30 protein-coding genes, 1 other RNA gene, 1 pseudogene and 1 other annotated feature are annotated in these 40,978 nt (G+C 52.6%); of the genes and pseudogenes, 13 read left to right on the top strand and 19 right to left on the bottom strand.

Annotated elements, in window-relative coordinates; translation table 11 throughout:
* Window positions 1-23: 23 nt before the first annotated feature.
* From ssrA to smpB, 6 genes and pseudogenes are all read right to left on the bottom strand, one after another.
* Window positions 24-387, bottom strand: a transfer-messenger RNA (tmRNA) gene (gene ssrA, locus FDX19_RS16165).
* 72 nt (window positions 388-459) lie between these two features.
* Entirely contained in the window at window positions 460-1,623 is a 1,164-nt protein-coding gene (locus FDX19_RS16160) for an HlyD family efflux transporter periplasmic adaptor subunit (protein ID WP_137383499.1), read from the bottom strand.
* A gap of 7 nt (window positions 1,624-1,630) precedes the next feature.
* Window positions 1,631-3,817 (bottom strand): type I secretion system permease/ATPase, encoded by a 2,187-nt coding sequence (locus FDX19_RS16155; protein ID WP_137383496.1) that lies wholly within the window; start codon window positions 3,815-3,817, stop codon window positions 1,631-1,633.
* A complete protein-coding gene (locus FDX19_RS16150) occupies window positions 3,814-5,223 on the bottom strand; it encodes a TolC family outer membrane protein (protein ID WP_137383495.1) in 1,410 nt (469 codons plus the stop codon). The genes FDX19_RS16155 and FDX19_RS16150 overlap by 4 nt, the downstream gene beginning before the upstream one ends.
* Window positions 5,224-5,324: 101 nt before the next feature.
* Window positions 5,325-16,233 (bottom strand): annotated as a pseudogene (locus FDX19_RS16145) (BapA/Bap/LapF family large adhesin).
* Between the two features lie 581 nt (window positions 16,234-16,814).
* The gene (gene smpB, locus FDX19_RS16140) at window positions 16,815-17,297 is read right to left on the bottom strand and encodes an SsrA-binding protein SmpB (protein ID WP_003031211.1); all 483 of its coding nucleotides are present in this window, start codon (window positions 17,295-17,297) and stop codon (window positions 16,815-16,817) included.
* Between the two features lie 154 nt (window positions 17,298-17,451).
* Here smpB and ratA point away from each other — a divergent pair, with 154 nt between their 5' ends.
* Together ratA and FDX19_RS16130 are read left to right on the top strand one after the other, a co-directional pair.
* Entirely contained in the window at window positions 17,452-17,895 is a 444-nt protein-coding gene (gene ratA / locus FDX19_RS16135) for a type II toxin-antitoxin system toxin RatA (RefSeq protein WP_040234063.1), read from the top strand.
* Entirely contained in the window at window positions 17,885-18,175 is a 291-nt protein-coding gene (locus FDX19_RS16130) for an RnfH family protein (RefSeq protein ID WP_137383498.1), read from the top strand. The genes ratA and FDX19_RS16130 overlap by 11 nt, the downstream gene beginning before the upstream one ends.
* A gap of 51 nt (window positions 18,176-18,226) precedes the next feature.
* Here the strand turns inward: FDX19_RS16130 and bamE are convergent, their stop codons facing one another.
* From bamE to nadK, 3 genes are all read right to left on the bottom strand, one after another.
* Window positions 18,227-18,571 (bottom strand): outer membrane protein assembly factor BamE, encoded by a 345-nt coding sequence (gene bamE, locus FDX19_RS16125; protein ID WP_137383494.1) that lies wholly within the window; start codon window positions 18,569-18,571, stop codon window positions 18,227-18,229.
* A 149-nt stretch (window positions 18,572-18,720) separates the two neighbouring features.
* Complete coding sequence (gene recN, locus FDX19_RS16120; protein ID WP_137383493.1) at window positions 18,721-20,382, bottom strand: DNA repair protein RecN; 1,662 nt, start codon at window positions 20,380-20,382, stop codon at window positions 18,721-18,723.
* Between the two features lie 85 nt (window positions 20,383-20,467).
* Window positions 20,468-21,346, bottom strand: a complete 879-nt coding sequence (nadK, locus tag FDX19_RS16115; RefSeq protein ID WP_137383492.1) for an NAD(+) kinase — start codon at window positions 21,344-21,346, stop codon at window positions 20,468-20,470.
* Between the two features lie 121 nt (window positions 21,347-21,467).
* On the opposite strand from nadK, the gene grpE reads away from it, so the two are divergent.
* On the top strand, window positions 21,468-22,061 hold the full coding sequence (gene grpE / locus FDX19_RS16110) for a nucleotide exchange factor GrpE (RefSeq protein WP_048212941.1): 594 nt from the start codon (window positions 21,468-21,470) through the stop codon (window positions 22,059-22,061).
* Window positions 22,062-22,110: 49 nt separating this feature from the next.
* On the opposite strand, the gene FDX19_RS16105 is transcribed toward grpE, so the two are convergent.
* On the bottom strand, window positions 22,111-23,400 hold the full coding sequence (locus tag FDX19_RS16105; protein ID WP_005130434.1) for an HlyC/CorC family transporter: 1,290 nt from the start codon (window positions 23,398-23,400) through the stop codon (window positions 22,111-22,113).
* Between the two features lie 18 nt (window positions 23,401-23,418).
* A complete protein-coding gene (locus FDX19_RS16100; RefSeq protein ID WP_137383491.1) occupies window positions 23,419-24,210 on the bottom strand; it encodes an inner membrane protein YpjD in 792 nt (263 codons plus the stop codon).
* A gap of 165 nt (window positions 24,211-24,375) precedes the next feature.
* On the opposite strand from FDX19_RS16100, the gene ffh reads away from it, so the two are divergent.
* From ffh to rplS, 5 genes are all read left to right on the top strand, one after another.
* Complete coding sequence (gene ffh, locus FDX19_RS16090; RefSeq protein ID WP_048212938.1) at window positions 24,376-25,737, top strand: signal recognition particle protein; 1,362 nt, start codon at window positions 24,376-24,378, stop codon at window positions 25,735-25,737.
* A gap of 252 nt (window positions 25,738-25,989) precedes the next feature.
* Complete coding sequence (gene rpsP / locus FDX19_RS16085; protein ID WP_003031228.1) at window positions 25,990-26,238, top strand: 30S ribosomal protein S16; 249 nt, start codon at window positions 25,990-25,992, stop codon at window positions 26,236-26,238.
* An 18-nt stretch (window positions 26,239-26,256) separates the two neighbouring features.
* Window positions 26,257-26,805: a ribosome maturation factor RimM gene (gene rimM / locus FDX19_RS16080; protein WP_003031230.1), complete on the top strand. Its 549-nt coding sequence runs from the start codon at window positions 26,257-26,259 to the stop codon at window positions 26,803-26,805.
* A gap of 44 nt (window positions 26,806-26,849) precedes the next feature.
* Window positions 26,850-27,617: a tRNA (guanosine(37)-N1)-methyltransferase TrmD gene (gene trmD, locus FDX19_RS16075; RefSeq protein WP_003031232.1), complete on the top strand. Its 768-nt coding sequence runs from the start codon at window positions 26,850-26,852 to the stop codon at window positions 27,615-27,617.
* Between the two features lie 39 nt (window positions 27,618-27,656).
* Complete coding sequence (gene rplS / locus FDX19_RS16070) at window positions 27,657-28,004, top strand: 50S ribosomal protein L19 (protein WP_002914145.1); 348 nt, start codon at window positions 27,657-27,659, stop codon at window positions 28,002-28,004.
* Between the two features lie 257 nt (window positions 28,005-28,261).
* Here the strand turns inward: rplS and FDX19_RS16065 are convergent, their stop codons facing one another.
* The 4 genes from FDX19_RS16065 to FDX19_RS16050 form a co-directional block, all read right to left on the bottom strand.
* Complete coding sequence (locus FDX19_RS16065; RefSeq protein WP_005130427.1) at window positions 28,262-28,744, bottom strand: OmpA family protein; 483 nt, start codon at window positions 28,742-28,744, stop codon at window positions 28,262-28,264.
* A gap of 12 nt (window positions 28,745-28,756) precedes the next feature.
* The gene (dgcN, locus tag FDX19_RS16060; RefSeq protein WP_137383490.1) at window positions 28,757-29,983 is read right to left on the bottom strand and encodes a diguanylate cyclase DgcN; all 1,227 of its coding nucleotides are present in this window, start codon (window positions 29,981-29,983) and stop codon (window positions 28,757-28,759) included.
* Window positions 29,976-30,494 carry a YfiR family protein gene (locus FDX19_RS16055; RefSeq protein WP_137383497.1) on the bottom strand — a complete coding sequence of 173 codons (519 nt, stop codon included), beginning with the start codon at window positions 30,492-30,494 and terminating at the stop codon, window positions 29,976-29,978. The genes dgcN and FDX19_RS16055 overlap by 8 nt, the downstream gene beginning before the upstream one ends.
* 158 nt (window positions 30,495-30,652) lie before the next feature.
* Window positions 30,653-31,027 (bottom strand): DUF2799 domain-containing protein, encoded by a 375-nt coding sequence (locus tag FDX19_RS16050; protein ID WP_137383489.1) that lies wholly within the window; start codon window positions 31,025-31,027, stop codon window positions 30,653-30,655.
* A gap of 214 nt (window positions 31,028-31,241) precedes the next feature.
* Here FDX19_RS16050 and aroF point away from each other — a divergent pair, with 214 nt between their 5' ends.
* Window positions 31,242-32,312, top strand: a complete 1,071-nt coding sequence (gene aroF / locus FDX19_RS16045) for a 3-deoxy-7-phosphoheptulonate synthase AroF (protein WP_137383488.1) — start codon at window positions 31,242-31,244, stop codon at window positions 32,310-32,312.
* Between the two features lie 9 nt (window positions 32,313-32,321).
* A complete protein-coding gene (tyrA, locus tag FDX19_RS16040) occupies window positions 32,322-33,443 on the top strand; it encodes a bifunctional chorismate mutase/prephenate dehydrogenase (protein WP_137383487.1) in 1,122 nt (373 codons plus the stop codon).
* 93 nt (window positions 33,444-33,536) lie between these two features.
* Here the strand turns inward: tyrA and pheA are convergent, their stop codons facing one another.
* The 4 genes from pheA to bamD all read right to left on the bottom strand — a co-directional run bounded on the left by pheA (window position 33,537) and on the right by bamD (window position 36,293).
* Entirely contained in the window at window positions 33,537-34,697 is a 1,161-nt protein-coding gene (gene pheA, locus FDX19_RS16035) for a bifunctional chorismate mutase/prephenate dehydratase (protein ID WP_137383486.1), read from the bottom strand.
* 22 nt (window positions 34,698-34,719) lie between these two features.
* Window positions 34,720-34,845 (bottom strand) — a sequence feature (Phe leader region).
* Window positions 34,797-34,844, bottom strand: coding sequence for a pheA operon leader peptide PheL (pheL, locus tag FDX19_RS16030; RefSeq protein ID WP_100250063.1), 48 nt, complete (start codon window positions 34,842-34,844; stop codon window positions 34,797-34,799). It overlaps the preceding feature by 48 nt.
* A gap of 102 nt (window positions 34,846-34,947) precedes the next feature.
* Window positions 34,948-35,286, bottom strand: coding sequence for a ribosome-associated translation inhibitor RaiA (gene raiA, locus FDX19_RS16025; protein WP_003031244.1), 339 nt, complete (start codon window positions 35,284-35,286; stop codon window positions 34,948-34,950).
* Window positions 35,287-35,555: 269 nt separating this feature from the next.
* Window positions 35,556-36,293 carry an outer membrane protein assembly factor BamD gene (gene bamD / locus FDX19_RS16020; RefSeq protein ID WP_137383485.1) on the bottom strand — a complete coding sequence of 246 codons (738 nt, stop codon included), beginning with the start codon at window positions 36,291-36,293 and terminating at the stop codon, window positions 35,556-35,558.
* Between the two features lie 131 nt (window positions 36,294-36,424).
* Here bamD and rluD point away from each other — a divergent pair, with 131 nt between their 5' ends.
* The 3 genes from rluD (at window position 36,425) to clpB (ending at window position 40,836) form a co-directional block, all read left to right on the top strand.
* Complete coding sequence (gene rluD, locus FDX19_RS16015; RefSeq protein WP_005130415.1) at window positions 36,425-37,405, top strand: 23S rRNA pseudouridine(1911/1915/1917) synthase RluD; 981 nt, start codon at window positions 36,425-36,427, stop codon at window positions 37,403-37,405.
* Window positions 37,402-38,133, top strand: coding sequence for a purine nucleoside phosphorylase YfiH (yfiH, locus tag FDX19_RS16010; protein WP_137383484.1), 732 nt, complete (start codon window positions 37,402-37,404; stop codon window positions 38,131-38,133). The genes rluD and yfiH overlap by 4 nt, the downstream gene beginning before the upstream one ends.
* A gap of 129 nt (window positions 38,134-38,262) precedes the next feature.
* The gene (gene clpB, locus FDX19_RS16005) at window positions 38,263-40,836 is read left to right on the top strand and encodes an ATP-dependent chaperone ClpB (RefSeq protein ID WP_137383483.1); all 2,574 of its coding nucleotides are present in this window, start codon (window positions 38,263-38,265) and stop codon (window positions 40,834-40,836) included.
* The last annotated feature ends 142 nt before the right edge of the window (window positions 40,837-40,978 follow it).

Here is a 40,978-nt window from a genome sequence, read left to right as displayed (position 1 = left end):
TGGTAATCACCGATGGAGAATTTTGGTGGAGCTGGCGGGAGTTGAACCCGCGTCCGAAATTCCTACATCCTCGGTACTACATGCTTAGTCAGTCTTTACATTCGCCTGGCACCTGCGGACAGACACGCCACTACCAGACTAGCCTGATTAGTTTTAACGCTTCAACCCCAGGCAGGGCATCCACGCGATCTCTTTTGGGTTTGACCTCTCTTTGATCCCCGTCTTAAGAGCGGAAGCTAGGGAGAGAGGGCTCAGAGCAGGTTATTAAGCTGCTAAAGCGTAGTTTTCGTCGTTTGCGACTATTTTTTTGCGGCTTTTTACGAGGCCAACCGCCCCTCGGCATGCACCTTGGGTTTCGCGAATCCCGTCGAATCCAGAATCAGCCCCAATGTGTTGCAGCAAGTATAACAGACTTGTGACACGCGTGACCAGCCCCCGCAACCCCTTAACCGCAAGGATTTACCGCTCGCGCAGTGCTTCTTTTGCACGATTAAATGGTTTGATTAAATAGTCTACGATGGTTTTTTCACCTGTTTTTATATCCACTGTGGCAATCATGCCCGGTACGATAGAAAAATGGCGTCCCAGCTTGTTCTGTAAAAAGTCCTGATGGGTACGTATGAAAACGCGGTAGTAGAAGATTTCCGGCTTCACTTTATCCTGAATGGTATCTGGGGAGATGGTTTCGACCACGCCCTCCAGCCCTCCGTAAATGGCGTAGTCATAGGCAGTAATCTTTACCAGTGCCCTCTGTCCGGGGTGGATAAACGCGATATCGCGTGGTGACAGGCGGGTTTCAATCAGCAAATGATCGTCTACCGGGACAATCTCCATCATTTCGCCGTTAGGAGGGATAACGCCGCCAATCGTGGTGACCTGGATGTTTTTTACGATACCGCGCATCGGGGCGCGAACGGTCAGGCGGGTAACGGAATCTTCGCGACCTTTTAAGATGGCCGCCAGCATATCCACCTCGGCGTTGGCCTTCGACAGCGCTTCACGCGCCTGCACGTAATATTGCGAGCGCAGGTCGGTTATTTTGAGTCCAAGATCGCTTTTTTGTCGTTGCAGGCGCAGCACTTCCACATGGCTGGCGGCACCGCTTTTCTCCAGCCGTTGGGTGATCGCCAGTTCTTTGTTCACGGAGACCAGCGCATCCTGTAGTTCCACCATCGAATCGGCAAGCTGTGCCCGGCGACTTTTATATAACCGGGTTTCAGAGGCGATAAGCTCCGGCCAGGCCTGCAGCGAGCTGGGGAACGTTAGCTGCAAATCGTTGACTTCGGCATTCAGTCTGGCGCTGGATGCTAAAGATGCGCGGTATCGGGCGGCGCTTTCACCCACGTTGGATTCAGAACGCGTTGGGTCGAGGCGGGCGACAATCTGGTTGGCCTGAACTTTATCACCTTCGTGCACGCTGAGTTCGGCGAGGATCCCGCCGTCAAGCGACTGCAATACCTGTTCACGCGAGCTGGGGATGACTTTCCCACTGCCGGTAGAGACTTCATCCAGTTTGCCGAAATACGCCCAGATACCCAGCACGGCAAAAAGCAGTGTGCTGAGCAGAATAATGCGACTGGCGCCGGAAAAACGGTGTTCCCGGCGGATATCGAGGTCGTCCATGGCGGCGTCATGCGGATTGGTTTTCATTTTTCCACTCCCGACCGTGAGTCTGTGCAGGTGCCCGATTTGCATTTAGCGCCTGCGCTTTTGGGGCATCCATGACCAGCTGACCTTCTTTGAGCACCACCACGCGCTCGACCAGCTCCAGAACCGGAACGCGATGTGTGGCGACAATCAATGTGCGGTTGCCCAGCCACTGGTTTAACCGTTGTATAAATTCCCGTTCGGTGTGTTCATCCAGCGAGGCACTGGGTTCGTCGAGCAGTACGATATTGGGCGATCGCAGTAACATTCTGGCGAGCAGAATCGACTGACGCTGCCCGCCGGAAAGCCCATTACCGCCTTCCATAATGGGGTGCGCTAGCCCTTTGGCGAGTTGTTTGACGAATGCAGATGCGCCACTGACCTCCAGCGCTTCGAATATCTGCGTGTCGCTGGCATGCGGTGCGCCGAGTGTCAGATTCTCGCGTAACGTACCGAAAAAAAGCCGTGCGTTCTGGCTGAGAAAGCCGATATTGCGGCGTAAATCAGCCATATCGATTTGCGCCAGACTCAGGTTATCGAGTCGGACATCACCCTGAATAATCTCCACGCCGCCCGCCATGGCCTGTAGCAGGGTTGATTTACCCGCACCGTTACGCCCGAGAATCGCAATCCGCTCTCCGGGCATCACTTCCAGACGCGAGATGCGTAACGGTACGCGCTGGTCGTCACTGTGGTAGCGAAAATGCGCATTTTCAAACAGATAGTGGCCACGGAAGATGTCCTGGTGTACCCGGTCTTCATCGTGCTGCGTCTCGGTGGGAAGTTGCATAATGCTGTCCAGCCCCATTTTGGCCGCTTTGACCTGCTGCCAGCGAGCCAGTACACCACACAGGTTAGCCATCGGGGCGATCATCCGTGATCCGAGCATCGAGGCGGCCACCACGGCCCCGGTGGTCATCGTGCCTTCAATCACCATGGGCGCACCGAACATAATGATGGCGGCGTAAACCAGGCTTTGTACTGACATCCCCCAGCCGATCAGCCCCTGGGTAAGCTTGCGTGTGCGTAGTCCGGACTCGCCAGTAATGCGGATATAGCTGTTCCATTGCTGTAAAAAGCGGTTCTCCGCCTGCATTAGCTTGATGTCTTCCAGCCCCTGAACGCTCTCGACCAGCACCGCGTTGCGCAGAGTGGATTCATGTGCGGCCTGGTTAGCAAGCACCGCCAGCTTTTTCTGTAATAACAGCCCCGGCAGAATCATCAGAATGGCTGCGACGGGGGCTATCCACGCCAGCGGTGGTGCAATGCACGCCAGTACGACAATAAACAGCAGGAAAAACGGCAGGTCGACGATGGTCGACATGGTTGAGGAGGTGATCATCTCCCGGATCTGCTCCAGCTCGCGGAGTTGGGAAATAAAGCTTCCTGTCGAGCGGGGAACCGCGCTATTGCGCAACCGCAGGGCATGGCTGAACACGCGATCGGAAATACGCATGTCTGCGCGTTTACCGAGTAGATCCATAATGTGGGTACGTGCTTCGCGCAGCAAAAAGCCAAACAATACCGCGACCAGGACGCCGGTCGAGAGAACATAGAGAGTCGGATACGACTGGGCGGGGATCACCCGGTCGTAAACCTGCATTGAAAAAATTATCCCGGAGAGTGACAGGACGTTAATCAGAAACGCAGCAACCATGACGGGCAGGTAAGGGCGGATATCTTGTAAAACCAGCTCGCGTATCCAGTCGGGTTTAAAGCGCGAAATATAGCGATCAACCCGACTGTCTTTTAACGCCGATAACGGGCGCAGTGCGGTGATAGTATGGATTTCAGGCAGAAGCTCAGCCACCGCCAGCCGGTTGCGCTGTCCCTCGTCGGCAATAATAAAAACATCCAGTGTATCTTCACCGTTGAAATGTTCTATCACCATGATTTGGCCGTCGTGCAGTTCCGCCACCACCGGCAAACGCCACTGGTTAAGAACCTGCTTTGCGGTATCCAGCGGATGAAAGGAAAGTCCCGCCTGGCGTGCTAATTGCGTCAAGGCAAGGGTTTTGCTTTTCCCCTCGAACCATGGGGCGTTGGCCTGGATAGCGCCTGGCGAGCAAGTGAGGCGATAGTGGCTGGCAATGTAGGTAACTGCCTGCGCCCACTGGCTCAGGGCGGGTTCGCCAATAGCATCTTCAACAACAGGCTCGACGTCGCTCATAGCTGGATCTCCACCGATTGAATGCTGCGGTTATTTAAAGCGAACGCCTGGCGCAACGATCCGGTGTTGTAGAGACAGTTCAGTTGTAGCTGGCGAAGCTGGCTTTGGGTCTGGAGTTCGGCAAAACGGGCCTGGTACACTTCCTGTTCGGCGTTAAGAACATCAAGTAAAGGGCGTGAGCCGAGATCCAGATATTGCTGTTGATACAGTTCACGAGTGCGTTCGCTCAGCCGCTGCTGGCGGCGCAGGATCTGCAATGCAGTCGCGAGACTCATTGCCTGGCTGCGGGATTCCAGTAATTTTTGCCGTACTTCAAGTCGGGTGCGCTGAATAGAGTACTGTGCGGACTCTACCGCGTGGCTGGCGGCGTTGCGCCGGGCGGTGAGACCGCCGCCCTGATACAGCGGCATTTCGACTTTTACCCATGCTGAGTACTGCGTTTTGTCGAGCACCTCATGGCTGGGGTATTTGTCGTTGAGATAGTGCTGAACCGATGGCTCCAGGGAGATGGTTGGCGTCATCTGTGCGTTGGCGTAATCCAGGTTGGCCTGTGCGACGTTCGCCTGCGCCCAGGCCGCCAGCACAGCTGGAACTAACTTATCCTCCGGCTTTACCACATCACAACTGCTGTCCAGTTTTACCGGAAACTCATTGCTGATGCCGTTCAGTGAGCGCCAGCCGAGATAGCTCATCAATGTCGCTTTGCTACTGTCGAGATTGGCCTGATATTGCGCCAGCTGTGAACGAGCCGACTCAATACGCGCATCGGTTTGTACCACGTCAGACAGCGAGGTCGCCCCTTCATCATTACGTTCTCTGGTCAGTCGACCAATACCGTTTAGCGCGACCAGTTGCTCTTCGGCGGCATCCACCATCTGTTGCCATGTCTGAACCTGGACGATGGCATTGGCGGTGGCGTGGGCGACAGTATCGATGCTGAGTAACACGTTTGCCTGTTGTTGCGCCGAACCGGCGGTTTCGGCGCGCACCTGGCTGGCGACTTTGCCGAAGTCATACAGCATTTGTGACACCGAAATGACCAGTGCGGGGCTGAAGCCATGGTCGGTGTAGGTATTGCTGTAGCCGTTGTTCATTCCGGCTGTAACTTGCGGATAATATTTCGCTTTCGCCACGTCTATCTGTTCATTTTGCGAGAGCAGTTTGCCAATGGATTCACGAATAGAAGGATGCCAGCTCACGGCGCGGCTCACCGCGTCGTTAAGCGTCAGGCTTCCGGGTGCGGCAACGCTTAGCGGTAGATCGGCCACAGAGCCATCCAGAGAGGGAAGCATCTGGCTGGTTGCCAGCCCTTCTGGCGTAATAATTTGCGGTTCATCTTCGGCATTCGCACGAACGGAACAGAACGTTAATGCCAGCAGTACAGCGACAGGGGCGACATTTCTCATAGTTTATCCCTTGCAAAATAGGGCAGTGACGACTGTTATTGCCCCGGACGTCATGGCATCCGGGGCTGTTGTTATCTCGTTATAGCGGTATGACGTTCGTTTCAGGTCACAATGTGATTTTGTTGGATCAGCTCATCGAGCGTGGTGTGTACGTTCTCCAGCGTTACGAGGTTAGTGGTGTGGTACGTGCTGCCTGTACCGTCGCGATCAATGGAAACGATGGTGTTGTTACCGCTGGCGGTCACCGTGAGATAATTGCCAAGCGTGGCATTTTGTCCGTTCCAGCCTACCAGCAGGTCGCCGATGTCGATTTTGTCGCCCTGAGCCAGCGAGAAGTTGGTCCAGGTGTCTGCCGTTCCGTTACCGCCCGTTGCATCGCTGGCATTAAGCAGGTGATAAATCAGCGTATCGCCGTAGACCGAGCCGACGATCACGTCATGCTGCGCGGTGCTTGCCATCTGTGGATTCATATTGATGGTCAGCGTCGCGGTGTCCGTATGCCCGTTTTGGTCGTTAAGCGTATAGGTAAAGGTCTCCTTGCTGGTCATCGACGCCACGGTTGTACCCGGCTTCAGCGTATAGATGTATGAGCCATCCAGATTCATGGTCAGTGAGCCATAATGACCCTGAATTGTTGTGCTACTGATGCTGCTGGTCGGATTGAGTGTGGCGGTACTGCCGTTAAAGCCGGTGATAGTGAGCTGGGTATGGACGGTTGAGAGCTGATCGTGCGCGCCAGCGGCATCACTGCCATCAAAAATATTGCCATTCACCGTCGTGGTGTTAACGTCCCAGGTATTGAGGTGCCATGTCGTGCCCGTGACGTTCGGCGTAATGCTGACGTTGCCCACGGCCAGTCCCCCCATCGTTCCTGTGAAGCTGATGCTGTAATGACCCGCGGCCAGCTCGGCATTACCCAGCGAGACGGAAATTGAACTGCCTAACAGGCTGATGGCACTGGCGGGTACAGAGCCTGAAAGCGAGAATCCGTCAGGACCGGTTATGGTCCAGGTGACGCCCAGCGTACCGACGGTGATAAGGGTGCCGATGCTGAAGTTGAGCATGGCGCCTTTCAGTACGTCATTTGTCGCGATATCAAACGAACCTGTACCGGTTGCTTTGCTCCCCAGCGTTGGAATTGTCGCTGTGCCCAGCGCACCGCTTCCGTATGCCTCAGAGTCCTGAACGGTGCTCACCGCCATCGTGCCGCTGACGTCATTTACTGCGTCCAGCGCCTGCGGGGTCGCCGTAATGTTCAGCGAGGCGGTACCTGTATCGCCATTGGGGGCTTTGACCGTATAGACGAAACTGTCCGGTGTGCTGATGCTATCTGCACCCAGTCCGCTTTTCAGGGTATAGGTATAGTTCCCCTTCGCATCGATAGTCAGCGTGCCGTATTGTCCGTTAATACTGGTGGTGCCCGTCCCGTTAATCGCCACGCCATTCACTTCGGTGATGACGCTGTTTATCGGAGCCGAGTCATTGACCAGAATATTACCGTTGGTTACCGCGCTGAGGCTGTCCACCGCGTAGGTATGATCCGCCTGAATATTCAGGGTATAGCTGGTCAGTAACGTCAGGCCGCCAGAGGCGTTAAGCAGGAAAAGATAGTCACCACCCGGCAGCGTGATGGTGTACGCCGAAGAGCTGCCGCCCAGCAGCGCCGTAACCCAGTTTGGCTGCACCCGATATTGTTCATACTGCTGAATAGCCTCATTGAAGCGGTAGACATACAGATCAAAGCCGCCAAGCGTCACACCGAGGACATTCGCCTGCACGGTCAGCGTGCGGGTTGCGCCGTCATCAACGTTGAATTTGATTGGGTTGGTCAACCCGTTGACCAGGCTGACGTCGAGGACATCACCCAGCCCGACATTTGCCAGTGTGAAGCCAGTTTGTTTTGACGTGCCGTGGTCGACCGCGATCACCTGGGTTCCGTAGGTCAGTGACGCCACATCATCTGCTGCCGTTACCGTGCTGGTGGTTGGGGCCTGGCCCAGCGTGACAACCAGTTTGGCTGAGGAATGGTCTGTGCCATGCGTCAACGTATAGGTGAAGCTTTCGGAACGCCCATACACTGAGATTGACGTATTGGTCAGGGTATAGGTATAACTGCCGTCCTGGTTAATATGCAGGATGCCGTATTTACCCTGTACATTCACGCCGCCTGCCGTGACGTTTACCACGTTGCCGCTACCATCGGTAATGGCGGTGACCAGCGTACCGGAAGGGGCGTTATCTTGACCGTTAGTGGGATCGGTATCGGTGATGATGTTACCGGATTCTGTAGTCCCCCCGGTAATGGTTCCGCCGTTGGTTTTCACCACCGCAACGTCCAGACTGGTGTATGCGCCGGTCGCCAGCAGGTTAGTGTTGAAGCTGACCACGCGATAATCCCCGCCTGTCAGCCCATCATAATTGAGCGTCACTCCAGAGGCTCCGATGGTCAGCAAACTGGCGAAATTGGGTTTCGAAGTATCGACCACGGTTATCCAGGTGTTGAGCACGGTGTCATAGCGCTGGATAACAATCTCCATTGAGCTTAATAGTGACAGCACAATGCCGGTCGCCGCAGCGTTAATGGTGATGGAGCCACTACCGCCAGACTGGATGCTGAAATTAACACTTGCCGTGTCGTTACCCAGCACGTTGGCGACGCTACCCAGTGCGTTCACCAGCAGGAAACCGTAATCGCTTTGATGCTCAGTGCTGACTGTCACGTCAGTCTGTAGCGGCAAACGGGTGACATTATCTTCAGCCAGCAGGGGGAGTACCGGCGCGATGACGCTGGCAGGCGATGACGTGTTGCCTGCTGCATCGGTTGCCGTTGCAGATAACGACTGACCTTCAATCTGGCGTACAGGCAAGGTGGCACTGTAGACCCCACTGCTGTTGGCGACCGCTGTCACGCTGGTGCCACCGGGCAGGGATATCGTAACCGTACTGCCGGCTTCGGCAATGCCGCTCACTGTTCCGCCATCGGCGCTGATCAGAATCGTAGGGGGGGGCGGTGGCGTGGTATCCACAATGACGCTGAACGAGCCGGACAAAACGCTCGAGCCGTTGGCATTTGTGGCGTTGGCGGTAAACGCGTGGTTGCCTTCACTCAGGGCGCTGCCTGGCGTAAAACTCCAGATCCCATTCCCGTCTGCGGTTGTACTACCCATCAACGTGCCGTTGTTATACAGGTTGATAACGGCGTTTGCCTGCGCAGTTCCGCTCAGTGTTGGGCGGGTATCATTGGTGGTTTTCCCGGCGGTGACCAGGCCCGTGATAGTGCCGACATCATCGAATACGCTGGAGATCACCGGCGCGGGAGGAACACCGGTAAACGGGGCCAGCACGTTGCCGGCGGTGCCGATATTGCCAGCGGCATCCTGTGCGCTGACCTGCAGCGTTTGCCCACTAATTTGCGGTGGATTCAGGGTAAAGGTGAAGTTACCGGAAGCATTTGCTGTTGTGGTGCCGAGTACCGTTCCGCTACCGGAGGTGATAATGACCGTACTGTTCGCTTCGGCCACGCCGGTTAACGTCGTCCCATTGGCGTTGACCGCCAGCCCGGTTGGAACTCCGGGTGCGATGGTATCGACCACAATGGCTGCCGCAGACGAAAATCCACTGGTATTCCCCGCAGCATCTGTCGCCGTAATGGTAAAAGAATGTGCCCCTTGAGCCAGATCAGTGGACGGCGTGTAATTCCAGTTGCCGGTGTTGTCAGCCGTTACGCTGGTGACAAAACTGCCATTATCATAAATATCGACTCGCGCGTTGGCCTCTGCGGAACCGTTCAGGGTTGGGCGTGCGTCATTGGTGGGCTGGTTGCTGCCAATCACACCGGTATTGGGGCCAACATCATCAATAATGCTACTTATTGAAGGCTGTGCCGGAGCAGCGGTGTCCACCACCACGGTAAAACCGGGTGTTGCGCCGCTGGTATTACCAGCCGCATCGGTAGCGGTCACGGTGAAGGTATGGGACCCGGTCGCGAGCGGCGCGGTCGGGGTAAATGTCCAGCTATTATTGCTTTGCACCAGCGCAGTACCAAGCAGAGTGTTCCCGTCATAGATACTGACAGTGCTACCGGCTTCGGCTGTACCGTTGAGCGTTGGGCGGGCATCGTTGGTGAGCTGCCCATTGTTCAGCGCTGCATTGAAAACACCGCCTGCGATGTCATCTATGACCGAGATCAGTTGTGGGATTGGCGGTGGGTTCGTATCGACATTAATAATAAATCCGCTTGAGGTGGCACCAATATTACCTGCGGCGTCTGTGGCGATAGCAGTGAATGTATGCTGGCCGTTGCTCAGTGTGGGGGGCAGATATTCCCACGTCCCATCTATTGTGGCTGTTACCGTCCCCAGCAGCGTGCCGTTATCGTAAATCGCGACCCGGGCATTCGCTTCCGTTGAGCCACTGAGCAGCGGGCGGGTGTCATTGGTCCAGGCCCCACTGGACAGCGTCCCGGTGCCGGGTTGTACATCATCGACGGCCTGGATAATGGTGGGGGCAAGCGGGGCAACGGTATCCACAATGATGTTAAATGTGGCGGATGACTGACTGACGTTTCCGGCTGCGTCCGTGGCGGTCACCGTGAGTGCATGGTTACCATTGCCAAGTACAGCTGTTGGCGTGAAGCTCCAGGCTCCATTGGCGTCTACCGGAGCGGTACCGAGATAGGTGCCATTGTCATAAATTTTGATCGTGGAATTGGCTTCTGCCGTACCACTGAGCGTGGGTTGCGCATCATTTGTGGCCTGGCCGTTGTTCAGATTGCCCGTCAGCGGGCCGACATCATCTGCGACCTGAGAAATGACGGGTATACCCGGTGATACGGTATCAACGATGAGCCCGAAGCCGTTCGACGCAAGGCTGGTGTTACCTGCGCTGTCGGTCGCGGTGACGGTCAATGTATGCGGTCCGTTGCTCAGTGCATCCGTTGGGGTAAAGTTCCAGATACCTCCCGCCCCCACGGTGGTGGTGCCAATGGGTTGGCCATCGCTCAGAACGGTAATGGTCGCCCCCACTTCGCCCGTGCCGCTCAGTGCCGGACGTGTTTCGTTTGTCGTTTGCCCATTGGTTATTGCGCCTGTTGTGGGAGCCGTATTGTCCAGTACCGTGCTAATGATAGGGGGCTGTGGGGCGATGGAATCCAGTTCGAGGGTGAAGGACGAAGATACCCCTCCCATATTGCCCGCCTGATCGGTAGCAACGGCGGTAAAGATATGTTGCCCCTGAGTCAGCGGGGTATCTGGCGTGAAGCTCCAGTTGCCGGTCTCATCAACCTGGGTTGTACCAATATCAACGCCTTTATCGCGGATGGTGATAGATGCGCCGATCTCTCCTTTGCCGTTCAGCGTGGGTTGTGCATCGTTAGTCAATTGTCCGTTAGTCAGCGATGTGTTGCCGGGTTGATCGTCAATCACCGAGGTAATGCCCGGTGCCGCGGGCGGTAGCGTATCAACGACCAGAACGAAAGGTGGGCTTGCCGGGCTGATATTGCCAGCACCATCCGTGACGGTTGCGGTGAACGAATGATTGCCTTCACTGAGTGCTGGAGCCGGTGTAAAGCTCCAGTTACCGTTTTCATCGCTGGTGGTTGTGCCAATTACCGCGCCATTATCGCGAATGGTAACCACTGAATCGGCCTCGGTAACGCCAGTAAGCGTTGGGGTGTTGTCGTTGGTCAGCTGTCCGGATGTAAGGGACTGCGGGGTACCGACGTCGTCCGTGACCGTCACAATAGAGGGCGCGCTTGGGATTAACGTATCGACAATAATCCGGAAGCTGTTGGAGGGATCGCCCTGGTTGCCTGCAGCATCCGTTGCGCGGGCGGTAAAGATATGTTCGCCTTCTCCCAAGCCATCTGTCGGGGTATAGCTCCAGTATCCGCTGCCACTTACGGTGGTTGTGCCAATCGCTACACCTTTATCGTAAAGGGTGATCGTCGCGCCCGCTTCGCCGGTTCCATTGAGGGTCGGGCGTGAATCGTTGGTAATTTGTCCGGTATCTAACGATCCTGTACCCGGTAACACGTCGTCAATTACGCTGGTGATCGCAGGGGCTTGTGGGGCGGCAGTATCGATAGTGATGGCGTAATTGGGCGACATGCCACTGTCTATACTCGCAACAGTTTGCGATACGGTGAAATTGTAAGTCGTGCCGTTTGTCAGCGGAGTGGGTAATGGATAGTGCCATGCGCCGGAAACGGCATCGGCGGTGACCGTACCGATTTCATTCCCATCCTGATAAATTTTGACTGTTGCGCCTGCCGTGGCGGTTCCTTGTAACAACGGCAAGGTGTCATTGGTGGTTTTACCGTTGCCAATCGCGCCTGTAACGGGCGAGACATCATCAATGATTTCGAGAGTTGGCGGATGCGGAATGCTGGACGTGGCCGCGTTAAACGGCGTAGGGTTGCTGCTATTGCCCGCCTGATCCTGGGCGATTGCGTTCAGATTCTGCCCCGTAGTTTGTGCGGGTGAGATCGTGACGGTGTAGGCACCTGTAACGCTATTCGCAATGCCCTGGCCCAGTACCGTGGTACCACTTCTGATGATGACGGTGCTGCCCGGCTCGGCTGTCCCGCTCACCAGCGTGCCGTTCGGGTCAACATTGGTGACGATTGGCTCGGCGGGAGGCTGCGTATCGAGTATCAACATTACAGGGTTTCCTGCCGCCAGGGAATTACCCGCGGCATCCCTGGCGCCGAACGTCAGCGTGTGCGGGCCATTGCCCGTCAGCGTAATCTCAATACTCCAGCTACCATTCGCTGCAACGAGGGTTTCGGCAATGGGATTACCACCATCGAAAATGACTACCGTACTGCCCGGCGCACCGGTCCCGCTGATTGTTGGTGTGGTGTCATCCGTGACGCTATTGTTGGTCAATGAACCGATAATGGCACCCGCGTCATCTGCAATATCTGTAACCAGCGGTAGGGTCAGCACGGTGCTGCTAACCGTAAACGAGACGCTGTTTGATGGGGTACTGGCGTTCCCTGCCGCATCGGTTGCAATGGCCGTTAGCGTATAACTTCCGTTTGCCAGCGCCGTCCCAGGAGTAATACTCCAGGTGGTGCCAACCACCGTTGTGGTACCGATAATCGTACTGCCGTTGTACAGCGTGATCGTGTCGCCGTCAGTGCCGGTTCCGCGAATTGTTGGCGTCGTATCATCTGTTATTGCGCCAGGCGCAAGATCGCCCTGGAAACCACCGACATTATCATTGACCGCAAGAATAACAGGGGGAGCAGAGGGCGTTGTATCGATCTCCAGAAGGATGGCATTTGATGGCGGGCTGACGTTGCCGGCAGGGTCCGTTGCGGTAATGGTAATCTGATAGCTGTCTGGATTGATGGGGTCGTCAGGCGTAAAGCTCCACTTACCATCTGCGCCCACCGTCGCGGTACCCAACGGCGCGGGATTATTACCAAGGTAGATGGAAATAAGGTCGCCGACACTCCCCGTGCCGCTGAATGTTGGCGTGGTGTCGTTAGTCATGCCGTTGGTGACGACCCCGGTTATCGGATTGACGTCGTCCGTAATGGTGGGCGGGAGCGGTTGCGTTGGTGGCAGATTATCCACCGTCAGCGTAAAGCCTGCCGATGGGATCCCTGTGTTGCCCGCAGCGTCGGTCGCCGTGGCGGTGAATTTATGCGGCCCATCAGCAAGTAAGGTCGGGGTAAATGTCCAGGTGCCGTCTGGCTGTACGGTAGTGATACCAGCAAGGCCGCCATTCTCATAAATCGTAATTGTCGCACCCGGTTCACCTGTTCCGGACAGTTTAGGGTTGTCGCTTCTCGTGCTTCCGCCATTACTCAGTGCTTTAGTTTCAAGGCCAATAAGCCCTTCCGCTGAGGCGATGATCGGGGCCGCGGGTGGCGTTGTATCGACAGTCAGCATGAAACTTCCGGCGGTACTGGCGTTCCCCGCCGCATCTGTCGCGATAGCTGACAATGTGTGCGAGCCTTCACTAAGTGGCTGGGTGACCGGGAAACTCCAGGTTCCTCCGGCCACAACGGTGGTCGTTCCAATCGGTGTAGCACCATCGTAGATAGTGATGGTGGAGCCAACTTCTCCGGTCCCCTTCAGTGACGGCAGGTTATCGTTTGAGCGACTACCAGAAGGCAAGTCAACGGGTGCATTTCCGACGTCATCGGTGGCGGCTGAAATGGCGGGTACCCCTGGAGGCTGGGTGTCAACGGTAATGGTGACAGCGACGGGGGAGGTGACGACGTTACCGGCGGCATCCGTTGCGGATACGGTAAAACGATGGTCGCGATCGGCAAGCTGCTTGTTGTCCGGGACGGTATAGCTCCAGGTACCTGACTTGTCGATGAGCATCACCGTCATCAGCAAACCGTTATCATACAGGTTCACCAGCGAGCCTGGCTCGCCGGTCCCGGAGAGGGTCGGCGTGTTGTCGTTGGTCACCCCGTTGTTATTCGCGATGTTACCGGTGATGGTTCCGACGTTATCGTTAATCAGAGTAATGACCGGGACGGTTGGCGCGACGCTATCGACAATGATTTTCCAGCTGGCGGCGCTACTGGTGTTGTTGGCGGCATCGGTTGCCGTAACCGTAAACACGTGTGCGCCCTGGCTCAGTGCAGTGGTCGGCGTGTAGTCCCAGTTACCATTGATATCGGCGGTAATGGTGGTTAGCAGGGTGCCATTATCATAAATTTTTACCTGCGAGCCCGCTTCGGCAGTGCCCTTAATTTCCGGTTTATCGTCGTTTGTCAGCGTGTTGTTATCAATTTTTCCGATGACGTCGGGAACATCGTCTAAGACGGCAATAATAATCGGTTGGTCTGGCGCGGTAATATCCGGAGCCAGCGCGGAAGCGGGCAGACTTTCGTTGCCTGCGCTGTCCGTTGCGGTCACTTTTACCGTTTCACCATTGATTTGTGACGGGGTGATCGACACGGCAAAGTGACCACTGCTGTCTGCCTGACCCACGCCAATCGTATTTCCGTTGCTGTCTTTTACGGTGATAGCGCTACCGATTTCAGCATGTCCACTGACTGAACCACCATCCCCGGCGACAATCACCCCTGTCGGCGCATCCGGTGCGGTGCTGTCTGGCGCGGTGACTGCGGTGTTACCACTGGTATTGCCTGCTGCATCCGTTGCGTTGGCGACAAGATGTTCGCCGTTAGTTTGTGGCGGAACCAGTGTGGCGGTGAAATCTCCGTCAGCATCAGCGGTGGTTGTGCCAATGATAGTGCCACCAGGATTGAGAATATGTACGGTACTGTTGGGCTCTGCCGTGCCGGAAACCTGATCGCCCGCGTTATTGATTGTCAGGTTTGTGGGCGGTAGCGGGGCGGTGATATCGGGAGCGAGTGCCGTTTCTGGCAAACTCGGGTTTCCTGCGGGATCGGTAGCGATAGCGGTGATGGTTTCGCCGTTGGTTTGTGGTGGGGTTATGGTGATAGTAAACGAGCCATCTGGCCCGGTAACACCACTGCCGATTACATGATTGTTATTGTCGGTTATCGTCACGGTACTGCCGGGTTCAGCCGTACCCGTGACGACAGCGCCATCGGCAGATACGGTCAGATTGTCTGGCGATAACGGCGGCTGAGTATCGATATTGATATTGAATGCCGTCGACATTCCCCCCGTACCCAGGTGGTTAGTTGCCGTAACGGTGAAGGCATATGGGCCATCCCGCAAGTTTGTGCTGGAGGTCCAGTCCCAATTACCGTTGCTGTCGGCGACGACGCTGTCGATATACGCTCCGTTATTGTAAATTTTAACCGTACTGTTAGCGTCAGCTGTCCCGGAAAGCGTTGGGGTCGCATCATTAGTGGACTGATTGTTGGTCAATGGCCCAACGGAGGGCGCGACATCATCCATAACGCTGACAATCACGGGTACGCCTGGATAACCGGAATTTGAGGCACTGAATGCGGTATCTGGCCCGATATTGCCTGCTTCATCCTGAATCTTTGCTGTCAGCGTTTCACCGTGTGTTTGCGAGGGCGATATGCCAATAGTGAAGGTGCCGCCTGAACCGACGATTGCTGAGCCCAGAACCTGATTGTTACTGCCAATGATGGTGACAGTGCTTCCGGGCTCTGCACTCCCCGTCACCGTGGTGCCTTCCTGATTCACTGAAGAAATTACTGCGGCGGCAGGTGGGGTGATATCGACGGTAATAACCCAACTGTCCGACATTGCGCTGCTGCCCGCAGTGTTTGATGCGCTGACCGTAAACTGGTGAGTACCTTCCGCGAGTGGAGAAGATGGCGTAAACGTCCAGTTCCCGTTGGCATCGATAGTGACCTGACCTATTTCGGTACCGTTATCGAAAATATGTAAGGTTGCGTTCGCGGGGCCAGTGCCCTGAAGTTCTGGCGTATTATCATTAGTAGACGTCTGTTGATTGACAAGACCAGTAATGGGAGCCTGATTGTCAGTGACGCTGGTAATAATCGGTACGCCTGGCATCGTGGGCGTTGTCGTGGGTGGCGAGCCGCCATCGCCATTTCCTTCGTTGCCATTTCCGTCACCAGCACCATTTCCTTNTGCCATTGCCATTGCCATTGCCATTGCCAGCATTATTGCCATTTCCACCGCCGCCACCACCGCCACCACCGGCGGCGAGGCCGATTCCCCCCGCCACGGCGACCCCGCCAAGAACCCAGGGCCAGACTGCGCCGCCTTCATGACTGCCTTCGCTTGCCATCAATGGGGTGAGATCGTCCAGATGTTGGTAGTGAAATGCGCCATCCGTATCCTGAACCCACCATAGTGCGCCGTTGCTATCTTCAAGAACGAGCTGGCTTTGTTCATCACCTTTGCCAACGTAAAAATTTTTAATTGTGATGGTTTCACCGGAGCGGAGTGTGACAACCAGATCCTGATTTACGCGGGTAAGCTGACTGATTTCTTCACGAGAAACAGACAGTTTCACGATGGAAGGTGAATTGAGCGTGACTTCAGAAGCTTCAATATTTGTGGAAACACCAGTTAATTTTGATACAACGGCGAGTAGACGCATATATTCACTCCTGATGGCAGGCCGAGAGTATTAATCCACAATAGCGTGTTGGGAAAATGAGCTGACAGGTGCCCGCTCATCATATAGATGAGTTTGCACATGTGATTTCATTGATTAGGTCACGCAGATATCAGTTTGTTTATCGAATACGTCAGGGCCCTTGAGTCTGAATAGTTCTTTCGTATTAGATGATATAGACAGAAAGGGTGTATTACGCAAATTATCTATATTAAAAATACATTGAGGTAATTGAAAAGGATACTTTCCAGGGCGTGCAGGGTTTGTTGCTAAAATCTAATTAACTGTATTTTAAGTTATTTTTATGTTTTGTGTTTTTATTGATCTAATAAACATCAGTAATAATAGTGTTATTGGTGAAGTGTAAAATATAAATAATACACACTCTTGAAGTTTTATTTTTATTAAGCTATGAGCTCAATAAAATAATGGAAAGACTATTTTCGGTTTGAACGATTCAGCGGTGTAAAAACTATAATTTTGGTGAATGTAATGGATGGGTTTCAATAACTAAACAATAAGGGCCAGCCTCATGATGAGAGACTGGCCGCTGAGAGGGGGATTTATCGACCTGCATTTTTCATAATACGAGCTTTGTCCAACTGCCACTCACGTTCTTTGACATCGGAACGCTTGTCGTGCTGTTTCTTCCCTTTTGCGACGCCAATTTTGACTTTGCACCAGGCATTCTTCCAGTACAGCGAAAGTGCCACGACGGTGTAACCGTCACGATTCATGCGTCCATATAAGGAGTCAAGTTCGCGTTGGTTTAACAGAAGCTTACGGGTGCGGGTAGGGTCACACACGACGTGCGTTGAGGCAACGGCCATCGGCGTGAAGTTGGCGCCAAACAGGAACGCTTCGCCATCTTTGAGAATGACATAGCTATCGCCAATATTGGCCTTTCCTGCGCGCAGGGATTTGACTTCCCAGCCTTGCAGTGCGAGTCCAGCCTCGAACTCTTCTTCAATAAAGTATTCGTGTCGTGCGCGCTTGTTGAGCGCGATTGTGGCTGAGCCAGGTTTGTGTGCTTTTTTCTTCGTCATAATGCCGCTCAGTATAGGTAATCTGGAATTGAAAAACACCCCATTTCATCCAGCGGGGCGCAAGGCGCTATCTTAGCACGAGTTGGGCTATAGCGTTTTTTTTAGCGGATGATAAATGGTATTATTTGCACGATTGATATTGATGGAAATTGTTATGCCTCAGATTAGCCGGACCGCTTTAGTACCTTACAGTGCGGAACAGATGTATCAGTTAGTGAATGATGTTAAATCCTATCCTCAGTTTTTACCGGGTTGCACCGGAAGCCGTGTCCTGGAGTCGACTCCGGGGCAGATGACAGCGGCTGTGGATGTTTCTAAAGCAGGGATTAGCAAAACGTTCACCACGCGAAATCAGCTGACCAGTAACCAGAGCATCCTCATGCATCTGGTCGATGGACCGTTCAAAAAACTCATTGGCGGCTGGAAGTTTACGCCGCTGAGCCAGGAAGCGTGTCGTATTGAATTTCATCTTGATTTTGAGTTCACGAATAAACTGATTGAACTGGCATTTGGCCGTATCTTTAAAGAGCTGGCGTCGAATATGGTGCAGGCCTTCACGGTTCGCGCAAAAGAGGTTTACAGTGTCAGTGTCGGCTAAGATTGTCGTTGAAGTCGCGTACGCGCTACCGGAGAAACAGTATCTACAGCGCGTGACGTTGCCGCAGGGCGCAACCGTCGAAGAAGCGATTCGCGCTTCCGGGCTGCTGGAACTCCGTACTGATATCGATCTCAGCAAAAATAAGGTGGGCATCTACAGCCGTCCGGTGAAGCTTGCTGATGTCGTACATGATGGCGATCGGGTGGAAATCTATCGGCCGTTGATTGCTGACCCGAAAGAGCTGCGCAGGCAGCGAGCAGAGAAATCTGCTAAAAAATAACAAACATTAAAAAAGGTGCTCATTGAGCACCTTTTTTTTGATCTCTTAAACCTACTGTTTGTCGGTCAGGGCAGGTTTGTTATCAATATTGGTCAATACACCACTGCTGTTAAAGGTCAGCGTCAGCGTTTGCTGCGTCACACCTTCATGCCCTGGCTGCTGACGGAACACATAAAACCAGGTATTGGTGCCAAACGGATCGGACATCATTGGTGTACCCAGAGCATAAGCAACCTGTTGTTGCGTCATCCCCGTCCGTACTTTAGCGACATCAGTAGGTGTCAGATAGTTTCCCTGGTTGATGTCTGGGCGGTAAACCACTCGCTCCAGAGTGGAACAGCCTGCGGTCAACATCAGTAGTACTGCTGCAGCAGCAGTCAGCGTTTTACAGCGCATAGTGATTTGATTCCTTTTCGGGCCCGAGCAGTACGCGGCTCATATGTAATATGCCGATGATAATAGACCTTTCACCACTTTAAAACCTTTTGGTGTCAGGTCAGTCGGCGATTTTATGTTGAACTCAGACCTTAGCAAGGTAAAAAAGTTTATGCTGCCAGCAGTTCTTTTGCATTCGCGAGGGTATTACGCGTTACTTCGCTACCGCCAAGTAAGCGTGCGAGCTCCTGTAGCCGTGCGCGTTTATCAAGCGCCTGCATATGTGTTTCAGTCATTGCGCCGTCCGTTTCCTTGCTGACATAGAAATGCTGATGACCGCAACCCGCAACCTGCGGCAAGTGGGTGACGCACATCACCTGGGTTGATTCACCCAACTGGCGCAGTAGCTTACCCACAACCGCTGCCGTCGGACCACTGATACCAACGTCAACTTCATCGAAAATCAGCGCAGGAGTTTCCATTTTACGCGCGGTAATCACCTGAATGGCCAGTGCGATACGCGACAGTTCCCCACCAGAAGCGACTTTCGCAATCGGCTGCAACGGTTGGCCCGGGTTCGTGGTGACTTTGAACTCAATGCGATCGGCTCCGTCCATGCTCAGATGGTGTTCATCAAACTTCACATCGATGCAAAAGAGACCGTGCGGCATTGAGAGTGCATGCATACTTTCAGTGATGAGTTGCCCCAATTCCTGAGCGTAATGCTGGCGCTGGCGGTGCAATATTTTTGCCGTTTCCAGCGCCTGCTGGTGGTGCGTGTTTACCGCCAGGGCTAAAGTTTCGAGCGAGTCAGCCTGATCGTCAAGCTGCTGTTGCTCATCAAGCAGGGACTGGTAAAACTGTGGCAATGCTTCAGGGGCGACGTGATGCTTACGCGCCAGCGAGATTTGCTTAGAAATTCGCTGTTCAAGCTCGAACAAACGGTTAGGGTCTAAATCCAGGCGATCGCAATAGTGTCGCAGTTCGTCGCTGGCTTCGCTGAGCTGAATAGTCGCTTCTTCCAGCATGTCCAGAATGCCGGAGAGCTTGCCGTCCATGCCCGCCAGTTCGCTGACCAGCTGTTTGGCTGTGTATAACTGGCTTTGCAGGTTAATGTCTTCGCCATCGGCCATGATAGCCAGCGCTTGCTGGCTGGTGGTGAGCAACTGCCCGCTGTTAGCCAGACGCTTGTACTCTTCATCAATTTGCTCAAACTCGCCCGCCTGGGGGTTGAATTCGTTCAGCTCTTTTAACTGATATTGCAACAGTTCCGCCCGGGCAGCGCGTTCCTGGCTTTGTTGCTGATGATGGGCCAGATCACGGCAGCTCTGATGCCATAACTGGTAGCGTGCGGACATTTCCTGAATCAGGGACGCTTCATTAGCGTAACCATCAAGCAGGGACTTTTGGTGTTCCGATTTTGTCAGGAGCTGATGCGCGTGCTGGCCATGGATTTGAATAAGCAACTGACCCAGTTCGCGAAGCTGTGACAGGGGAACGGCAGTGCCGTTGATAAAGCCGCGGGAACGGCCGTCGCTGCTGATTACGCGGCGTAACAAACACTCACGACCATCTTCAAGCTGGTTCTCTTCCAGCCAGCGTAGCGCCGCAGGGGTGTCTTTTAAAGAGAAACGCGCGCACAGATCGGCGCGTGTGGCATCTGTGCGCACCATGTCGGCATCCGCCCGCCCGCCCAGACACAACCCGAGAGCATCAATGGCAATGGATTTACCCGCACCGGTCTCGCCAGTGATGACGGTCATTCCGCTTTGGAAATCAATCTCCAGTTCACGAACGATAGCAAAATTGCTGATGGTCAGTTGTGCCAACATAGTTGTTTTCCTGTATGAAAAACCATAACTGTGATTACATACAGTATAAACTGGTTTTTTATACAGTAAAGAGGTTGGCGTTAAATTAGAATAATTTTTTTGACCAGCCTAACTTAGTGCTTAATGTGTTGAAATAGCTGTAATCTTTGGGGTGAATCAGATTCAGGTGATAATCACAGCGACGAATCAATACGTCTTCACCTTCCTGTATAGGTAAGGCAATCTGGCTGTCGCAGCTGATCTCCAGGTCATTACGGCGGTGCGAGAAGCGCAGGCGAATCGTGCTGTTGCTGTTAATCACCAGCGGGCGCGCGGAGAGTGTATGTGGGAACATCGGTACCAGCGTAATGGCATCCAGGGAAGGGGTGAGAATGGGGCCTCCGGCAGACAGCGAGTAGGCGGTAGACCCGGTTGGTGTGGAGATAATCAGTCCGTCTGAACGCTGAGAGAAGGCAAAGATTTCATCTATATAGACTTCAAATTCAATCATGTGCGCAACTTTGCCTGGGTGCAATACCACTTCATTGATAGCAGTGCTGATACGCTTTTGGCAATCCTGTTGGCAGACCTGTGCTTCAAGTAGAAAACGCTTTTCGCTGATATAATGACCTTCCAGTACATCTGCCAATTGCTGTTGGGCATTGTCCGGGTCAAGATCGGTCAGAAAACCGAGGTTGCCGCGGTTAATCCCGATGACCTTGATGTCGTAACGCGCAAGCGTGCGAGCGGCCCCAAGCATATTGCCGTCACCGCCGACAACCACCGCGAGGTCCGCCTGTTGACCAATCTCTGCCAGCGTACCGGTCTGCACATTTTTCAGTTGGAGCTCATGGGCGATTTGTTGCTCCACGATAACCTCGTAACCTTTCGTGCATAACCAGCGGTAGAGCATTTCATGTGTCGTAAGTGCAGTAGGGTGACGTGGATGCCCCACAATGCCAATACACTTGAAATGTTTGTTCATTTTCTCGAGGTCCTTGTAACGAAGATTGGTGACAATGTGAGTACTTCCCTTGAATCCCTGAATCTGATCCCCATAATAAGCCAAGTTAGCGAGATGAATGCGAAAAAACGCGGAGAAATTCATGAGTAGTAAAGAACAGAAAACGCCTGAGGGGCAAGCCCCGGAAGAAATTATCATGGATCAGCACGAAGAAGTTGAGGCGGTTGAATCAGACGCTTCTGCTGAGCAGGTGGATCCGCGCGATGAAAAGATTGCGAATCTGGAGGCTCAGCTTGCAGAAGCTGAAACGCGCGAGCGTGACAGCGTGTTGCGTATCAAAGCGGAAATGGAAAACCTGCGTCGTCGTACTGAACTGGACGTAGAAAAAGCGCATAAGTTCGCGCTGGAAAAATTCGTCAACGAACTGCTGCCGGTGCTGGATAGCCTGGACCGCGCGCTGGAAGTGGCGAACAAAGATAATGACGCGATGGCGGCGATGGTTGAAGGTATTGAACTGACCCGTAAGTCGATGCTGGATGTCGTGGCGAAGTTTGGCGTGCAGGTGGTTGCGGATATCGATGTGCCGATGGACCCGAACGTGCATCAGGCGATTGCCATGGTTGAGTCTGATGAAGTTGCTGCCGGTAACGTACTGATGGTAATGCAGAAAGGCTATACCCTGAATGGACGTACCATTCGCGCGGCGATGGTTTCCGTCGCGAAAGCTAAAAGCTAATCAGCTTCAGACCGGGTAGTGCAGAGGCGTTACCCGGTCTGGATTATCCTCACTGGTCAGATACGCTCTCGCGAAGCGGTTTGACCGGCAATACCTGCACCTGCTTAATCATATTGTCCTGTACGTCGAGAATATCGATATCGTACTGACCAATGCGCACTCGCGTGCCGGCAACGGGGATCTCTTCCAGTGCTTCAAGGATAATACCGTTTACCGTTCGCGCATCATCTTCCGGCAAATGCCAGTTAAAGGCCTTATTGATTTCACGAACGTTGGCGCTGCCATCAATAATCACTGAGCCGTCATTCTGTGGCGTGACTTCTTCGGCAAGCGTCGGGGACATTGACGTGGTGAAGTCACCGACAATCTCCTCCAGAATATCTTCAACGGTGACCAACCCCTGAATATCGCCATATTCGTTGACCACCAGGCCGACCTTCTTCTTATTACGCTGAAATTTGATCAACTGAGTGCTGAGCGGGGTGCCTTCCGGGACAAAGTAGATCTCGTCGGCGGCGCGGAGCATGGTCTCTTTAGTGAACTCCTTTTTCTCGGCCATGAGTCGCCACGCTTCACGGACACGCAGCATACTGATGGCATCGTCCAGCGAGTCGCGGTACAACACGATACGCCCGTGCGGGGAGTGCGAAAGTTGGCGGACGATTGATTTCCAGTCATCGTTAATATCGATACCGATGATTTCGTTACGCGGGATCATAATGTCATCGACGCTGACTTTTTCCAGGTCCAGCACGGACAGGAGCATATCCTGGTTACGGCGAGAGATTTGCGAGCGCGATTCATTCACCAGCGTTCGTAGTTCATCTTTACTCAGCGAACCGCTCACCACAATATCCGTTTTGATACCCATCATACGCATCAGCAGACGCGTGATGGTATTCAGTAACCAGACAAGCGGCATCATCAGTATTTGCAGTGGCGCTAACAACACGCTGCTGGGATAGGCCACTTTTTCTGGATACAGCGCGGCAATGGTTTTGGGCAATACTTCAGCAAATACCAGTACCACAAAGGTCAGAACCCCGGTGGCGATTGCCACGCCCGCATCGCCATACAGACGCATACCGACAATGGTTCCGAGCGCTGAGGCCAGTATATTCACCAGGTTGTTGCCAATGAGGACCAGGCTTATCAGACGGTCGGGCTTACGAAGTAATTTCTCAACGCGTTTTGCCTGACGATTTCCCTGTTTTGCCCGGTGTCGCAGACGGTAGCGGTTCAGGGTCATCATTCCGGTTTCGGAACCGGAAAAATAGGCGGAAATAACCACCATGATGAGAAGCGTAACAATAAGCGTGGTGGTGGAGATGTGTTCCACGTAGGTTCCTTAAAAGACTTAACTCACAAACTGCTGCAAGATGCGGCTGCCGAAATAGGCCAGCGTCAGAATGCCTGCGCCTGCGACGTTAAACCAGACGACACGACGTCCGCGCCAGCCTTCATGGTAATGTCCCCACAGCAGAACGATATAGACAAACCATGCCACGATAGACAGAACGGCTTTATCAATATTTTCTGTGCTGAACAGGTTGTGCATATAAAACAGGCCAGTACACAGCGTCAGCGTCAGCAGAACCACGCCTATCTGGGTGATATGAAACATTTTGCGCTCAATGCTCATCAATGGCGGCATTTCATTGTTGAACGCCAGTCTTTTATTTTTGAGCTGATAATCGATCCATGCCAGCTGCAGCGCATACAGCGCGGCAATGATTAAGGTGGCATAGGATAAGAGCGATAGCCCGATGTGAATCATCATGCCCGGTGTGGCTTCAAGGTGGGTGATGTATTCGTTGGGCATAAACGTAGCGCATGCCAGATTGATTAATGCAAAGGCATACACGATCGGCAGCAATAGCCAGCCGCGGTTGCGCGAGGCCACAATGGTCATGACGGTACAGATCATCAGGCTAACCAGAGAACCGACGTTCAGCAGGCTCAGGTTTTGTCCGCTTTCACCACCTGGCAGAATACGTGCTTCCAGGGCAAACGCGTGACAGACCAGCGCGATAACCGCAGAAAGAATAGCCATACGCCGCCAGCCGCTGTTTTTTTGCAGCAGGGCGGGAACGATCAGCGCAAGGCTGACGGAATAGGCGACAAGGGCTAACAGAGCAAAAACGGGCATATGGGTGTCGACAGTTGGCCAGTGATAAAGAAAAGCAGTATAGCGTTACGTGACCGCTGCTCCAACCGTTGCATAACAACAAAGGCGGCTTCATGTTATACTGCGACAAATTTCTGTTGATGTGTCGCTGTTGCGACCGACCGTTTCCACCCCAGGCGAGAGACAATGTTTGATAATTTAACCGATCGTTTGTCGCGCACGCTGCGCAATATCAGTGGCCGTGGACGCCTTACTGAAGACAACGTTAAAGAGACGCTGCGCGAAGTGCGCATGGCGCTGCTGGAGGCTGACGTTGCGCTGCCGGTAGTGCGTGAGTTTATCAATCGCGTAAAAGAGAAAGCGGTTGGTCACGAAGTTAACAAGAGCCTGACCCCGGGTCAGGAGTTCGTCAAAATCGTTCGTAGCGAACTGGTTTCGGCGATGGGCGAAGAGAACCAGACGCTAAACCTGGCGGCACAGCCACCGGCTGTGGTGCTGATGGCGGGCCTGCAGGGTGCGGGTAAAACCACCAGCGTCGGTAAGCTGGGTAAATTCCTGCGCGAGAAGCACAAGAAGAAAGTGCTGGTGGTCTCTGCCGACGTCTATCGCCCGGCGGCGATCAAACAGCTGGAAACGTTGGCCGAACAGGTCGGTGTGGACTTCTTCCCGTCTGACGTCGGTCAGAAGCCGATTGATATCGTTAATGCCGCGCTGAAAGAAGCTAAGCTCAAATTCTACGACGTGCTACTGGTGGATACCGCCGGTCGTCTGCACGTTGATGAAGCGATGATGGACGAAATCAAACAGGTCCACGCGTCTATCAATCCGGTAGAAACGCTGTTTGTTGTCGATGCCATGACCGGTCAGGATGCTGCGAATACTGCGAAAGCGTTTAACGAAGCACTGCCGCTGACCGGTGTGGTACTGACTAAAGTCGACGGTGACGCCCGTGGCGGTGCGGCATTGTCTATTCGTCATATCACCGGTAAGCCGATTAAATTCCTCGGTGTTGGTGAGAAAACGGAAGCGCTGGAGCCGTTCCATCCGGACAGGATTGCCTCACGTATTCTCGGCATGGGTGACGTGCTGTCGCTGATCGAAGATATCGAAAGCAAAGTTGACCGTGCACAGGCAGAGAAATTAGCCAGCAAGCTGAAAAAAGGCGACGGCTTCGATCTGAACGATTTCCTTGAACAGCTTAAGCAGATGAAAAACATGGGCGGCATGGCCAGCCTGATGGGCAAGCTGCCGGGTATGGGGCAGATCCCCGACAACGTGAAATCGCAGATGGACGATAAAGTGCTGGTGCGTATGGAAGCCATCATCAACTCGATGACGATGAAAGAACGCGCTAAGCCGGAAATCATCAAAGGCTCCCGCAAACGCCGTATCGCACTGGGCTGCGGGATGCAGGTACAGGACGTTAACCGTCTTCTGAAACAGTTCGACGACATGCAGCGCATGATGAAGAAAATGAAGAAGGGCGGAATGGCGAAGATGATGCGGAATATGAAGGGCATGATGCCGCCTGGCTTCCCTGGGCGCTAATTTTTCCGGCCTGGCTCACTGGCTATTTCGGCACCGGGGTGTGCTCGCCATCCTCACGTACGGCGTGTACGCTGCGGTGGCTGCGCGCACGCCGGCACCGAACTTGCTGCGCCGCCGACGGCCTTCTACGGCAGAGTTATTAACTGTTGATTGCTTTTTTCTCAGAAATCAGTAAAATTTTCGGGCTTTTAATATGACACCGGGTCCCTTCCCTCGATGGGGCCCGGTGTTTTATTCACACAAGAGGATGTTATGGTAACTATTCGTTTAGCTCGTCACGGCGCTAAAAAGCGTCCGTTCTACCAGGTTGTTGTCACTGACAGCCGTAATGCACGCAACGGTCGCTTCATCGAGCGCGTTGGCTTCTTTAACCCGATCGCTAGCGAAAAAGAAGAAGGCACTCGCCTGGATCTGGATCGCATCGCTCACTGGGTTGGCCAGGGCGCGACTATTTCTGATCGCGTAGCTACGCTGATCAAAGCAGCAAACAAAGCAGCTTAATCTGTCACGGTGGTCATGATGAGCAAGCAACTCGCCGCACAGGCACCCGTGGAACCCATCGTTTTGGGGAAAATGGGGTCTTCTTACGGTATCCGTGGTTGGCTCAGAGTGTTTTCTTCCACTGAAGACGCCGAAAGCATTTTTGACTATCAGCCCTGGTTTATCCAGAAGGCGGGTCAGTGGCAGCAAGTACAGCTGGAAAGCTGGAAGCACCACAATCAGGATCTGATCATCAAGCTGAAAGGCGTTGACGATCGTGATTCGGCGAATCTACTGACTAATTGTGAAATTGTCGTGGATTCCTCGCAGTTGCCTGCGCTGGAAGACGGTTCCTACTACTGGAAAGACCTTATGGGCTGCCAGGTAGTGACCACTGAAGGCTACGATCTCGGAAAAGTCGTCGATATGATGGAAACCGGATCGAATGACGTAATCGTCATTAAGGCAAACCTGAAAGATGCGTTTGGTATCAAGGAACGTTTAGTACCGTTCCTCGATGGGCAGGTTATCAAGAAAGTCGATCTCGCTACTCGTACTATCGAAGTAGATTGGGATCCTGGTTTTTAAACCACCGGATAAACGGTAAAAGTCGGCGTTATGGGGATTGGCTTGTGTTTATAGGTATCGTTAGCCTGTTTCCAGAAATGTTCCGTGCAATTACCGATTACGGGGTAACTGGCCGGGCAGTAAAAAATGGCCTGCTGAACATCCAGAGCTGGAGTCCTCGTGACTTTACGCATGACCGGCACCGTACCGTGGACGATCGTCCTTACGGCGGCGGACCGGGGATGTTAATGATGGTGCAACCTTTACGGGATGCCATTCATGCAGCAAAAGCTGCGGCTGGTGAAGGCGCAAAGGTGATTTATCTGTCACCTCAGGGACGCAAGCTTGATCAAGCGGGCGTTAGCGAACTGGCAACGAATCAAAAGTTGATTCTGGTGTGCGGTCGCTATGAAGGAATAGATGAGCGCGTGATTCAAACCGAAATTGATGAAGAATGGTCAATCGGCGATTACGTCCTCAGCGGTGGTGAGTTACCGGCAATGACGCTGATCGACTCCGTTTCCCGGTTTATTCCGGGCGTACTGGGTCATGAAGCATCAGCAATCGAAGATTCGTTTGCTGACGGGTTGCTGGACTGCCCACACTATACCCGACCTGAAGTGTTAGAACAGATGGAGGTACCGGCGGTATTACTGTCGGGAAACCACGCTGAGATACGTCGCTGGCGTTTGAAGCAGTCGCTGGGCCGGACCTGGCTTAGAAGACCTGAACTTCTGGAAAACCTGGCTCTGACTGAAGAGCAAGCAAGGTTGCTGGCGGAGTTCAAAAAGGAACACGCACAACAGCAACATAAACATGATGGGCAGGCGTAAGCCCCCAATATCAGTTTACCCAGGATAAGAGATTAAATTATGAGCAACATTATTAAGCAACTTGAACAAGAACAGATGAAGCAGGACGTACCTTCCTTCCGTCCGGGTGATACCGTGGAAGTGAAAGTATGGGTTGTTGAAGGTTCCAAAAAACGTCTGCAGGCATTCGAGGGCGTGGTTATCGCTATTCGTAACCGCGGTCTGCACTCTGCATTCACTGTTCGTAAAATTTCCAACGGCGAAGGCGTTGAGCGTGTCTTCCAGACTCACTCTCCGGTAGTTGACAGCATTGCTGTTAAACGTCGTGGTGCTGTTCGTAAAGCTAAACTGTACTACCTGCGTGAGCGTACTGGTAAGTCTGCTCGTATCAAAGAGCGTCTTAACTAAGATATCGCTCAGGCGACATCCTGATAGAAGGGGCTGGCCATTTGGCTGGCCCCTTTTTTTATACCGACAGAACGCCTATGCCAGCGGTTAGCCGGGTAAATTGATTTTGGGTCGTTTAAGGCTTAACGGGAAGGTGATTGTTACGTTAGCGGCGAGGTGTTGAGTCGTGTGAGGCAGGGGCGTTCGTTATTGCAATCGACTGACTGCGCGAGTTCAGTACGTCGTATTCTCTGTTAGCGCAGCCAGCCTGGTTATGATTAAGGTGTACTGATGACTACCGCAACGCGGCGGTTTTCGGCACGGCCTTTTGAAGTTTGGTTGCTGGCAAGCGGGTATTTCTTCCCGAGCCCTTGGGTTGTCAGGTTAGTGCGTGGAATATTGGCACCCTGAGCCCAGGCGTCTGCAACCACATTGGCGCGTTTGAGCGACAGAGCTTCGTTGTAGCTGTCCTCACCATAGTTATCGGTGTGACCATCCAGACGAGCATGGTTTAACCCGGTCGCAGCCAGTTTGGACGCCATTTCCTGGATTTGCTTTTCACTTTCAGGGCGGAGTTTATAGTCGTTTTTGTCAAACAGGATGGTGTCAGACAAACCCAGAGACCAGTCTCCTGAAGCTTCAGTGAATCCGTACGATTTCATCGCTGCAATTTGCTCTGGGGTAAATTTCCCCTGAGGTGCCTGACAGCCTGCCAGAATCAGCATGATGAGAATGAACGGGGATAATAAACGTTTTAGCATGTGTGTAATTCCTTATTTTTTAATAATGCGTTGAGAACGCAAATTTTTAGCCTGATACATATTGTGATCGGCAAGTTCTTGTAATTTCTCGGCAGAGGCATGTTCCCACGTCAGCGCAAAACCAATACTGAGTGTCATGCTTGCCAGATGACCGTTATGCAGGTCAAAAGGTCGAGTAAACTCTTGCGACAACGCCGCGCAGATACGTTGAACTTCGTATTCAGAATGGACGCTGTAAAGCACCATGGCAAATTCATCGCCGCCAAGTCGGTATGGGTGATGCCGATTACCACCAAATTCGGCCAGCCTTTTTGCGACTTCAATCAGGACACGATCGCCCGCAGCGTGTCCCCAGGTATCATTAATAAATTTAAAATTATCGCCATCAAGGAATAACAACGCAGAGCTGCTGTGGGCCGCGTCGTCGTTCATCAGTGCGTTAATGCTGCTACGAAATGCGGCACGGTTCGCAAGACCGGTTAAAGGGTCATGTAGCGCGGTACGCAACAGTTGGGCATTCTTTGCCTGCAGACGTAGTTGCCACTCTTCCATCTCATCCAGCAGGCTATTAAAGTCCTGCGCAAACAGATGAAATTCTTCAATCCGCTCTTCAGATACGCGCCGTGAGAAATTTCGATTGGTACGAACATCATGTACCACTTCAGTAATATTTTGCAGGGCGTCCACGACGCCATTGTGTAAATAACGAGTAAGCATTAATGCAATACCCGATGCCAGTAAAATGCATCCGGTAAGAACAGCCAGCGACAAATAAATGAAATGGCTAATAACGCTATCGCGGGCAATCAGGCGCACCTCACCGATAACGTCGCCATTGTGCAAAATGGGCTGAGTCACCGGTTGCGGAAACAGCCAGTGGCTGATGATACTGCTGATTTTGTCAGTGGTATCCTGCGCGTCATAGCGCCAGGTGGCGATCACTTTCTGCTTTTGATTGCGGACTTCTGCAACTGAAAATTGCCCTTGCTGTCCCAGTGCCGCCAGCGTTTCCGACGCAGCGACGCTATCCGAAAAGACTAATGCAGCTTCGAGCGTGCGGGTCATGGTTGCAGCCGTGAGATCCAGGTTTTTTTGTGCGTATTGTTTCAAAGCCAGCACAGACGAAATGCTAAGCAGCAGCCAAATCAGCGTCATGGTTACCAGTACGCTGACGATGCTGATACGCCGCAGCGTCCGCTTAAACGTTGGGCGTTTTATGGGAGAAGGACCCTTATTCATGCTTTTTATTCCGCGCAAGCATCAATACGTCTGGACTCACCCTTACACCGCTGCGTGACAGGGAATCCATATTTACGGAAAATCTCACGTCTTCATCTTTAATTATGAGGCAAAAAGCGCTGCCAATAACGCATTCGGGATTCTGTTCGGCAATTAATAACAATGCCTTAGTAGGATATTTATTCTTTAGCTCCGCCTGATATGTAGGGCTTTCTTTGCCAAAATAAAAACCATCACACTGCGCAACTAAAACTTCTTGTTCCGTATGAATGATGACAGGAAGATAGGGTAGTGCTCCTGCACCGGTATCTTCCAGCACGCTGGAAAAGCGTGAAGAAGAGAATATACACAGTTTTGGTGGCCCTGAAAGTGCTGGCCAGCGTGTATAACTGACGATACCGGAAACCATAGAGCGCACAGATTTTGCCTCTTCCGTAACGCTGTGAGCGTACAGAGGTAATCCGGTCAGAAGCAGTGCCAGTAGAAGTATGAGTCGGTAAGAAAAGCTCATGAATAGGTACCTACCAGCGTTTGCCGTAATGCGTCGATATACATTCAAGATTGTTTGCAACAAAATAACATTATTTTCCCAGGGCGTCATTATTCCTGGAATGAGCGCATTGAGTATTTAAGCTAAATCTCATTAATTTATAAAATTTAAGCTCTTGTTTAATTTAACCTTGTCGAGGCTGCACCTTCGTTTGTTCCTTTTTGCCATGCTTCATGTAACTGGCTGACATTGTCAACCGTGTCGCAACTGGCAGGGAAGGTTTTGCCGGTCAATCCTCTCGCGTACACAAAGTCCTGCTGACAGGTTTTCCTTTGTCCTTCGGCGTACCCCTTAAGATATTGGGCGCGATCGACCTCTGGATCATTGTAGTTGTCGGCAAGTGTCTCGTTATCTTTAACGACATGGCCTGAAATGGCATCCTGAATCCCGGCATCAAACCAGTCGGTACCTGTCCAGGTCGGGGAGAAAGTATAGGGATCTATCTGACATCCGCTGAGAAATAATACAAATAAGGTACAGATGAGTTGCTTCATTGCCTGTTCTCCCCGTTTTTTTAAAGCATAGCGGATTCATATATAGAGTGATGTAAATTTAAATGTACGGTATCTTGCAGTGTTTTTGCTGAAAAATTGCTTGCTGTAAATAAAAATTTACGGAATGTGGATTGAAATCTTTACCTATTGTGTTATCGTGATTACCTCCTCGCTGAGGAAAACTATCGCAAACGAGCTAAACAGGATCACCATCATGCAAAAAGACGCGCTGAACAACGTACACATTACCGACGAACAGGTTCTGATGACCCCAGAGCAGCTTAAAGCGGAATTTCCGCTGAGCCTCGCACAGGAGGCGCAAATCGCCCAGTCGCGTAAAACCATTTCAGACATTATCTCTGGCCGTGACCCGCGACTGCTGGTGGTGTGTGGTCCATGCTCGATTCACGATCCTGAAGCGGCTATTGAGTACGCTCGTCGATTTAAAGCCCTTGCCGAAGAGGTCAGCGATAGCCTCTACCTGGTGATGCGCGTCTATTTTGAAAAACCCCGTACCACCGTCGGCTGGAAAGGGTTGATTAACGATCCTCATATGGATGGCTCTTTTGATGTTGAAGCGGGTCTGAAAATTGCGCGTCAGTTGCTGCTTGAATTGGTGAATATGGGGCTACCGCTGGCAACAGAAGCGTTAGATCCAAACAGCCCGCAATACCTGGGTGATCTGTTTAGCTGGTCAGCTATCGGTGCGCGTACCACTGAATCACAGACGCATCGTGAAATGGCTTCAGGTCTTTCCATGCCGGTTGGTTTTAAGAATGGTACAGATGGGAGCCTGGCGACAGCGATTAACGCTATGCGCGCCGCAGCACAATCACACCGCTTTGTGGGTATTAACCAGGCGGGGCAGGTTGCACTGCTGCAAACTCAGGGTAACCCAGATGGTCACGTGATCCTGCGCGGTGGTAAAGCGCCTAACTACAGCCCGGCGGATGTCGCCCAGTGCGAAAAAGAGATGGAGCAGGCAGGACTACGACCTTCTCTGATGGTAGATTGCAGTCATGGTAATTCCAATAAAGATTACCGTCGCCAGCCAGCCGTGGCTGAATCTGTGATCGCCCAAATCAAAGATGGCAATCGCTCAATCATCGGCTTGATGATTGAAAGTAATATTCACGAAGGCAACCAGTCCTCCGAACAGCCGCGTAGCGAAATGAAATACGGTGTCTCCGTAACTGATGCCTGCATTAGCTGGGAAATGACGGATGCGCTACTGCGTGAAATTAGCAATGATTTAAACGGCCAGCTGACGGCGCGTGTAGCATAAGAGGTTGGTATGGTTGCTGAATTGACCGCACTACGCGATCAAATTGATGAAGTTGATAAGGCGTTGCTGGATTTATTGGCACGCCGTCTGGAGCTGGTTGCCGAAGTCGGTGAAGTCAAAAGCCGCTTTGGGCTGCCGATCTACGTACCCGAGCGGGAAGCCTCGATGTTGGCTTCCCGCCGCGCAGAAGCTGAAGCGCTGGGGGTGCCGCCAGACCTGATCGAAGATGTATTGCGTCGGGTTATGCGCGAGTCATATTCCAGTGAGAATGACAAAGGCTTTAAGACGCTTTGTCCTTCTTTGCGTCCGGTGGTGATCGTCGGCGGTGGCGGGCAGATGGGACGGCTGTTCGAGAAGATGCTGACGCTGTCTGGCTATCAGGTGCGGATCCTGGAACAGCAGGACTGGGATCGCGCCACTGAGATCGTCGCCGATGCGGGCATGGTGATCGTCAGTGTGCCGATCCACGTTACTGAACAGGTAATCGCGAAATTACCGCGTCTACCGTCTGACTGTATTCTGGTCGATCTGGCCTCGGTGAAAAATGGTCCTCTGCAGGCGATGCTGGCGGCACACGACGGTCCGGTTGTGGGTTTACACCCGATGTTTGGTCCGGACAGCGGCAGCCTGGCAAAACAGGTCGTGGTTTGGTGTGATGGGCGACAGCCGGAAGCCTATCAGTGGTTCCTTGAGCAGATTCAGGTTTGGGGCGCGAGATTGCATCGGATTAGCGCCGTTGAGCACGACCAGAATATGGCGTTCATCCAGGCGCTACGCCACTTTGCGACATTTGCTTACGGGCTACATTTAGCGGAGGAGAATGTGCAACTGGAGCAGTTGCTGGCTCTTTCTTCACCTATTTACCGTCTTGAACTGGCAATGGTTGGTCGTCTGTTTGCCCAGGACCCTCAGCTCTATGCCGATATTATTATGTCGTCAGAGAGTAATCTTGCGCTCATCAAACGTTATTACCAACGTTTTGGCGAAGCGATTGGTTTGCTGGAACAGGGTGATAAGCAGGCTTTTATCGACAGTTTCCGTAAGGTGGAACACTGGTTTGGCGACTATGCGCAGCGCTTCCAGAGTGAAAGTCGCACCCTGTTGCGCCAGGCTAACGATAGCCGTCAATAAGCAAGATGCCGGATGGCGGCTTCGCCTTCTCGGCCTACAAAAATCGCCTGAATTGTAGGCCGGATAAGCGTAGCGCCATCCGGCATTGTCACGTTAGCTCGGGTCGACCGGCACCACGTTTTCACTCGGATAACATCCCAATACTTTCATCGAACGCGTAATCTCCCCCAACTCCTTCAGGGCTTTTTGCATTTGGGGTGATTCCAGGTTGGCCTGGATATCGAGGTAAAACATCTCTTCCCACGGATTGCCGTGAATCGGGCGTGATTCCAGCTTGGTCATAATCAGATTATGGTTACGCAGTACCAGCAGCGCTTCAACCAGCGCGCCGGCCTGTTGTCCCGTCGCCATCAGCAACGTGGTTTTCGCCGGAACCTGGTCGGAAACATTGATTGCTTTACGCGCCAGCACCACGAAGCGGGTGATGTTTTGCGTCTGGTTAGCTTCAATGTGTTCAAGCACCTGCAAACCATACAGTACGCCTCCGGCTTCGCTCCCCAGCGCCGCCACGCGGGGCGAGTTAGCCTGCGCAACTTTTTCCATCGCCGCTGAAGTGCTTTCGGTGTACTCAATCTTCCAGTGCGGGTAGCGGTTCAGGAACTTGCTGCACTGCTGGAACGGCTGCGGATGGCTGTATACCGTTTCAATGGTCGCGAGATCCGTCGTGCCAGACACCAGGACACAGTGGTCAATCGTAATGGTCATCTCGCCAACGATAGACAGGCTGGTGTGCTGCAGCAGATCGTAAACATCATTAATCGCACCGGAACTGGTGTTTTCAATAGGCACTACCGCGTAGTCTGCCTGTCCGGTTTCAACCTGATTAAAGATATCGGCAAATTTCGCGCAGCCGCTTTCAATAAACTGCTCAAAATGACGTGCGGCGTACTGACGTGCTGCAAGGTGTGAGTAAGACCCTTTTGGTCCCAGGAAGGCAACACGAGCGGAGTGCGGGTTGATCTTGTTCAGATGCTGCTGAAGGAGCGCCTGCTGGGTCAGGACGGAGTCTTCGATAATCAGCTGGAACAGGCGCGTGATGTAGTGGGCATCAAGATGATGTGCTTTACCAAGCTGAATCAAACGGTCGAGCAGGTCGCGTTCCCGATCAATATCGCGTACCGGGCGATGAGACAGCAACTTGGCTTTGCCAACTTCTACCGCCAGACCACGTCGTTCTGCCAGCAGGGCCAGTAATTTTTCATCCAGCGAGCTGATCTTTTCTCGCAGCGCCAGTAATGGGTTTTCCGATGTCATAGTGTTGCCTTTCTTGTTATCAATAAAAAAGGCCCCCCGGTGTGGGAGGCCTTATTGTTCGTCTTCGCATTCTTTATCACACGACGAAACGCCTCCCATTCAGGGGAAGGTAAAAAAGAATGCGAAGAAGAACGGGACAAGTTTCATGTGATTTTCCTTTGGCTACGTCAGTAAAGTACCCGTACTGTTTTCACCCTGTCAACAAAAAACGCGCCCGAAGGCGCGTTGGCGATACACTCAATGTAAGGGACTACTCTTCTTCTGCTTCGACGAAGTTGGCGTCTTTTACTGAAGTTGTTGCACGACGGGCTTCGCCTTTGTGCTGCACTTTATTGAGCTGCCGTTCCAGCTTGTTGATCAAATCGTTAATGGCGGTGTACATATCCTCGTGTTTTGCGCTGGCGACCAGATGTCCATTCGGGGTGTTGATGGTGGCATCAGCAATGAAACCCTGTGGCTCCTTAGACAGAATGATATGTGGATTAATCAGATGAGTTTGCCATTTTTCTAGTTTGGCGAGACGGTCTGCGACATGCTGGCGAATTGCCGGAGTAATTTCCATTTGTTTACTGGTAATGTTCATTGTCATAAATTTTACCTCTTGTCTTTCCCGTCTTGGTGATTCCAGCATACCGTTCCCAATGTCAAAATGTGTGATTTGGATCACATTATTTTGTCGCTTTTTGTCAAGAAAACCTTTTTGTGAGGCACCGCAGGAACAGGCGATTTTTTACTTGAGGAATACCTGAAAGCAGGCCATATTTGATAGGATGCGTCGCAGCTAAACCGCTTCAGTTGTGGCGTTAACGGATAAAAAAACGGCAGCCCAGAGGCTGCCGTTTTGCATTCTGAGGTCAATCAGGTGTTGCTGCTGTTAGCGGCAATGATTTTCGCTACTTTTTCTGCCTGGGCATTCATCTGCATTTGGCGATAAGCGTTTTCCATCAACGGCAGGGAATCACGCGTTGCCTGGGTATCCGGATAGTCACGCAGCATACCTTCCACACGGTTCACGACTGCAACCCATGCGCCACGGGCGGTATAGTACTCAGCAACAGAGTATTCATACTTCGCCAGACGATCTTTCAGGAACACCAGACGCTTAGTGGCATCGGTTGTGTACTGGCTGTTCGGATAACCACGTACCAGTTTGGAAAAATCATTAAACGCAGCTCGGGCATGCTGTGGATCGCGATCGCTACGATCGACGCCAAAGAATCCTTGCAGCGCGCTATCGTCCAGCGCCATATTGGTCAGGCCACGCATGTACATGACATAATCAATGTTCGGGTGAGTCGGGTTCAGACGAATAAAACGATCGATGGCAGCCTGAGCAAGTGGCAGATCGGCGTTTTTGTAGTAGGCGTAGATGAGATCTAATTGCACCTGCTGAGAATACGGTCCAAATGGATAACGGTTATCCAACGCTTCCAATTGCGTTATTGCCTGTTTCCAGTTACCGTCCTGCAGCTTTTGCTGAGCAGTCGCGTAGATTTCATTTGGCGGATTATCGGGCACCTCTTCCTTTGAACCAGAGCAACCCGCCAAAAACAGGCTCAACGTGGCTGCTGCCACCAGATATTTCATGCGCGTCATGACGTTTTGACTTTCCTCAAAATGTAATACGGGAGATTCTCTGTTCCTGCTCCCGGTTAAGACCAGCTACAATAGCACACTATATTAAACGGCAAAGCCGTAAAACCCAACGTTAAACGAAGAAGCAGTTTATGGCACAACGAGTAGAACTCACCGCAACAGTCTCCGAAAATCAGCTTGGTCAACGCTTAGATCAGGCTTTGGCCGAATTGTTCCCTGATTATTCGCGATCGCGCATAAAAGAATGGATCCTCGACCAGCGCGTACTGGTAAATGGCAATCTTTGCGATAAGCCGAAAGAAAAAGTATTAGGTGGAGAGCGTGTCTCCATCAATGCTGAAATTGATGAAGAGGTTCGTTTTGAAGCTCAGGATATCCCGCTGGATATCGTTTATGAAGATGACGACATTCTTGTCATCAACAAACCACGTGATCTGGTGGTACATCCGGGCGCGGGTAATCCTGATGGTACGGTTTTGAATGCGTTGCTGCATTACTACCCGCCAATTGCGGATGTCCCACGAGCCGGTATTGTGCACCGTCTGGATAAAGACACAACCGGACTTATGGTTGTGGCAAAAACGGTTCCGGCGCAAACGCGCCTGGTCGAGTCATTGCAGCTGCGCGAAATCACTCGCGAGTATGAAGCTGTGGCGATTGGCCATATGACCGCGGGCGGTACGGTCGAAGAACCGATCAGCCGTCATCCAACCAAACGTACGCATATGTCAGTGCATCCAATGGGGAAACCTGCGGTAACGCACTATCGCATTATGGAGCATTTCCGTGTGCACACGCGTCTGCGGTTGCGTCTGGAAACCGGACGTACGCACCAGATCCGCGTGCACATGGCGCATATCACCCATCCGCTGGTGGGCGATCAGGTCTACGGTGGTCGTCCACGCCCACCGAAAGGCGCTTCTGACGAGTTTATCTCCGTGCTGCGTAAGTTTGACCGTCAGGCACTGCACGCGACCATGTTGCGTTTGTATCACCCGATTTCCGGTATTGAGATGGAATGGCATGCGCCGATTCCGCAAGATATGGTGGAGCTTATTGAAGTGATGCGCGCTGATTTTGAAGAGCATAAGGATGATGTTGCCTGGCTATGAGTAAGCTAATTGTCCCGCAGTGGCCGATACCTCAGGGTGTCGCGGCCTGTAGTTCTACCCGCATTGGCGGCGTTAGCCAGTCGCCTTATGATTCGCTGAACCTGGGGGCCCATTGTGGCGATAACCCGGAGCATGTGGAAGAGAACCGCAAGCGGCTGTTTGCTGCGGGCAATCTGCCTTCGAAACCCATCTGGCTTGAACAGGTACACGGTAAAGACGTCCTGAAATTAAGCGGCGGGCCATACTTATCTAAACGTGCAGATGCGTCCTACAGCAATACGCCAGGCACCGTATGCGCGGTGATGACGGCGGACTGTCTGCCGGTGCTGTTTTGTAATCGTGCTGGAACAGAAGTGGCGGCGGCCCATGCGGGCTGGCGCGGGTTATGTGAAGGTGTGCTGGAAGAAACGGTGGCGTGCTTTGCCGATAAACCGGAAAACATTATTGCCTGGTTAGGGCCGGCGATTGGTCCGATCGCGTTTGAGGTAGGTGCAGAAGTTCGCACCGCGTTTATGGCAAAAGATCCGCACGCTGACAGTGCATTTGTGCCGCGTGGTGAAAAATATCTGGCGGATATCTATCAGCTTGCACGTCAACGTCTGGCAAATGTGGGGGTTGAGAACGTCTACGGTGGCGACCATTGCACCTTCAGCGAAAGTGAGACGTTCTTCTCTTATCGTCGCGACAATACCACGGGTCGTATGGCAAGTTTTATTTGGCTGATATAACCTAAAGAATCAAGACGATCCGGTACGTGTAATTTTCTTTTCACATAATTCAGGTCATTCACCTTGAATAATTGAGGGATGACCTCATTTAATCTCCAGTAGCAATTTTGACCTGTTATGGGAGGAGTTATGCGTCTGGATCGTCTTACCAATAAATTCCAGCTTGCTCTTGCCGATGCCCAGTCACTCGCACTGGGGCACGACAACCAATTTATCGAACCACTTCATCTAATGAGCGCCTTGCTGAATCAGGAAGGGGGATCGGTTCGCCCTTTGTTAACGTCCGCTGGCATTAATGCTGGCCAGTTACGCACAGCGATTGATCAGGCATTGAGCCGTTTACCACAGGTAGAAGGTACCGGTGGTGATGTTCAGCCTTCTCAGGATCTGGTGCGTGCACTGAATCTTTGCGACAAGCTGGCGCAAAAACGTGGAGACAATTTCATTTCGTCAGAACTGTTTGTTCTGGCAGCGCTTGAGTCGCGCGGTACGCTGACCGATTTATTAAAATCCGCAGGAGCGACAACCGCCAATATCACTCAGGCAATTGAACAAATGCGTGGAGGTGAAAGCGTGAATGACCAGGGGGCTGAAGACCAACGTCAGGCCTTGAAAAAATATACCGTCGACCTGACCGAACGTGCCGAACAAGGCAAGCTCGATCCGGTTATCGGTCGTGATGAAGAAATTCGCCGCACTATTCAGGTGCTGCAACGTCGTACTAAAAACAACCCTGTTTTGATAGGTGAGCCAGGCGTTGGTAAAACCGCTATCGTCGAAGGGCTGGCACAGCGAATCATTAACGGTGAAGTACCTGAAGGGTTAAAAGGTCGTCGCGTGCTGGCGCTGGATATGGGCGCGCTGGTGGCCGGGGCGAAGTATCGCGGTGAGTTTGAAGAACGTTTAAAAGGTGTGCTCAACGATCTCTCGAAACAGGAAGGCAACGTCATTCTGTTTATCGATGAGTTGCATACTATGGTCGGTGCAGGTAAAGCCGATGGCGCGATGGACGCCGGTAACATGCTTAAACCGGCGCTGGCGCGCGGGGAGCTGCACTGCGTAGGGGCCACCACGCTTGATGAATACCGCCAGTACATCGAAAAAGATGCGGCGCTGGAACGTCGTTTCCAGAAAGTGTTTGTGGCTGAGCCATCAGTAGAAGACACCATCGCCATTCTGCGCGGCCTGAAAGAGCGTTACGAGCTGCATCACCATGTGCAGATTACTGACCCGGCGATTGTTGCGGCAGCCACGCTGTCTCATCGCTATATTGCTGACCGTCAGTTGCCGGATAAAGCTATCGACCTTATCGATGAAGCAGCGTCCAGCATCCGTATGCAGATTGACTCCAAGCCGGAGGAACTCGACAGACTCGACCGCCGCATCATCCAGCTCAAACTGGAACAGCAGGCATTAATGAAAGAGTCTGATGAGGCGAGTAAAAAACGTCTTGATATGCTTAATGAAGAACTGGACGACAAAGAGCGCCAGTATTCAGAGTTAGAAGAAGAGTGGAAAGCTGAAAAAGCGTCCCTCTCTGGAACGCAAACCATCAAGGCAGAGCTGGAACAGGCAAAAATTGCTATCGAACAGGCGCGTCGCGTCGGCGACCTGGCGCGCATGTCTGAACTGCAGTACGGCAAAATTCCGGAACTGGAAAAACAGCTGGAAGCTGCAACCCAGTCTGAAGGTAAAACTATGCGTCTGCTGCGTAATAAAGTGACGGATGCAGAAATCGCCGAGGTGCTGGCGCGCTGGACCGGTATCCCGGTGGCCCGTATGTTGGAAGGCGAGCGGGAAAAATTGTTGCGGATGGAACAGGATCTGCACAGCCGCGTGATTGGTCAGAACGAAGCGGTAGAAGCGGTATCTAACGCCATCCGTCGTAGCCGTGCAGGATTGTCCGATCCGAATCGTCCGATTGGTTCCTTCTTGTTCCTGGGGCCAACCGGTGTCGGTAAAACCGAGCTGTGCAAAGCACTGGCGAACTTTATGTTCGACAGTGACGATGCGATGGTGCGTATCGATATGTCCGAGTTTATGGAGAAACATTCTGTATCTCGCCTGGTCGGTGCGCCTCCGGGATATGTCGGTTATGAAGAAGGTGGGTACCTGACGGAAGCGGTGCGTCGTCGCCCTTATTCGGTCATTCTGCTGGATGAAGTGGAAAAAGCGCATCTGGATGTCTTCAACATTCTGCTGCAGGTGCTTGACGATGGTCGTTTGACTGACGGGCAGGGGAGAACGGTCGATTTCCGTAATACGGTTGTCATTATGACCTCGAACCTGGGCTCTGATCTGATTCAGGAGCGTTTCGGCGAGCTGGATTACAGCCATATGAAAGATATGGTGCTGGGCGTTGTGAGCCAGAACTTCCGCCCGGAATTCATCAACCGTATAGATGAGGTTGTTGTATTCCATCCGTTGGGTGAGAAACACATTGCTTCTATTGCTCAGATCCAACTGCAGCGTCTGTACAAACGTCTGGAAGAGCGTGGTTATGAAATCCACATCTCTGACGAAGCGCTTAAATTGCTGAGTGTGAATGGTTATGATCCTGTATACGGCGCACGTCCATTGAAACGTGCTATCCAGCAGCAGATCGAAAACCCACTGGCACAGCAAATCTTGTCTGGTGAGCTGATTCCAGGCAAAACGATTCGTCTGGAAGTGAATGACGATCGTATTGTGGCAGTGCAGTAAGTCACAAAACGACAATAAACGAGCCCTGCGGGGCTCGTTTTTGTTTGAAAACCAGGCAAAAATAGCTTCATTGTCTGAAAAGTAATCGCTTGATAAGTTTTTTGTATTTTTAACTTGTCAGCCTGAAATAACTCCCTATAAT

The organism is Citrobacter sp. wls619 (assembly GCF_005281345.1).
Taxonomy (GTDB): domain Bacteria; phylum Pseudomonadota; class Gammaproteobacteria; order Enterobacterales; family Enterobacteriaceae; genus Citrobacter.
This window is presented reverse-complemented; position numbering and strand designations above follow the sequence as displayed.

Bases quoted from the DNA above. Each gene is read 5' to 3' on its own strand.
- clpB (WP_137383483.1), top strand. From the start codon at position 38,263: ATGCGTCTGGATCGTCTTACCAATAAATTCCAGCTTGCTCTTGCCGAT.
- recN (WP_137383493.1), bottom strand. From the start codon at position 20,382: ATGTTGGCACAACTGACCATCAGCAATTTTGCTATCGTTCGTGAACTG.
- rimM (WP_003031230.1), top strand. From the start codon at position 26,257: ATGAGCAAGCAACTCGCCGCACAGGCACCCGTGGAACCCATCGTTTTG.
- grpE (WP_048212941.1), top strand. From the start codon at position 21,468: ATGAGTAGTAAAGAACAGAAAACGCCTGAGGGGCAAGCCCCGGAAGAA.
- rplS (WP_002914145.1), top strand. From the start codon at position 27,657: ATGAGCAACATTATTAAGCAACTTGAACAAGAACAGATGAAGCAGGAC.
- tyrA (WP_137383487.1), top strand. From the start codon at position 32,322: ATGGTTGCTGAATTGACCGCACTACGCGATCAAATTGATGAAGTTGAT.
- ffh (WP_048212938.1), top strand. From the start codon at position 24,376: ATGTTTGATAATTTAACCGATCGTTTGTCGCGCACGCTGCGCAATATC.
- bamD (WP_137383485.1), bottom strand. From the start codon at position 36,293: ATGACGCGCATGAAATATCTGGTGGCAGCAGCCACGTTGAGCCTGTTT.
- ratA (WP_040234063.1), top strand. From the start codon at position 17,452: ATGCCTCAGATTAGCCGGACCGCTTTAGTACCTTACAGTGCGGAACAG.
- FDX19_RS16100 (WP_137383491.1), bottom strand. From the start codon at position 24,210: ATGCCCGTTTTTGCTCTGTTAGCCCTTGTCGCCTATTCCGTCAGCCTT.
- FDX19_RS16160 (WP_137383499.1), bottom strand. From the start codon at position 1,623: ATGGACGACCTCGATATCCGCCGGGAACACCGTTTTTCCGGCGCCAGT.
- smpB (WP_003031211.1), bottom strand. From the start codon at position 17,297: ATGACGAAGAAAAAAGCACACAAACCTGGCTCAGCCACAATCGCGCTC.
- dgcN (WP_137383490.1), bottom strand. From the start codon at position 29,983: ATGAATAAGGGTCCTTCTCCCATAAAACGCCCAACGTTTAAGCGGACG.
- FDX19_RS16150 (WP_137383495.1), bottom strand. From the start codon at position 5,223: ATGAGAAATGTCGCCCCTGTCGCTGTACTGCTGGCATTAACGTTCTGT.
- FDX19_RS16155 (WP_137383496.1), bottom strand. From the start codon at position 3,817: ATGAGCGACGTCGAGCCTGTTGTTGAAGATGCTATTGGCGAACCCGCC.
- rpsP (WP_003031228.1), top strand. From the start codon at position 25,990: ATGGTAACTATTCGTTTAGCTCGTCACGGCGCTAAAAAGCGTCCGTTC.
- nadK (WP_137383492.1), bottom strand. From the start codon at position 21,346: ATGAACAAACATTTCAAGTGTATTGGCATTGTGGGGCATCCACGTCAC.
- rluD (WP_005130415.1), top strand. From the start codon at position 36,425: ATGGCACAACGAGTAGAACTCACCGCAACAGTCTCCGAAAATCAGCTT.
- aroF (WP_137383488.1), top strand. From the start codon at position 31,242: ATGCAAAAAGACGCGCTGAACAACGTACACATTACCGACGAACAGGTT.
- pheA (WP_137383486.1), bottom strand. From the start codon at position 34,697: ATGACATCGGAAAACCCATTACTGGCGCTGCGAGAAAAGATCAGCTCG.
- FDX19_RS16050 (WP_137383489.1), bottom strand. From the start codon at position 31,027: ATGAAGCAACTCATCTGTACCTTATTTGTATTATTTCTCAGCGGATGT.
- FDX19_RS16055 (WP_137383497.1), bottom strand. From the start codon at position 30,494: ATGAGCTTTTCTTACCGACTCATACTTCTACTGGCACTGCTTCTGACC.
- raiA (WP_003031244.1), bottom strand. From the start codon at position 35,286: ATGACAATGAACATTACCAGTAAACAAATGGAAATTACTCCGGCAATT.
- yfiH (WP_137383484.1), top strand. From the start codon at position 37,402: ATGAGTAAGCTAATTGTCCCGCAGTGGCCGATACCTCAGGGTGTCGCG.
- FDX19_RS16065 (WP_005130427.1), bottom strand. From the start codon at position 28,744: ATGCTAAAACGTTTATTATCCCCGTTCATTCTCATCATGCTGATTCTG.
- bamE (WP_137383494.1), bottom strand. From the start codon at position 18,571: ATGCGCTGTAAAACGCTGACTGCTGCTGCAGCAGTACTACTGATGTTG.